Annotated in this window: 53 protein-coding genes and 2 pseudogenes; 30 read left to right on the top strand and 25 right to left on the bottom strand. The window is 70.7% G+C overall.

Features of this window, described 5'->3' with window-relative positions:
• Window positions 1–808: phytanoyl-CoA dioxygenase family protein (locus E1287_RS17925; protein ID WP_131966094.1), on the bottom strand; the 808-nt coding region annotated here is incomplete at its 3' end.
• A 72-nt stretch (window positions 809–880) separates the two neighbouring features.
• On the opposite strand from E1287_RS17925, the gene E1287_RS17920 reads away from it, so the two are divergent.
• A complete protein-coding gene (locus E1287_RS17920) occupies window positions 881–1,339 on the top strand; it encodes an Lrp/AsnC family transcriptional regulator (protein ID WP_165969063.1) in 459 nt (152 codons plus the stop codon).
• A gap of 110 nt (window positions 1,340–1,449) precedes the next feature.
• On the opposite strand, the gene E1287_RS17915 is transcribed toward E1287_RS17920, so the two are convergent.
• The 6 genes from E1287_RS17915 to E1287_RS17895 all read right to left on the bottom strand — a co-directional run bounded on the left by E1287_RS17915 (window position 1,450) and on the right by E1287_RS17895 (window position 5,716).
• Window positions 1,450–1,725 (bottom strand): CDGSH iron-sulfur domain-containing protein, encoded by a 276-nt coding sequence (locus tag E1287_RS17915; protein WP_131966092.1) that lies wholly within the window; start codon window positions 1,723–1,725, stop codon window positions 1,450–1,452.
• Window positions 1,722–2,390 (bottom strand): HemK2/MTQ2 family protein methyltransferase, encoded by a 669-nt coding sequence (locus E1287_RS17910; RefSeq protein ID WP_131966091.1) that lies wholly within the window; start codon window positions 2,388–2,390, stop codon window positions 1,722–1,724. The genes E1287_RS17915 and E1287_RS17910 overlap by 4 nt, the downstream gene beginning before the upstream one ends.
• Window positions 2,387–3,502, bottom strand: coding sequence for an iron-containing redox enzyme family protein (locus E1287_RS17905; RefSeq protein ID WP_131966090.1), 1,116 nt, complete (start codon window positions 3,500–3,502; stop codon window positions 2,387–2,389). Before E1287_RS17905 ends, E1287_RS17910 begins: the two co-directional genes overlap by 4 nt.
• A 137-nt stretch (window positions 3,503–3,639) precedes the next feature.
• Window positions 3,640–3,771, bottom strand: coding sequence for a hypothetical protein (locus tag E1287_RS46360; protein ID WP_279505426.1), 132 nt, complete (start codon window positions 3,769–3,771; stop codon window positions 3,640–3,642).
• A 455-nt stretch (window positions 3,772–4,226) separates the two neighbouring features.
• Entirely contained in the window at window positions 4,227–4,832 is a 606-nt protein-coding gene (locus tag E1287_RS17900) for an NAD(P)H-dependent oxidoreductase (protein ID WP_131966089.1), read from the bottom strand.
• Between the two features lie 212 nt (window positions 4,833–5,044).
• Window positions 5,045–5,716: a DUF4360 domain-containing protein gene (locus tag E1287_RS17895; RefSeq protein WP_165969062.1), complete on the bottom strand. Its 672-nt coding sequence runs from the start codon at window positions 5,714–5,716 to the stop codon at window positions 5,045–5,047.
• Between the two features lie 827 nt (window positions 5,717–6,543).
• On the opposite strand from E1287_RS17895, the gene E1287_RS17890 reads away from it, so the two are divergent.
• The 15 genes from E1287_RS17890 to E1287_RS17820 all read left to right on the top strand — a co-directional run bounded on the left by E1287_RS17890 (window position 6,544) and on the right by E1287_RS17820 (window position 21,909).
• Complete coding sequence (locus E1287_RS17890) at window positions 6,544–7,803, top strand: vanadium-dependent haloperoxidase (protein ID WP_207934285.1); 1,260 nt, start codon at window positions 6,544–6,546, stop codon at window positions 7,801–7,803.
• A gap of 151 nt (window positions 7,804–7,954) precedes the next feature.
• Window positions 7,955–8,329 carry an isochorismatase family protein gene (locus E1287_RS17885; RefSeq protein WP_131966087.1) on the top strand — a complete coding sequence of 125 codons (375 nt, stop codon included), beginning with the start codon at window positions 7,955–7,957 and terminating at the stop codon, window positions 8,327–8,329.
• 134 nt (window positions 8,330–8,463) lie between these two features.
• A complete protein-coding gene (locus E1287_RS17880; protein WP_131966086.1) occupies window positions 8,464–9,915 on the top strand; it encodes an amidohydrolase family protein in 1,452 nt (483 codons plus the stop codon).
• Between the two features lie 28 nt (window positions 9,916–9,943).
• Window positions 9,944–10,753, top strand: coding sequence for an alpha/beta hydrolase (locus E1287_RS17875; protein WP_131966085.1), 810 nt, complete (start codon window positions 9,944–9,946; stop codon window positions 10,751–10,753).
• A gap of 361 nt (window positions 10,754–11,114) precedes the next feature.
• Complete coding sequence (locus E1287_RS17870; RefSeq protein WP_131966084.1) at window positions 11,115–12,380, top strand: beta-ketoacyl-[acyl-carrier-protein] synthase family protein; 1,266 nt, start codon at window positions 11,115–11,117, stop codon at window positions 12,378–12,380.
• Window positions 12,377–13,582, top strand: a complete 1,206-nt coding sequence (locus tag E1287_RS17865; protein WP_131966083.1) for a ketosynthase chain-length factor — start codon at window positions 12,377–12,379, stop codon at window positions 13,580–13,582. Before E1287_RS17870 ends, E1287_RS17865 begins: the two co-directional genes overlap by 4 nt.
• Before the next feature lie 97 nt (window positions 13,583–13,679).
• Window positions 13,680–14,765, top strand: a complete 1,086-nt coding sequence (locus E1287_RS17860) for a methyltransferase (RefSeq protein ID WP_207934284.1) — start codon at window positions 13,680–13,682, stop codon at window positions 14,763–14,765.
• A gap of 84 nt (window positions 14,766–14,849) precedes the next feature.
• Window positions 14,850–15,896 (top strand): methyltransferase, encoded by a 1,047-nt coding sequence (locus E1287_RS17855; RefSeq protein WP_131966082.1) that lies wholly within the window; start codon window positions 14,850–14,852, stop codon window positions 15,894–15,896.
• Between the two features lie 47 nt (window positions 15,897–15,943).
• Window positions 15,944–16,204, top strand: coding sequence for an acyl carrier protein (locus E1287_RS17850; protein WP_207934283.1), 261 nt, complete (start codon window positions 15,944–15,946; stop codon window positions 16,202–16,204).
• Window positions 16,204–17,163: an aromatase/cyclase gene (locus E1287_RS45690; RefSeq protein ID WP_131966081.1), complete on the top strand. Its 960-nt coding sequence runs from the start codon at window positions 16,204–16,206 to the stop codon at window positions 17,161–17,163. Before E1287_RS17850 ends, E1287_RS45690 begins: the two co-directional genes overlap by 1 nt.
• Window positions 17,160–18,092, top strand: coding sequence for an MBL fold metallo-hydrolase (locus E1287_RS17840; protein WP_243719146.1), 933 nt, complete (start codon window positions 17,160–17,162; stop codon window positions 18,090–18,092). Before E1287_RS45690 ends, E1287_RS17840 begins: the two co-directional genes overlap by 4 nt.
• A gap of 46 nt (window positions 18,093–18,138) precedes the next feature.
• Window positions 18,139–18,621, top strand: coding sequence for a nuclear transport factor 2 family protein (locus tag E1287_RS17835; RefSeq protein WP_131966079.1), 483 nt, complete (start codon window positions 18,139–18,141; stop codon window positions 18,619–18,621).
• A gap of 56 nt (window positions 18,622–18,677) precedes the next feature.
• Window positions 18,678–19,130 carry a nuclear transport factor 2 family protein gene (locus E1287_RS17830; protein WP_131966078.1) on the top strand — a complete coding sequence of 151 codons (453 nt, stop codon included), beginning with the start codon at window positions 18,678–18,680 and terminating at the stop codon, window positions 19,128–19,130.
• Between the two features lie 44 nt (window positions 19,131–19,174).
• Window positions 19,175–20,593, top strand: coding sequence for an FAD-binding oxidoreductase (locus E1287_RS17825; RefSeq protein ID WP_243719145.1), 1,419 nt, complete (start codon window positions 19,175–19,177; stop codon window positions 20,591–20,593).
• 443 nt (window positions 20,594–21,036) lie between these two features.
• Window positions 21,037–21,909, top strand: coding sequence for a BTAD domain-containing putative transcriptional regulator (locus E1287_RS17820; RefSeq protein WP_131966077.1), 873 nt, complete (start codon window positions 21,037–21,039; stop codon window positions 21,907–21,909).
• Between the two features lie 214 nt (window positions 21,910–22,123).
• Here the strand turns inward: E1287_RS17820 and fabG are convergent, their stop codons facing one another.
• Window positions 22,124–22,909, bottom strand: a complete 786-nt coding sequence (gene fabG / locus E1287_RS17815) for a 3-oxoacyl-ACP reductase FabG (protein WP_131966076.1) — start codon at window positions 22,907–22,909, stop codon at window positions 22,124–22,126.
• A gap of 273 nt (window positions 22,910–23,182) precedes the next feature.
• On the opposite strand from fabG, the gene E1287_RS17810 reads away from it, so the two are divergent.
• Genes E1287_RS17810 through E1287_RS17795 form a run of 4 tightly spaced genes read left to right on the top strand, consistent with a single transcriptional unit; the run spans window position 23,183 to window position 27,916 of the window.
• The gene (locus tag E1287_RS17810) at window positions 23,183–24,217 is read left to right on the top strand and encodes a methyltransferase (protein WP_131966075.1); all 1,035 of its coding nucleotides are present in this window, start codon (window positions 23,183–23,185) and stop codon (window positions 24,215–24,217) included.
• Between the two features lie 38 nt (window positions 24,218–24,255).
• On the top strand, window positions 24,256–26,025 hold the full coding sequence (gene accA / locus E1287_RS17805) for an acetyl-CoA carboxylase carboxyl transferase subunit alpha (RefSeq protein ID WP_131966074.1): 1,770 nt from the start codon (window positions 24,256–24,258) through the stop codon (window positions 26,023–26,025).
• Window positions 26,022–26,546: a biotin/lipoyl-containing protein gene (locus tag E1287_RS17800; protein WP_165969061.1), complete on the top strand. Its 525-nt coding sequence runs from the start codon at window positions 26,022–26,024 to the stop codon at window positions 26,544–26,546. Before accA ends, E1287_RS17800 begins: the two co-directional genes overlap by 4 nt.
• Window positions 26,547–26,548: 2 nt before the next feature.
• Window positions 26,549–27,916 (top strand): acetyl-CoA carboxylase biotin carboxylase subunit, encoded by a 1,368-nt coding sequence (locus tag E1287_RS17795; RefSeq protein WP_131966072.1) that lies wholly within the window; start codon window positions 26,549–26,551, stop codon window positions 27,914–27,916.
• A gap of 3 nt (window positions 27,917–27,919) precedes the next feature.
• On the opposite strand, the gene E1287_RS17790 is transcribed toward E1287_RS17795, so the two are convergent.
• The 5 genes and pseudogenes from E1287_RS17790 to E1287_RS46355 all read right to left on the bottom strand — a co-directional run.
• The gene (locus E1287_RS17790) at window positions 27,920–28,603 is read right to left on the bottom strand and encodes a response regulator transcription factor (RefSeq protein WP_131966071.1); all 684 of its coding nucleotides are present in this window, start codon (window positions 28,601–28,603) and stop codon (window positions 27,920–27,922) included.
• A 36-nt stretch (window positions 28,604–28,639) separates the two neighbouring features.
• Complete coding sequence (locus tag E1287_RS17785; RefSeq protein ID WP_131966070.1) at window positions 28,640–29,824, bottom strand: sensor histidine kinase; 1,185 nt, start codon at window positions 29,822–29,824, stop codon at window positions 28,640–28,642.
• A gap of 24 nt (window positions 29,825–29,848) precedes the next feature.
• Complete coding sequence (locus E1287_RS17780; RefSeq protein WP_131966069.1) at window positions 29,849–32,062, bottom strand: MMPL family transporter; 2,214 nt, start codon at window positions 32,060–32,062, stop codon at window positions 29,849–29,851.
• A gap of 126 nt (window positions 32,063–32,188) precedes the next feature.
• Window positions 32,189–32,626: pseudogene (locus tag E1287_RS45685) on the bottom strand (MarR family transcriptional regulator); the annotation flags it as partial.
• 123 nt (window positions 32,627–32,749) lie between these two features.
• Window positions 32,750–32,947 (bottom strand): annotated as a pseudogene (locus E1287_RS46355) (helix-turn-helix domain-containing protein); the annotation flags it as partial.
• 237 nt (window positions 32,948–33,184) lie between these two features.
• Between E1287_RS46355 and E1287_RS17770 the strand changes: the two are divergent.
• From E1287_RS17770 to E1287_RS17735, 8 genes are all read left to right on the top strand, one after another.
• Complete coding sequence (locus E1287_RS17770; protein WP_131966067.1) at window positions 33,185–33,847, top strand: DUF4097 family beta strand repeat-containing protein; 663 nt, start codon at window positions 33,185–33,187, stop codon at window positions 33,845–33,847.
• A gap of 12 nt (window positions 33,848–33,859) precedes the next feature.
• Window positions 33,860–34,837, top strand: a complete 978-nt coding sequence (locus tag E1287_RS17765) for an ATP-binding cassette domain-containing protein (protein ID WP_131966066.1) — start codon at window positions 33,860–33,862, stop codon at window positions 34,835–34,837.
• Complete coding sequence (locus E1287_RS17760; RefSeq protein ID WP_131966065.1) at window positions 34,834–35,607, top strand: ABC transporter permease; 774 nt, start codon at window positions 34,834–34,836, stop codon at window positions 35,605–35,607. The genes E1287_RS17765 and E1287_RS17760 overlap by 4 nt, the downstream gene beginning before the upstream one ends.
• Window positions 35,608–36,065: 458 nt before the next feature.
• Window positions 36,066–37,808, top strand: coding sequence for an ATP-binding protein (locus E1287_RS17755; RefSeq protein ID WP_131966064.1), 1,743 nt, complete (start codon window positions 36,066–36,068; stop codon window positions 37,806–37,808).
• Window positions 37,809–37,838: 30 nt separating this feature from the next.
• Window positions 37,839–38,276: a roadblock/LC7 domain-containing protein gene (locus E1287_RS17750; protein WP_131966063.1), complete on the top strand. Its 438-nt coding sequence runs from the start codon at window positions 37,839–37,841 to the stop codon at window positions 38,274–38,276.
• On the top strand, window positions 38,273–38,638 hold the full coding sequence (locus E1287_RS17745) for a DUF742 domain-containing protein (RefSeq protein WP_131966062.1): 366 nt from the start codon (window positions 38,273–38,275) through the stop codon (window positions 38,636–38,638). The genes E1287_RS17750 and E1287_RS17745 overlap by 4 nt, the downstream gene beginning before the upstream one ends.
• Window positions 38,619–39,236 carry an ATP/GTP-binding protein gene (locus tag E1287_RS17740; protein WP_131966061.1) on the top strand — a complete coding sequence of 206 codons (618 nt, stop codon included), beginning with the start codon at window positions 38,619–38,621 and terminating at the stop codon, window positions 39,234–39,236. Before E1287_RS17745 ends, E1287_RS17740 begins: the two co-directional genes overlap by 20 nt.
• A gap of 28 nt (window positions 39,237–39,264) precedes the next feature.
• The gene (locus E1287_RS17735; RefSeq protein ID WP_243719143.1) at window positions 39,265–39,846 is read left to right on the top strand and encodes a GAF domain-containing protein; all 582 of its coding nucleotides are present in this window, start codon (window positions 39,265–39,267) and stop codon (window positions 39,844–39,846) included.
• Window positions 39,847–39,911: 65 nt separating this feature from the next.
• On the opposite strand, the gene E1287_RS17730 is transcribed toward E1287_RS17735, so the two are convergent.
• Window positions 39,912–41,357, bottom strand: coding sequence for an acyl-CoA dehydrogenase family protein (locus tag E1287_RS17730; RefSeq protein WP_131966059.1), 1,446 nt, complete (start codon window positions 41,355–41,357; stop codon window positions 39,912–39,914).
• Window positions 41,358–42,045: 688 nt separating this feature from the next.
• Window positions 42,046–42,693: a DUF4360 domain-containing protein gene (locus E1287_RS17725; protein WP_165969060.1), complete on the bottom strand. Its 648-nt coding sequence runs from the start codon at window positions 42,691–42,693 to the stop codon at window positions 42,046–42,048.
• A 417-nt stretch (window positions 42,694–43,110) separates the two neighbouring features.
• On the opposite strand from E1287_RS17725, the gene E1287_RS17720 reads away from it, so the two are divergent.
• Window positions 43,111–43,596, top strand: a complete 486-nt coding sequence (locus E1287_RS17720; protein WP_131966058.1) for a hypothetical protein — start codon at window positions 43,111–43,113, stop codon at window positions 43,594–43,596.
• Here the strand turns inward: E1287_RS17720 and E1287_RS17715 are convergent.
• The 3 genes from E1287_RS17715 to E1287_RS17705 all read right to left on the bottom strand — a co-directional run bounded on the left by E1287_RS17715 (window position 43,593) and on the right by E1287_RS17705 (window position 46,196).
• Window positions 43,593–45,011, bottom strand: a complete 1,419-nt coding sequence (locus tag E1287_RS17715; RefSeq protein ID WP_131966057.1) for a sulfatase-like hydrolase/transferase — start codon at window positions 45,009–45,011, stop codon at window positions 43,593–43,595. The two genes, E1287_RS17720 and E1287_RS17715, sit on opposite strands and share 4 nt — an antisense overlap.
• A gap of 91 nt (window positions 45,012–45,102) precedes the next feature.
• On the bottom strand, window positions 45,103–46,053 hold the full coding sequence (locus E1287_RS17710) for a HEAT repeat domain-containing protein (RefSeq protein WP_131966056.1): 951 nt from the start codon (window positions 46,051–46,053) through the stop codon (window positions 45,103–45,105).
• A gap of 44 nt (window positions 46,054–46,097) precedes the next feature.
• Window positions 46,098–46,196 carry a putative leader peptide gene (locus E1287_RS17705; protein ID WP_131966055.1) on the bottom strand — a complete coding sequence of 33 codons (99 nt, stop codon included), beginning with the start codon at window positions 46,194–46,196 and terminating at the stop codon, window positions 46,098–46,100.
• A gap of 118 nt (window positions 46,197–46,314) precedes the next feature.
• Between E1287_RS17705 and E1287_RS17700 the strand changes: the two genes are divergently transcribed.
• Window positions 46,315–47,229, top strand: coding sequence for a sulfite exporter TauE/SafE family protein (locus tag E1287_RS17700; RefSeq protein WP_131966054.1), 915 nt, complete (start codon window positions 46,315–46,317; stop codon window positions 47,227–47,229).
• 7 nt (window positions 47,230–47,236) lie between these two features.
• On the opposite strand, the gene E1287_RS17695 is transcribed toward E1287_RS17700, so the two are convergent.
• The 7 genes from E1287_RS17695 to E1287_RS17665 all read right to left on the bottom strand — a co-directional run.
• Complete coding sequence (locus tag E1287_RS17695) at window positions 47,237–47,632, bottom strand: rhodanese-like domain-containing protein (RefSeq protein ID WP_131966053.1); 396 nt, start codon at window positions 47,630–47,632, stop codon at window positions 47,237–47,239.
• Window positions 47,626–48,081, bottom strand: coding sequence for a cysteine dioxygenase family protein (locus tag E1287_RS17690; protein ID WP_131966052.1), 456 nt, complete (start codon window positions 48,079–48,081; stop codon window positions 47,626–47,628). The genes E1287_RS17695 and E1287_RS17690 overlap by 7 nt, the downstream gene beginning before the upstream one ends.
• A gap of 171 nt (window positions 48,082–48,252) precedes the next feature.
• Entirely contained in the window at window positions 48,253–48,720 is a 468-nt protein-coding gene (locus E1287_RS17685) for an Rrf2 family transcriptional regulator (RefSeq protein ID WP_131966051.1), read from the bottom strand.
• A 27-nt stretch (window positions 48,721–48,747) separates the two neighbouring features.
• Window positions 48,748–49,737: a TOBE-like domain-containing protein gene (locus E1287_RS17680; RefSeq protein ID WP_131966050.1), complete on the bottom strand. Its 990-nt coding sequence runs from the start codon at window positions 49,735–49,737 to the stop codon at window positions 48,748–48,750.
• Entirely contained in the window at window positions 49,737–50,525 is a 789-nt protein-coding gene (locus tag E1287_RS17675) for a sulfate ABC transporter permease subunit (protein ID WP_131966049.1), read from the bottom strand. The genes E1287_RS17680 and E1287_RS17675 overlap by 1 nt, the downstream gene beginning before the upstream one ends.
• On the bottom strand, window positions 50,518–51,402 hold the full coding sequence (gene cysT / locus E1287_RS17670; protein ID WP_131966048.1) for a sulfate ABC transporter permease subunit CysT: 885 nt from the start codon (window positions 51,400–51,402) through the stop codon (window positions 50,518–50,520). Before cysT ends, E1287_RS17675 begins: the two co-directional genes overlap by 8 nt.
• A 10-nt stretch (window positions 51,403–51,412) precedes the next feature.
• Window positions 51,413–52,343: sulfate ABC transporter substrate-binding protein (locus E1287_RS17665; protein WP_131966047.1), on the bottom strand; the 931-nt coding region annotated here is incomplete at its 5' end.

The raw sequence follows: 52,343 nt of genomic DNA, 5'->3' as shown, positions 1-52,343 counted from the left end.
GGAAGAAGGCGTTGTGAAGCGAATCGTCATCGGGTAGCTGGTAGCGGCGGTAGATGTAGCCGCCCGATGCGGCGGTGAAGCGCGCGTTCGCGGGCAGGACATGGGCCGCCAGGGTATGGCGCCACGCCGTCCCGGCCCGCTGAGAGGCGGCCGCTCCGTGCCAGACGTTGCCGTCGTGAAAAACGATCGTGCCCGCGGGCACTTCGAGCTGGACGACGGCGGGGTCCGCGACTCCCGCGGCGGCGGCGGACACCCGCATCCGTGCGCGATGGTCGCCGGGATCGTGGAAGTCGGCCGGGAGCGGGACGGTCGGCCAGCGGTGGGAGCCGGGAACGTACTCGATCGTCGCCGCGTCGACGTGGGTGTCGTCGAACGTCATCCAGCAGGTGCTCATCGTCGCCGGAGCCAGGAAGTCGACGAAGGAGTTGTCCTGGTGCAGCGCCGACGCCCGCGCCGACGGTGGTTTGATCCAGATCGTGTCCTGGCCCAGGCGCGTCCCGGGCCATCCGGTGAGGTGGGCGATCCAGTCTCCGACCCAGGACGCCTGGACGATCGATACGATGACCTGGTCGGATTTCCAGGCGTTGGCCATGTGGCGCGTCGCGTCAGGAAGGCTCAGCCCTTCCCGCCAGTACCACTCGTCCGGATAGATCCCGGTCGGGAAGCGCCCCGCGAAGAGCCCGCCGAGACGGTCGCGCGCCCACCGGCACTGGTCGGGCGTGAACGCGGGTTCCATGACGACGAACCCGTCGCGGTGAAAGCGTTCACGCGCGGCTCCTGGGTCTTCCCAGGTGGTGATCGGATGCATACGGCGAAAACTACGGTAGCTTCGCCGCCATCGGTGATCATCCGAAACCGTCTCGGGAAAGGCAGGTGGTGTATGGAACTATCACGGGCGGACGTGGAGATGATCGTCGCTCTGCAGGAGAACTCTCGGCTGACCAACCGCGAGCTGGCCAAGCGGCTCGGCGCCGCCGAGTCGACGACGCACGAGCGCCTCCGGCGCCTGGTCCGGGGCGGCGTGATCAAGCGGTTCACCGCGGAGATCGATCCGGCCGCGCTCGGGCGGCCGATGCAGGCCATGATCGCTGTCCGGCTGCGTCCCCAGAGCGAGGACGTGGTGGAGCGCTTCCTGAGCGTGGTGTTGGACGATCCCTGCGTGCTCGACGCCACCGTCGTGTCCGGCGAGATCGACGTGCTGTTGCGCGTCGCCGTACCGTCGGCCGAACATCTCCGCACCTTCGCCTGGCGCAAGGTCACCTCGGCGAAATCGGTGCAGTCGATCACCACGCACCTGGTGTACGAGTACCGCCGCCGTCCGATCACGGCACCGACCTGATCTCCGGCCCCCGCATCGGGGGCGTGTTGCGGGACGGGTTGGTGAAGACCGTGATTTGACCCGCTCGACCAGCCTTGGGCATGGCGTGGCGCGAGCGGGCTTGGCAGGGGTTATTGGGGATTGTCGCGGGGGGCTGTGGGAGGTGCTTTGTTGGCCGGTGGAGTGGGCCGGGCGTGGCGGCGGTGGCTGGTGTCGCAGAATGGGTAGGCGCGGCTGCGGCGGCAGGCGCAGAGGGCTACCAGGAAGCGGTCCGATGTCGCCGTGGTGCCGTCGTCCAGGACGATCTCGACCGGGCCCTCGACCAGCACCGGTCCGCCCGGAATGATGCGTACTCGCCGTGGGTCCCGGCCTTTCGCCGGGTCGGGGCGGGCGGCGTCGGTGCTCATGGTGTCTGCCTTGTCGTGATGCGGTCGGCGCGTACTACGACCAGGTCTTCGTGTCGCTGTCCGGGACGGAGCAGGCGGCGCGCGGCCAGTGCCTCGGCTCGTCCGCGCATCACCGGGCCGAACGGCTCGCGCTGCCGTGCCACCACCTGGGCCCGCATCCCCGCCCGGCGCAGCGCCACCAACGTGGCCGCCACCCCGCTCAGGGCCGAATGCACCACCAGCAGCGTCCCCGAGGGCGACAGGTGCCGCGGGGCCGCCTGGCAGATCTTGTCCAGGACCGCCCGGCCGGTCGGGCCTGCCTCCCATGTGCGCGCCCGGCCGCGGGCCGACGCCGGGTCGGTGTCGCCCGGCACGTACGGGGGGTTGGCGACGATCACGTCGAACACCTCGCCCGCCACCGGCGCGAACAGGTCGCCGTGCAGGACCCGCACCGGCAGGCCCCGCACCCGCGCGTTCAGCCGCGCCGCCAGGACGGCCCGTGCCGACACGTCCACCGCGACGACCTCGCACCCGACGCGGGCTGCGGCCACCGCCACCGCGCCGGTCCCGGTGCCGAGCTCCAGCAGCCGCGCGCCCGGCGGGACGTCCGCGCGGCGCAGCGCCCTCGTCAGCAGATGCGTGTCGGACTGGGGGCGGTAGACGCCAGGCGGCCGCAGCAGCATCATCGGCCCACCGTCCCTGCGGCGTCCGCCGGGGAGGCCGTCAATGGGTGGCGCAGGGATGATCGGCCTGCCTGCCAGCAGTCCAGGAGGTGACGGCCGAACCGGTCCTCCAGCAGGACCGTGGCCCGGATCCCCAGCACCACGTCCGGTGCCAATTGAGGCTCGTCCGCGAGCAGCCCGCCGATCACGTCGTGGCGCAGCACCTGCTCGTGGACGGCGTCCGCCTCGATGTGCTCGGTGTAGAACAGGCGGGCCCGCGGGCCGCCGCCCAGGCGCTCCAGCGCCCGCGCCATCCGCCGCGCGGCCGGCGCCGTGGTGATCTCCGCGGCCGCGAAATGCCCCACCAGCGCGCCCCGCAGCGCCCGCCGCAGCCCGAACAGCGACATCATGTTGACGGTCGCCAGCGTCACCGCCGGCGCGGCGTCCACGTGAGCGCCGTAGGACGAGTCCAGGCCGAGGTCGTCGAGCAGGTCGGCGTACAGGCCCTGATGGATCATCTCCGGACGGCCGCCGCCGAACTCGTCGTGCTCCACCGCCACCAGCGCCGTCTTGGCGCGGCCCCGCAGCCGCGGGACGACCCACGCATGCGGGTCGGCCTCCTTCAGGTGGTACACCGACCGGTGCGCGGCGTGTTCCAGCAGTTGCCACCACGTCCCTTCGTCCCGCAGATGGTGGGTGACGCTTTGGCCGTCGACCGGCTCGGTTAGCAATTCCTCCAGCGTCCCGTCCACGTCGGTGTCGGCCTTGGTGGGGTGGACGGCGGTGTCGCGGCGTAGCGCGTCCAGGAACGTCGATTCCATCTCGCCGCGCAGCCGCAGTAGCCCGGTGTCCCACTCCCAGTCCGGGTCCACGCCGGCGAATCCGCGGTAGTGCAGCTCGTAACAGGTATGCAGGGCGATCTGCAGGTCCTCCCCATAGGGGTCGGCGGACGGCACGGCGCGCATCGCATCGGAGAACGGCGAGTGCGGGACGGGGATCGGCGGCGAGCCTGCGGCCAGCGCGTCCACCACCGCCCGCGACATCGGTCCCCGCGCGGCGGGCAGTGTCGGCGTCGCCGCCCGCAGCGGCGCCTGGGCCCGCTCGGCGGACGGGTCCAGAGCGTGTCCTACGGTCATCTCTCCTCCGTGGCCTCGAAAGTGCGGAGGTCTGGTACCCGCTCACATGTGTCCCATACGCCCGACTTCTCCCTATTGGCAGCCCGAAGCCCGTCCGGCTCATCGGCGAGCCCGCAGCAGGCGGGTCTCCGTCGGCTTCAGCCGGATGCGGGATCCCCTTCGGTGCCGGGGCCGGGCGCAGCGGGGCGGTCGCCTGCGGGCTCTTGCAGGTAGGCGGCCAGGCAGCCGAGCAGGCGGTCGATCTCGATGAGCAGCGGACCGTGGATCATCCACGCCTCGGCCGGGGGTCCAGTGGCGCAGCCGGTCGTTGAGTTCCCGTTTGCGGCACCGCGCCGCGTCCAGGACCTGCGGCGGTTCCGGCCGGGCCGGGCCGAAATGACGGCCACGGTAGGCGCTGACGACGGCGGCGGCGTGATCGAGGAGGTCGTCGTACACGGCCAGCAACTGCTGGACGCCCTTGATCACCGAGCGGTGCACGGTCGCGTCCACCATCGGGCACGCCACCCAGGTGGCGCGATGAACGGTAGCGACACCTCCGGCCGCTGCAGGGCGATCATCCAGGCCAGCACGGCTGCCATCGTGGCCTTGGCCGGCTGGACGGCGAGATCGCGTTCCCGTCCTGGAGCGCGGGACCACCTCGACCACGACATGGCGGCCGTTGTCCCGATGCCGACGCAAGCGGCGACCGGTAAACGGCACCGCGCGTTCGCTTTCCAGGACGGGGTCAGGACGGTGGGGCGGGGATCGGGTTCGCGGTCAGCGCGGAGGCGGCGGCCACCAGGTTGGAGGCCATCGCACGCCCCGTGCTGTGCGACCAGTCGCGGCCTTCCTCGCTCTCCAGGTAGCTCGGGCCGGGTCCGGGGCCCCGGTTCCAGTACGTCCACGCCTGGCCCGGGATCGTGTAGCCGAACTCGTTCAGCGCGCCGCTCAGATTGTTGATCACGTGATGGGCGCCGTCCTCGTTGCCGGTGACGATCACACCGGCGACCCGGTTGAAGGCGACGGGACGCCCGTCGTCATCGGTCTCCGACAGCATCGCGTCCATCCGCTCGATGACCCGCTGGGCGATCGAGGACGGCTGCCCCGCCCAGGTCGGCGACGCAAGGATCAGGATCTCCGACTCCAGCAGCGACCGGTGCACGTCCGGCCACGGGTCTCCGTCGCCCAGGTCGGTCTCCACACCGGGCGGGATGTCCAGGTCAACGGCCCGGATGGTCTCCACCGTGACGTCCCTGGCCCGCAGCGCCTCCTCCACGACCGCGGCGAGCGCCCCGGTGTTGGAGGTCTCCGGTGAGCGCTTCAGGGTGCAATTGATCACTACGGCGCGCATCGGCGCCTCCCTCCGGATCCGGGGCCGTGCCTGCTCCCGCGAGCTACCCCGATCACCGCCGCGAAACGTCAGCACACCCGGCGGGCGGACGCGAGCGCCCTCCACGGCCGGTCGGAGCGCGGGCCCGATGCCACGAGTAGGACCCCGGACAGGGGCCGGGCCCCGCCACGAGTTCGCGTGGTGAGGCCCGGTGGACGTTCGTGGTCAACGCATCAGCAGCGTCGCCAGGTCAGGTGGTAGGCCGCATCGGCGTTGACGGATTCCACCGCGATGAAGCTGGGCTCTTCGGAGTCGCCCGCGTTCACTCGCACTTCGGTGTTGATGTTCAGGTTGCGGTTCTCGCCGCACGGCTTGTAGACGCGCTCGGACCGGGGGATCCTGTCGTTGAACCGCCAGCTCCGGTTGGACGGACCCTCGATCGTGTGCGTCACCGATCGCGTTTCGGAGCTGCCCTGGAAGTAGTAGCTCGTCCGCCGTACCGCGCTGGCTCCGGGCTCCACGTGGGCGAAACCGCGGGACGAGATCCCGACGACGGCGTACGTATAGTTCTCCGGGTGGTTGACCCGCACGTTGAGCTGGCAGTTCTTCCGGAAGTCCGTGGGCGGGGCGTCGCCGCCGCCCCAGGCCAGGTACTTGTCGAAGGAGACGGTGAAGCCGTCGCCGTCGTCGGACGGGGTGACCCTCGCCGTGCCGGCCGGGCAGCCTGAGCCGAGGACGGTCACGACGTCCATGGTGACCCCGTCGGGCGGCTGGACCAACTGGGACTCGGTGCCGGTCTCGGGGCTGGTCTCGGAGGCGGAGGCGGCGGCGTAGGTGGCCGTCGCCAGGGCGGGCAGGAGCACGGCGGCGCCTACCACGATCCCCAGACGTCTGGTGTTCATCATGGTCGGGTCTCTCAGGAGGGGGTGGCCGCGGCCTCGTCGTCGCCCGCACGTCCGCCAGCCGTGACCGGCGGGCTTACGGCGACTTCGACGGCCGGGGCTGAATGGCGATCCTCTCGGTTTGGAGAATCCGTTTTGGAGGTTATTCCGCACCCCGCTTAGCGTCAACACTCTGCCATTGCCCATTTATTCACAATTCACATTGCTTTTGAATCGCTCTTTAAAACCGCCGGCGCGGCCCGCCGGGGTTTGGTCGCAACCGGGTATACCTGGGCAGGTCAGGATGTGGGCCGGTCGTCCAGGCGCTGGTGGGGGCGGCCGTATGCGCGCCGCACCCGGCCGCCTGCCTGTGAACAACGTGGACGTGATCCGGCACCCGAAGGGCGGATGGCCGATTCCGGCACCTCGGTGGACGGCCCGATCCCCCTACGCTGCAACTGTTGGCCGGGGCGCTGACTTGCTGAATCCGGGTATCCGGCTACCAACCGTTTGAAGGCGGCGTCGGGGAGTCACCGCCTCCGTGGTGTTCGCGACGCATATGTCCAAGAGATGGTTTACCCAACTCCATGAATGGCCCATTCCGGCCTAGCGGAGCCGGCTCATCGAATTTTGCCGCATAGATTTCAGCCGCGCACCTTGAACATGTTGCCTGACCGCTGTCATCGAGCTCCATTTTGAACACGGCCATCGATGTAATTCGGTCAGATCACCTCGTTGCCGAGGGCGCCACTGTGGACGGACACTGGAATCTTCTCGCGTGAGCCGGAACCGATGCGCTGTTGGGGGATGCCTTGAACCACCATGTACGTAAATCTGGAAGATTGCGCAGCGTGGCGATCATGACCGCGCTCGTCCTCACCCTGCCGGCGGTGTCCACGACCACCGCGGCGCAGGCGCAGACGCAGGTGACGCCGGACGCCTCGTCCAACGCCGTCATCACCTGGGACGTCCACGCCCAGACCGCCATCTACGAAGTCGGCCGGCAGTCGCCGACCACGGCCACGCGCAGCTTCGCGATCGTGCAGGGCGCCGTCTACGACGCGGTCAACGCGATCGCCGGCACCCCGTACGAGCCGTACCTGGTCGCCCCCCGCGCCCGGCGCGGCGACTCGACCCCCGCGGCCGTCGCCACCGCCGCCTACCGTGTGCTCCTCTGGCTGTTCCCCAAACAGGCCGACTCCCTCCGCGCGCAATACCGCGAGTCGCTCGACGCGATCCCCGACGGCCGTGCCAAGCGCGGCGGCATCGCGGTCGGCGAGGCCACGGCCGAGGCCATGATCGACGCCCGCCGCGACGACGGCGCGTTCTCCGACGCGAAATGGCCCGTCGGCACCGCGCCGGGGCAGTGGCGGCCGACCCCGCCGGACCACCTCCAGGTCGGCGCCTGGTTCGCCACCCTGAAGCCGTTCGTCGTCCGCGACCCCGGTGACTACCGCTCGCCGGGCCCGCCGGCCCTCGCCGGCCGCGCTTACGCCCGCGCACTGAACGAGGTCAAGGCCCTCGGCTCGGCCACCAGCACCGTGCGCACGCCCGAGCAGACCGAGGCGGCGACCTGGTGGGACGACCCGCGCCTGGTGGAGTGGGCCATCATCCGCCAGCTCGCCAGGACCCACCGGCTCAGCACCCTGGAGACGGCCCGCATGTTCGCGATGGTGGACATCGCGGCCGCCGACTCGCTGATCGCCTGTTACAAGGAGAAGAAGCGCTGGCGCTTCTGGCGTCCCGTGACGGCGATCCCGCTGGCGGACGAGGACGGCAACCCGGCCACCGACGGCGATCCGTCCTGGGCTCCGCTGCGGATCACCGCGCCGTCGGCGGAGTACCCGTCCGGCCACGCCTGCTTCACCACGGCGGTCACGACGGGCCTGCGGACGTTCTTCGGCCGCGACGACCTCTCGTTCAGCGCCTCCAGCGCCGACTCCGGGACGACCCGCCACTACAACAGCCTCTCCAAGGCCCTGGCCGAACTGCTCGAGGCCAGAGTCTGGGCGGGGGTGCACTACCGCTTCGCGTCCATCGACGGGGAGCGGCTCGGCGCGGCCGTCGCCCGCGACGTCCTCGACCAGGCGTTCGGCCCTCGCGACTCCTGACTGACTGCTCAGGTCAGCGCGCTGGCCTTCTCGGGGCACCGGGACGCGGCGACGCGGGCGGCGGCTCCGGTCGGGCGGTCGGCTTCGCCGAGGACGGTGAACGTCGCGCAGCCGAGGCCCGAGCCGGCGTCGCGGAAGGCGTCGTAATCGAGTGGCAGGCCGAAGCGGGACCGGGGCAGGACGCCGCCGAGTAGCCTCCCGCGAGCACCGCCGCCGCGCCCGGATGGACGGCCGCGGCCGCGCGCATCGCCGCCTCGTCCTCGGGCCGTCCGACGTAGACGATCGCGCGGGACGCGTCGAGCGCCTCGGCCGCGCGTCCACCAGCGGCTGCGTCCGTGCGACCGCCGTGGACATGATCCAGAGCGACCTGGCCGCCCTCGTCGTCTCGGACGCCTGTGCCGACCGCGACACCGTCCAAGCGGAGGCGGCGTTCTCCGACCTGCGCGCCAAATACTGCGACGTGGTTGCCGAGGCCGAGGCGCTCGACCTGCTCGCCGCCGCCGGGCCTGGCCCGGGGGTTTTGTGATCGCCGTCACGCCTGGTGACCTAGCGCTATGACGGTCCGGATATAGCACGGTCCGTAACCGGCATTGGGCATCGACCGGTCCGGTGTGCTCAAGATATGGACACCCAGGCGTCCACATTTCCGGAGGTCAGCTCATGAGCGTCTCACGTACCGTGATCACTGGCGGCCATGTGATCACGATGGATCCGGGCCTCGGCGACCTGCCGGGCGGCGCCGTGCTGATCGAGGACGACCGGATCGCGGCGGTCGCGCGGGACGCGGCGGAGTTCCAGGGCGCCGACGCCGAGACCGTCGACGCGGCCGGCGGGATCGTGCTCCCCGGCATGATCGACAGCCACCGGCACACCTGGATGGCGCTGATGCGGGCCGCCTCCGCCGACGAGTCGCTGCCGGAGTTCCTCGCCGGCACCTTCTACGGCACCGGGTCCTTCCTGGAGGCCGCGGACCTGGGCGCGGCGTCCACGGTCGGCGCGCTGGAGGCGCTGGACGCCGGCGTCACGACGATCATGGACTGCAACGACTGCGTCAACACGCCCGAGCACGCCGACGCCAACGTGGACGCGCTGCAGGCCACCGGAATCAGGGCCGTCTACAACTACGGGATGCAGGCGTACGAGTTCCCGGGCGCGTTCGCCTCGCACGACGACCGGCTCAAGGGCGCGTCCCGCCTGCGCCGCGAGCGGCTGTCCGCCGACGACGCGCTCGTCACGATGGGGATGCTGCTCACCGACTTCGGCATCCTCCCGTTCGGCGCGGTCGCGGCGGAGATCCGGCTGGCCCGCGAGCTGGGCGTGCTGCGCGCCTCGCACACCGCGGCGGCGACGACGTCCATCCTGCTGAAGGGGCTGCGCGAGCTCGCCGACCACGGCCTGCTGATCCCCGGGCACGTGCACATCCACTGCCCCGCGCTGGACGAGCAGGAATGGCGGCTGATGGCCGCGCACGACCAGCGGGTCACCATCGCGCCGGAGACCGAGATGCAGATGGGCATGGGCATCCCGCCGTTCCGCGCCGCGATGGACCACGGTCTGCGTCCCGGCGTGTCCACCGACATCGTGTGCGTCGGGTCCGGCGACCTGTTCTCGCAGATGCGGCTCGGCCTCCAGATGCAGCGCATGCTCGACAACGCGAAGGTGCACGCCACCGGCACCATGCCCTGGACGATCGGCCTCACCACCCGCCACGCGCTCGAATGGGCGACCGTCAACGGCGCGCACACCCTCGGGCTCCAGGACCGCGTCGGCTCGCTGACGCCCGGCAAGAAGGCCGACGTGATCGTCGTCAAGCCGCGGATGGACCTGGTGCGTCCGAGCCACATGGCCGGCGCGGTCGTGCTGCAGTCCACGGCCGCGGACGTCGACACGGTCATGGTGGACGGCGTCGTCCGCAAGCGCGGCGGCGAGCTCGTCGGGCAGGACCTGGCGGCGGTCCGCGCGCGGGCGAACGCGGCGCTCGACCGGATCCAGGAGGGCCACGCCAAGCTGCCGAAGCACGGCGCCGAAGAGCTCGCCGGATGGTTCGGCGCCGCCGAGCGCATGGCCAGCCGCAACTTCAGCGACGCCTACGCGGACGGCCTCCCGGCCTGACCAGTCCAGCGGCCACTGAAAGGAAGACATGAGCGACCTCAAGACCGTCCGCGTCGGCGGCCACCCGATCACCTACCAGGACCGGGGGCCGTCGGACGCGCCGGCCGTCGTCCTGCTGAGCGGCTGGTGCCATGACCACCGGCTGTTCGACCGGCTCGTCCCGCGCCTCGGCGACGACCTGCGCGTCCTGTGCGTGGACTGGCGCGGCCACGGCGAGGACCGCTCCCCCGTCGGCGACTTCGGCTACGCCGAGCAGGCCGCCGACACGCTCGCCGTCCTCGACGCGCTGCGCGTGGACCGGTTCCTGCCGGTCTCGCACTCGCACGGCGGCTGGGCCAACCTGGAGATCGCCGAGCGGACCGGCACGGCGCGGGTGCCCCGCCTGATCGTCGTCGACTGGCTGATGACGCCGCCGTCCCCCGACTTCGCCGCCGGGCTCGCCGCCATCCAGGATCCCGACCGCTGGACGGAGGCCCGCCAGAGCCTGTACGACGTGTGGCTCAACGGGCACCACCACGAACGGGTGCAGCGCCACCTGGACGTGGAGATGTCCGGTTTCGACTTCGAGATGTGGGCCCGCTCCTGTCGAGTGATCGCCGACGCGTACGCCGAGTTCGGTTCCCCCTTGGAGCGGATGGCCGGGCTGAGCGAGCAACGTCCGATCAAGCACCTGTTCTCCCAGCCGGACACCCGCTCCTACGAACAGGCGCACATCGATTTCCAGAGCGGACACCCCTGGTTCGAGTACCGCACGCTGAACGGCCCGACTCACTTCCCCACGCTCGACTCTCCCGACAAAGTCGCCGCCGAAATCCGCGACTATATCAAAGCCCTGTAAACACGAGCATCGCCCGCGGGCCACCGCGTTTCTCCCGCGCGGCCTGACTGCTTGACCAGCCGTTCCGGCCGCTGACCGCGCCCCGGTCGCCTCCAGGAGAGAACTGAATAGCGCGGATCCAATGGCGAATGATCAACCGGACGCCATGTCATATGCCTGGAGCGGCGCGGCGACTGTTCGCTCGTACAGGCGCTATACCGTTCTCCGGGTGCGGCGAACTGACCGCACAGCCCGCCGATGAAGGGCGTGCGCCCCCTCCGGGACTGAGCGCGAGTCTCGTTCAAGGGCCTCTCAAGCCCGCTGTTGAAGTATTGCCTTCGATAGAGCGGCGACTGGCTCGACAGACCCTAGGGGAGACGTTGTGCAACGGGCTGTAGTGATCACTGGTATCGATGTGATCGCGCCAGGGGGTGCGGGGAGGAAGGAATTCTGGAATCTGCTCACCGCGGGGCGCACTGCGACCAGGCACATTTCCTTTTTCGACGCAAGCCCTTTTCGTTCGCGCATAGCCGGCGAATGTGATTTCAATCCCGTCGCCGAGGGCCTGCAGCCGCGCGAGATCCGGCGCATGGACCGGGCGACGCAGTTCGCCGTGACGTGCGCCAAGGGGTCGCTCGCCGACAGCGGGCTCGACCTGGACGGCATCGATCCCGGCCGCGTGGGAGTGAGCCTGGGAAGCGCGGTCGGGGCGACCACCAGCATCGAGCGCGAGTACCTCGTGCTGTCCGACAGCGGGCGCGAGTGGTTCATGGACGAGCGGCACCTCTCGCCGCACATGTACGACTATATGGTGCCCAGCGCGGCGGCCGCGGAGGTCGCGTGGCGGACCGGCGCGGAGGGCCCGGTCTCGCTGGTCGCGACCGGCTGCACGGCCGGGCTGGACGCGGTCGGACGCGCCTACGAGAAGATCATGGACGGCGACGCCGACGTGATGTTCGCCGGCGCCACCGACGCTCCCGTCTCGCCGATCGTGGTCGCCTGCTTCGACGCGATCAAGGCGACGACGCCGCGCAACGACGACCCGGAGCACGCGTCCCGCCCCTTCGACGGGACGCGGAACGGGTTCGTCCTGGCCGAGGGCGCCGCGATGATGGTGCTGGAGGAGCGCGAGCACGCCCAGGCGCGCGGCGCGCGGATCTACGCCGAGGTCGCGGCCCACGCCACCCGCTGCAACGCCTACCACATGACGGGCCTGCGGCCGGACGGCCGCGAGATGGCCGAGGCGATCCGGCACGCGCTGGCGGACGCCCGGTGCGCGCCCGAGTCCATCGACTACGTCAACGCGCACGGTTCTGGAACGCGGCAGAACGACCGCCACGAGACCGCCGCCTTCAAGGACGCGCTCGGCGAGCACGCGTACCGGGTCCCGGTCAGCTCGATCAAATCGATGGTCGGCCATTCGCTGGGCGCCATCGGCTCGATCGAGGTGGCCGCGTGCGCGCTGGCGATCGACAACAACGTGGTGCCGCCGACGGCGAACCTGCACGAGCCCGACCCCGAATGCGACCTGGACTACGTCCCCAACGAGGCGCGCGAGCTCCGGGTGAACAACGTCCTTTCGGTCGGGAGCGGTTTCGGCGGATTCCAGAGCGCCGTCGTGCTGCGGGCCCCCGGGGTCGCGGCATGAGCACTGCCCCCATCGTGACCGGAATCGGGATCATGGCGGGGGACGGCGCCGGTGTGGAGACGCACTGGAAAGCCGTTCTCGACGGCCGCACCTGGATCCGTCCGATCCAGCGGTACGACGCGTCCCGCTACAGCGCGCGATTGGCCGGTCAGATCGTCGGCTTCGACGTCTCGAAGCATCTGCCGAGCCGTCTCATCCCGCAGACGGACAGGGTGACGCAGCTGGCGCTCGTAGCGGGCGACGAAGCGCTGGCGGACGCCGGAGTCACCGATCGCGATTACGACGACTTCGAGATGGGCGTCGTCACGTCCAACGCCTCGGCCGGCTGGGAGTTCACGCACCACGAGTTCAAGAAACTGTGGACGCAGGGACCATCCCAGGTCAGCGTGTACGAGTCGTTCGCCTGGTTCTACGCGGCGAACACCGGACAGATATCCATCCGCAACGGCATGCGCGCCGCCAGCGGGGTCCTGGTGGCCGACCAGGCGGGCGGCCTCGACGCGATCGGCCAGGCCCGCCGCAACCTGCGCCGCGGCGCCAAGCTGATGGTGACCGGCGGCCTCGACTCGGCGTTCGATCCGTGGGGGTGGCTCTCGCACGTCTCCGGCGGCGAAGTGAGCACCGCCGAGGACGTCTCGGACGCCTACCTGCCCTTCGACGCCGCCGCCCGCGGCTACGTGCCCGGCGAGGGCGGCGCGATGCTGGTGCTCGAACACGACGACCCGGAGCGTCCGCCCGCCGCCCGGTACGGACGGGTGGCCGGGCACGCCTCGACGTTCGATCCGCCGCCGGGCAGCGGGCGTCCGTCCAACCTGGCGCGGGCGATCCGGCTCGCGCTCGCCGACGCCGGGGTCGAGCCCGGCCAGGTGGACGTCGTGTTCGCCGACGGCGCGGGCGTCCCCGAGAAGGACCGGAGCGAGGCGGACGGCATCGCGGAGGTCTTCGGCCCGAGGGGCGTCCCCGTCACCGTGCCCAAGTCGGGGGTCGGACGGCTGCTCGCCGGCGGCGGTCCGCTGGACGTGGTCACCGCGCTGCTGAGCATCCGCGACGGCGTGATCCCGCCGACTCCGCACACCCGGACCGTCCCGGACGAGTACGCCGTCGACGTGGTCGTGGAACCGCGGGAGGCGAAGATCGGCGTCGCGCTCGTGCTGGCGCGCGGCCGCGGCGGCTTCAATTCGGCATTGGTGGTCACCGCCTAATCGACCGGTCACCGCCCATTCGACGGGTCACTGCCTATTCGACCGGTCACTGCCATTCGGTACCAGCGACGAATCAGACAGGAAATGGAGGACCATCATGACTGACCAGGCAACGAGCACCATTCCCAGCGGCGTCCAGGAGCAGGCCGCGATGAGCGCCAGGGCGGAGCTGCACAGCGACTCGCTGTTCAGCGAGATGATCTGGCTGCTCAGCGGCATGCCGCTCGCCGCCATGCTCCAGGCGATCGCCGAGATCGGCGTCGCCGACGAGCTGGTGGACGGCCCGCTCTCCGTGGACGAGCTGGCGGAGCGCACCGGAAGCGACCCGGACGCCCTCTACCGCATGCTCCGCGCCGTGGCGACCAGGGGCGTCTTCACCGAGACGTCGCACCGCACGTTCGCCCTCACCCAGCTCGCGCAGATCCTGCGGTCCGACCTGCCGAACTCGCTGCGCGACGCCTTCCGGATGCACGGCCAGAAGTGCATGCGGGACACCTTCGCGGAGGTCGGGCACACGCTGCGCACCGGCACACCGGCGTTCGAGTACGCGAACGGCATGCCGCTGTTCCAGTACTTCGCGCACCGTCCGGAGACCAAGGACCTGTTCGAGAGCTTCACGGGGACCGCGGCCCGGCGCATGCAGCACGCCGCGCTGGAGGGCTACGACCTGACCGGGGTGCGCAAGCTGGTCGACATCGGGGAGATGCACGGGCGCCTGCTGGCGACCATTCTGAGCCAGTACCCGGAGATGCGGGGCGTGTACGTCGACCAGCCGTTCATCGTCCCGCGCGCGGAGCAGGTGCTCGGCGAGGCCGGGGTCGCCGACAGGGCGGAGCTGGTCGGCGCGAACTACCTGGAGTCGGAACTGCCGGCCGACGCCGACGTGTACCTGCTCCCGCAGGTCCTCCACCGGATCGGCGACGAGGAGGCGATCACCCTGCTGAAGAGCATCCGGCAGGTGATGCCGCCGACCGGCCGGGTGCTGATCATCGACCCGGTGCTGCCGGAGGGCGACGTCCCGCATCTGAACAAGGTCCTGGACGCCACCATGCTCCTGCTCGGCCCGATCAGGGACCGGACGGAGGCCGAGCTCAACCGGCTCTTCGAGAAGGCCGGGCTGCGGCAGGACTCCGTGCACGGCCGCGCGCTGCCGTCGGCCGTGGTCGTCGCGACGCCGGCCTGATCCCCCAGACGCCACCGACCTGGCGCGGAAGGTGGTCGGCGAAGGTCGGATTCGCCGATCCCCCTGCAGCGGAAGGGATCGAACATGCCCGAGAAAACAGCGAGCAGCACGGTCGGGTCCGATGGCGAGGACGCCGTGCTGAGCAAGATGTGGGACTTCCACAGCGGTCTGCGCATGGGCTTCATGCTCTCCGCGATCGCGGAGATCGGCATCGCCGACGAGCTGGTGGACGGCCCGCTTTCCGTGGACGAACTGGCGCAGCGCACCGGAAGCGACCCGAACGGCCTGTACCGGGTCCTGCGGGCGATGGCGAGCAAGGGCGTCTTCACCGAGACGTCCCGCCGCACTTTCGGGCTCACCCCGCTGGCGGAGATCCTGCGGTCCGACACGTCGAATTCGCTCCGCGATGTGTTCCGCCTGCAGGGCAAGCCGTTCATGCGGAACGCCTACGCGGAGATCGGCTACTCCATTCGCACCGGAAAGCCCGCGTTCGACCATGTGAACGGCGAGGAGCTGTTCACCTACCTGTCCCGGCACCCGGAAATGAACGAACTGTTCAGCGGTGCGATGGGGAACGCGGCCGGGCAGACGCAGCAGGCCGCCATCGAGGCCTACGACCTCACCGGGGCGCGCAAGCTGGTCGACATCGGCGGCGCGCACGGGCATCTGCTCGCGTCGATCCTGGCCAAGTACCCCGACATGAAGGGCGTGGTGTTCGACCAGCCCCATGTGGTGCCCGGCGCCGAGCAGGTGCTCCGGGACGCGGGGGTCCTCGACCGGGCCGAGCTCGTCGGCGGCGACTACCGGCGGTCGGTGCCCGCGGGCGGGGACGTCTACACGATCTCGCACGTCCTTCACCAGCTGGGCGACGACGACGTGATCACCGTGCTGACGAACATCCGCCGCGTCATGTCCCCGTCCGGCCGGGTCCTGGTGATCGACCCGCTGCTCCCGGAGGGCGACGCGCCGCATCCCGGGAAGTTCATGGACATCACGATGATGGCGCTGAGCGAGGGCCGGGACCGCACGGAAGAGGAATTCATCGAGGTCTTCGAAAAGGCCGGGCTGCGGCTGAGCGAAACGGTCGGTCTGGCGTCGCCGTCGAGCGTCGTCGTGGCCGTGCCGTCCTGACGCCGGCGCACCGGCATTTGTCCCAGCAGAGAGAAACAGGGGAGATCATGAGCGACCGAATGAAATACGGCGATCTGCGGTCGATTCTCGTCGAGGCCGCCGGCTCGGTGCAGCAGCTGGACGACGGGCAGGAGATCATCGACGCCGACCTGTACGACCTCGGTTACGACTCGCTCGCGCTGATGGAGATGGCGGCGCGCATCAAGGAGCGGTTCGACGTCGACATCCCGGACGAAGAGGTGACCGATCTGCGCACCCTTCGCCACATCCTCGACCGGGTGAACTCCTCGACCGGGGCGACCGCCTGATGGAAACGGCATCGTCGGAGATTCACGCCCGTCACGAGACCGTCGTGGACGCGGCGCCGTCGACGGTCTACGAACTCATCACGGACGTCTCGCTGTGGCCGGTGATCTTCCGTCCCACGATCCACACGCGGGTGCTGGAGCGCTCGGCGGAGGGCGACCGCTTCCACATCTGGGCGACCGTGTCCGACGGCGAGGTGAACACCTGGCGGTCCCGCCGCGAGTTCGACGCGGCCGGCCTGCGGGTCACGTTCAGGCAGGACCACGACAACCCGCTGTTCGGCCTGATGGGCGGCGGCTGGACCTTCCACCCGCTCGACGGCGGCCGGACGAGGGTGGTGCTCGAGCACCGCTTCAACCCGCCGCCTGACCAGGCCGGGGCGCGCGAGCGGATCGCCCGGGAGCTGGACCACAACGGGTCGGTGGAGCTGGAGGCGCTGCGGACGGTCGCGGCCCTGCCCGGCGGTGCGGGCGCCTGGCTGCGGACGTTCAGCGAGTCGATCGAACTGGCCGGACCGGCGGAGGCCGCCCGCGACTTCGTCTGGGACGCGGGCCGCTGGCCGGAGCGGCTGCCCCACGTCGCCGGCCTCGACCTGGTGAAGGGGACGGGCGGCACGCAGGACATGACCATGCGGACGCGCGCGCCGGACGGTTCGACCCACACCACCCGGTCGATCCGGGTGCCGATGCCGGACGGCTCGATCGTCTACAAGCAGACCCGGCCACCGCGGATGCTGCTCGGGCACAGCGGATGCTGGGCGTTCCACACCGACCAGTCGGGGTCGCGGATCCGCTCCACGCACACGTTCCTGATGGACCCCGCCGGGGTGGCGGACGTGTACGGCCCGTCCGTCAAGCCGGACGAGGCGGCGGACCGCATCCGCGCCGCGCTGTCGGCCAACAGCAGGGTCACGATGGAGCACGCGTCCCGCCACGCCGCGTCGATCAGCGCGCCCCGGTGAGCACCGCCGCGCTCCGGGCCCCTCTCGGCCGGCTCCACGAGGTGGCGGACGGCGTCCACGCGTTCCTCCAGCCGCCGGGCGGCTGGTGCCTCAGCAACGCCGGCGCGATCGTCGGGCCCGACGGGCCGGTCCTGGTGGACACGGCCGCGACCAGGTCGCGCGCCGAGGGGCTGCGGGCGGCGGCCGAGGGGCTCGGGCGGGGCACCGTGCGGACCGTGATCAACACCCACAGCCACGGCGACCACGTCTTCGGGAACTGCGTCTTCGATCCGTCCGCCACGATCATCGCGCATGAGCTGACCGGGCCGGAGATGGAGGCGGTCGGCATGGGGCTGCAGACGCTGTGGCCGGACGTCGAGTGGGGCGAGCTGACCCTGCGGCCCCCGACGGTCACGTTCGCGCGGAGCATGACGCTGCTGCTCGGCGACCGGCCCGTCGAGCTGCACCACGTCGGCCCGGCGCACAGCACCGGCGACATCGTGGTGTGGGTGCCGGACGCGCGGGTGCTCTTCACCGGCGACGTGGCGCTCCCCGGCTGCACCCCGTTCTGCCTGATGGGTTCCGTCCGCGGCTCCCTCGCGGCGCTGGACCGGCTCCGCGCCTTCGGGGCGGAGACCGTGGTCGGCGGGCACGGCCGGATCAGCGGGCCCGAGGTCTTCGACGAGACGGAGCGCTACCTGCGGCGGATCCTCTACCTGGCCCGCGAGGGCGTCGCCGCGGGGATCTCGCCGCTCCAGACCGCCCGCGCCCACGGGCTCGGCGACTTCGGCGACCTGATCGACCCGGAGCGGCTGGTCGGGAACCTGCACCGGGCTTATCTGGAGATCGAGCGCCCGGAACTGCCGCTCGGTGCGGAGATCGATGTGCCCGGCGTGTTCGGAGAAATGGTCGAGTTCAACGGCGGCCGCCTGCCGGCCTGCCTGGCGTAGCCGGGAAACGACGGGCCGGAACCCAGGGTCCGAGGAAGGGGAAACGATGATGCCGGTCGACTCCCGGCAGGAGCGCACGGTGTCCCCGGCGAGGTATTACGAGCTGAGACGGTTCTACCTGGATCAGCTGGACGCCCGCGACCGGGGCCGCACCCAGGAATGGCTGGACGTCTTCGACGACGACGCGACGATGACGACCAAGGTGCTCGGTCACGGTTCGCCGGTGAAGAAGGCGGACTTCGAGCCCGCGGTCTGGAAACTGGACGCCTCGTTCCACGAGAAGGGCATCCAGCGCAGGCACTGCGTGCACGGTTTCACCTTCACCGCCCACGGCGCTCTGATCCACGCGAGGTTCTACGGGCTTTTCCTGGTCATCGACGCCGAGCGCGGCGCCTGCCTGCAGTCGGCCGCGATGATCCATGACGTGCTGCGCAGGTCCGGGACGACCTGGCGGGTCATATCCCGCGAGATAGAACGCGACGACCTCGGCCGGCTGAACGCCGGGACGCCGAGCCTGCCGGTCGGCTGAGAACACATCGGTTGAGAACACAGATGAGAGAACTCGGATGAGAGAAGGAGTCAGTCATGGGGAAAACGGTCACCTCCGCGGGCTCGGCCGTGCCGGCCGAGGTCTACAGCCGTGTCGACCAGTTCTATGCGATGCAGATGCAGGCGCTGGATGACGGCGATATCGCCGTTTGGGCCGAGACCTTCACCGCCGACGGGGTCTTCGAGTCCAATGGCCTGCCGGACCCGGTCAAGGGCAGGGAGGAGTTGACGGAACTGGGCGAGAAGACGGTGGCGCGGCTCAACGACCAGGGCGCCATCCGCCGCCATTTCGTGTTCAACGTCATTGTCGAGCCGTCGTCGGACGAAGTTCTGCGCACGACGTGCTACGTCCCGGTCTTCGACACCATCGACGGCGTGACGAACCTCACCACGAGCACCGTCATGCGCGACGAACTGGTCAGTTCGGACGGCGGCCTGCTGGTGCGGCACCGCACCGTCACGCGCGACGACCTCCTGGCGAAGTCGTGACGGGCACGACTTCCTTTCAGACGCTGGCGGCACGCTTGGACGGCGTGGCGCTGCGTCCCGGGGACGCCGGCTACGAGGATGCCCGGAGCGGCGTCCAGCGCGCGTACCTGCACGAGCCGTCGGTGGCGGTGCGGGCCGGCGGGGCGGAGGACGTGCGGCTCGCGGTCCGGTACGCCGCCGAACACGGCCACGCCGTCGCGGTGCAGGCCACGGGACACGGCCTGAACGCGCCCACCGAGGGCGGAGTGCTGATCGACACGGCGCCGATGGCCGGCGTCCGCGTGGATCCGGCGTCCCGCACGGCGTGGGCGGCGGCGGGGACGCGGTGGGAGCAGGTGATCGCCGCCGCGGCCGAGCACGGGCTGGCGCCGCTGAGCGGCTCGTCCCCCGACGTCGGCGTGGTCGGCTACACCGTCAACGGCGGGCTCGGGCTGCTGAGCCGGACGTTCGGTTTCGCGGCGGACCACGTGCGCCGGGTGGACCTGGTCACCGCCGACGGCGAGTTCCGTTCCGTGACGCCGGACGACGATGACGGCCTCTTCTGGGCCCTGCGCGGCGCCGGCGGGAACTTCGGCGTCGTCACCGGGCTGGAGTTCGACCTGTTCCCGGTCGCCCGGTTCTACGGCGGCGGTCTGTACTTCGACACCGAGCTGATCCCGGCCGTCCTGGAGACCTACCGGGAGTGGACCGGGACCGTCCCGGACCGGATGTCCTCCAGCATCGGGCTGATCCCGCTACCGGACGTGCCCGCCGTGCCTGCGCCGCTGCGCGGGCGGCACGTCGCGCACGTCCGCATCGCCTATGCCGGGACGGTCGAGAGCGGCGAGGAGCTGGTCGCTCCGCTGCGGGCGCTGGGACCGCGCCTGGTCGAGAACGTCGGCGAGATGCCCTACACCGCATCGGGAACGATCCACAACGAACCGAAGCAGCCGCGCAATTTCTACTGCGCGAACGCGATGATGAGCAAGTTCGACGCGTCGGTTCCGGGCGCCGTGCTCGACCTGGTCGGGCCCGGCGCCGAGGTGTTCGCGGTGGTGCAGTTCAACCACCTCGGTGCGGCGCTGGCGCAGCCGCCCGCGATACCGAACGCCGTGGACCACCGGGACGCGTCCCACGTGCTGCGCGTCGTGACGCTCCCCCAGGGGCCTGACCGTGATGTGGCGCACGAGACCGCGCAGACCGTGACGCAGGCCGTGGCCCCCTGGGCGCTCGGCCGCTCGCCGAGCTTCCTGCAAGGCGAGCGGGACGCCGGCGCACAAGCCCGGGAGTACTACACGCCGGCCACCTTCGACAGGCTGGCCGCGCTCAAGGCCGTTCACGATCCCGAGAACATGTTCCGCTGCAACCTCAACGTCCCTCCCGCGAAGGGCGAAGCCGCCTCTCCGGCGAAGGGCGAAGGAGTCGCTCCGGGGAAGGACGAAGACGTCTCTCCGAGTCGACCGGGTAAAAGTATTGTTATGTGAAATCCATCGGTGGATCTGATGATATGGTCGTGACTGAGGGCTATTGATCGAAACGGGGGTTTCGAGAATCTCAAGGCAAGATCTTCAGCGTTGACGGGGATTGCGGCTAAGGGGGACGGCGCCGCTATGGCGCCCCTCTCCGCCGCGCCGACGCATCTGGCCGACCGTGGCCCCGCGCGGCCACCCAACGGGGGCCGACCGTCCCCCCATCTCCACCAGCGAACGGTTGCACAACAGCGCGAAAACAGTGATCAAGAACCGGGGGAATCAGGTCCTGATGCGAACTTTTGGAACAACTCTGTCCAGGTGAGCTCCTGACGTCGAGCCGGCCTTCGCCGCACCGCGGCGGCGGCCTGCTCACCTTTCTCCGTTCTACGAATCGAGGAGGCTGCCGTCCTCCGGCAGAAAAGGTTCGATCCCGCACACGAGTTAGGGGAGCATGAATGGACATCCGAATTCTGGGACCGCTGGCGGTGACGCATCGCGACCGTACCGCCGTGCCGTCGGCCCGGAAACCGCGACAGGTGCTCTCGGCATTACTGCTGAGCGAAGGCGAGGTGGTGTCGACGGACGCGCTGATCAGCGAGATCTGGGACACCCGGCCGCCGAAAAGCGTGCAGACCACGTTGCAGACCTATGTGATGCAGGTGCGCAAGCACCTTTCCCGGGCGCTCCGGATTCCCGCCGCGGAGATCGCCGGCGAGGTGCTCATCACCCGGAACGGCGGGTACACGCTCGAACTGCGCGGCGCGACCGTCGACCTGTACGAGTACAGGTCGCTGGAGCGGGCCGGGATGACCGCCTTGGAGATGCGGGACGACGAACAGGCGGTCCGCATCTTCGACCAGGCCCTCGCGCTGTGGCGGGGCAGGGCGCTCGCCGACGTCGAGCTCGGCCGCGTGCTGGAGCCCGAGGTCGCCAGGCTCGAACGGTCCCGGCTGACGATCGTGGAGTCCCGCCTCGAAGCGGAGCTGCGGCGCGGTCGGCACCGCGAGTCGCTGAGCGAGCTGACATCGCTGACCGCGCGTTACAGCTACAACGAGAACCTGCACGCCCTTTACATGCTCGCGCTCTACCGTTCCGGCCTTCGGAGCAAGGCGCTGGAGATCTATCGCGAGCTGCGCGCATGGATGATCGAAGAGTTGGGAATCGAGCCGTCTCCACGACTACAGCAGTTACACCATTCCTTGCTCACCGGAGCCCCCGAGCTCGACGAACTGAGCGGCGGTTGGACGGCCAGGGCCAGAGAAGAGGAGACCGACGGCAGGCGCGAATCATCCAGGAGTTTCCAGTCGATCGAATTCGCCGCATGGTAAGTCGGGCCATCGGCGTCCGATGAGCCGGCACTCGTCCGGATGGCCGTAGAGTTTCTCCATATACCGTCGAGTTTCTCTGCATACCGACCTTGAACGCTCCCTTTCTCGCTCCCTCGCAGACATCGAACGGCCATCAGGAACACCGGAGCCCGGCTCCCCAGGGACGACTGCCTTTGCGGGCGCGGCCGCAAAGGCAGTCTTTCTCCCTATGGTGCTAGTAATTGCCGAGCCCACCGCAGACGTTCATCGCCTGGGCGGTCACCACGGCCGCGTCGTCGCTCGCCAGGTAGTCCACCATCGCGGCGACCTCTTCGGGATTGCCGTAGCGGCCCATCGGGATCTTCGTGTTGAACTTGGCGAGCACCTCGTCCTCGGACATCTTCCAGATGTTCGCGTAGGTCTCGCGCACCCGCTGGGCCATCGGGGTCTCGACATATCCGGGGCAGACGGCGTTGACGGTGACACCGGTCTTCGCCAGCTCGAGCCCGAGCGCCTTGGTGAAGCCGACGACGCCGTGTTTCGACGCGGAGTAGGGGGCGCCGAGGACCACGCCCTGCTTGCCGCCGGTGGACGCGAGGTTGATGACCCGTCCGTGGCCCAGGGCGAGCATTCCGCCGTCCGACAGGACGCGCTTGGTCACCAGGAAGACGCTGTTGAGATTGACGTTGATGACGTCGAGCCACAGCTCGTCCGGAATCTCAGCGGTGATGCCGCCGCCGCTGCGTCCGGCATTGTTGACCAGAACCGAGATGGGGCCGAAACGGTCCTTCACCGTCGTCACCAGGTGCTCGATCTGCGCGACGTCGGACACGTCGCAGCCCGTGCCGTCGGCCTGGTGGCCCGCGCTCCGGAGTCCCTCCACCGTTTTCTCGACCGCCGAGAGGTCGCGGCCGCAGATGAAGACCCGGTGGCCGCTGCGGGCCAGGCGCTCCGCCGAGGCGAGCCCGATTCCACTCGTCCCGCCCGTGATCAGCGCGACCCGGCCGTGCTCCTTTGACATCCGTCCTCCGAACGTGTTTGACGATTCCATGAGCCGGCTCGGAACACGTGCGCAATACGGGTTCGCTGAAAAGGAACCGGCGCCATGCCCTTCACTGCGGGCGGGCTCATGACGTCAATCGTCCGGTCGGCCCCTTGAACAATCGTGGAAGGCGTCTCAAGCCGCCTGCTCAAAAGTTTCTCAACCGGTTCTCAAGAGCCGGGCCTCTACCTTGAGCCTGGTAGCCGTCGAACTCGGCCGCTAATTGCCAACTCGTCCTGAACGGAGCGATCGATGACGATTCAAGAAAAGGATATCGCCGATCATGATGCGGTCATCGGTGTGCGCGAGCTCGCCCTCAACGCGGCCGGCGCCTCGGCGCTCCGGGCCGCGGTGCGCCTCGGGATCGCCGAGGAGATCGGCGACCGGCCCGTGCCGACGGAGGAGCTGGCCCGCGCCCTCAAGGTCGACGCGGAGGTACTCGGACGGCTGATGCGCGCGCTCGCGCAGCACGGCGTCTTCACCCCGACGCCCGAGGGGCACGCGCACACCTCCACGTCCCGGCTGCTCAGGGAGGACGACCCCAACAGCCTCAAGCACTACGTCCTGTGGGTCACCGAGCCGTGGACGTGGGAGCTGTGGCCGAACCTCGACGAGGCCGCCCGGAACGGGAGCGGCAAATTCGAGGAGAAGTACGGCGCTGACTTCTTCACGCACCTGCACAAGGTGTGGCCTGAGTCGGCGGAAGTGTTCAACAGGGCGCAGACCGAGCTGAGCCGATTGGCAACGAACGCGGTGGCCGAGGCGCTCGATCTGCGCGGGGTCGGCACGCTCGCGGACGTCGCCGGCGGCCACGGCTTCACCCTGGCGACACTGCTGGAGAAGAACCCGGATCTGCAGGGAATCCTGCTCGACCTGCCGCCCGTCGTCGCCGAGGCCGACAGCCGGCTCCGGGTGGGCGGATCGCTGGCCTCGCGGGCCCGGGTCATCGGCGGAGACTGCCTTCGCGAAATTCCGGTCGAGGCCGATGTCTACCTGTTCAAGAACATTCTCGAATGGGCGGACGAGAAATCCGTGACCGCACTGCGGAACGCCGCCAAGGCGGGCCGGAAGGACAGCCGGATATTCATCATCACCAACATGATCGATGGAAGTCCGGAGATCAAGTTCACCACCGGGACGGACCTGCTGTTCCTGCTGAACTCCGACGGCAGGAAGCACACGACGGAGACCATCACCGCCGTGGTGCGCCGCGCCGGGTTGAAGGTCGTGAACATGCAGCCGGTGAATTCCTACCTGCACCTCCTGGAGGCGGGCCTGCCGAATTGACCGTGCCCCCGCCGCAGGAGACAGGGAGTATCGACGAGATGTCACGCGAGAACGCCGCCTACCCCGCCACCATTCCGGAGACGACGGCTTCAGAGTGGGTGGTGTGCAGCGGCTGCGGTGCGGCGACTTACGGTAAACGCTGGCTGCGGAACTTCAAATGCTGCCTGGAATGCGGCCGCCACGACACCCTGACCGCGATGGAGCGGCTGCGGTTCCTGCTGGATCCGGGTTCGATCGAACTGCTGCGCTTCTCGATCGCCCCGGCCGACCCGCTCGGCTTCTCCGACAGCAAGCCCTACGGCCGCCGGATGGACGACGCCCGGGCCCGCACGGGACTGCCGGAGGCGGTGGTGGGCGCGGCCGGTGAGATCGACGGCAGCCCGGTGGTGGTCGCGTGCATGGACTTCCGGTTCCTCGGCGGCAGCCTCGGCTCGGTCGTCGGCGAGGTCATCACCAGGATCGGGGACGTCGCGCTGGCCCGCCGCACACCGTTGCTGCTGGTCACCACGTCCGGCGGAGCGCGGATGCAGGAGGGCGCGCTGTCGCTGATGCAGATGGCCAAGACCAGCGCCATGCTCGCCCGGCTGGACGAGGCCGGCCTCCTGACGATCTCCCTGATCACCGATCCGACGTTCGGCGGGGTGGCGGCCTCGTTCGCCACGCTGTGCGACGTCACGATCGCCGAGCCGCGCGCCCGGCTGGGATTCGCGGGCCGGAGGGTCATCGAGCAGACCATCAAGGAGACCCTGCCGTCCAACTTCCAGACGGCGGAGTTCCTGCTGGAGCGCGGGTTCATCGATCTCATCGCCCCGCGCGACGGGCTCCGCGCCGAACTGGCGAAGCTGCTGCGATCCGGGCGGCCCGGACGCACCGAACCTCCCCGCAGGCCAGAACCAGTGCGGCTGCGCGCCCACACGAGCGACCCCGACGAGATCGACGGGTTCGTGGTGCGCGACCCGGCGCGGCTGCCCGACGAGGATCCGCACGGCATGGTCCGGCGGGCCCGGCGGATCGAGCGGCCCACCACGCTGGACTACGCCGCCCTGCTGCTGGAGGAGTTCCGGGAGCTGGCGGGCGACCGGGTGTCCGGCGACAGCCCGGCCATCGTGGGCGGCCTCGGACGTCTCCACGGACGCCCCGTCATGCTGATCGGCCACCAGAAGGGGCACGATCCGGCCGAGCTGGCCCGCCGGAACTACGGCATGCCGCTCCCGGCGGGCTACCGCAAGGCGGCCCGGCTGATGCGGCTCGCCGCCAAGCTGCGCGTCCCGGTGGTCACGCTGATCGACACCCCCGGCGCCTATCCCGGCCGGCAGGCCGAGGAGCAGGGGCAGGCCACCGCCATCGCGGAGAACCTCAAGCTGATGGCGCAGCTCCCGGTGCCGGTGATCGCGGTGGTCACCGGGGAGGGCGGCAGCGGCGGCGCGCTCGCCCTCGCCGTGGCCAACCGGGTCCTGATGTGGCAGGACGCGGTCTACTCCGTGATCAGCCCCGAGGGGTGCGCGGCGATCCTGTGGCAGGACCCCGCCGAGGCGGGACGCGCGGCGGCGGCGCTCAAGCTGCGGTCGCGGGATCTGCTGGAGCACGGCGTGGTGGACGGCGTGCTGCTCGAACCGTCCGGCGGGGTCGACGCCGATCCGGTGGAGGCCGCGCGGCGGCTCGGGCTCGCGATCTCGGCGTTCCTGGACGACCTCGACGGGCTGGGCGACGCCAAGCTGCGCGCCGACCGCCACGCGCGTTTCGCGCGCTACGGAAGCGAGTTCGTCACCTCCGCCGATGAGTACGCCCCGGAATGGGAGGCGTCGTGACCACCGTCCACCCCGACTCCGCCACCGCCCCCAACACTGACCCCGGCCCCGGCGAGATCGTCCTGCTGGAGCAGGTGCGGGACGCGGTGGCGACGCTCCTCGCCGAGCTCCCCGGCGCACCGGAACGGCTGCGGATAAGGGCCGGGGACATCGAACTGGAGCTGGACTGGGCCCCGCCGTCTCCCGCTCCTACCGCGCCTGCTCCGGGGCCGCCCCCGTCCGGCCCCGGAGCGAACCCGGCCGAATCCAGCGATGCGGCCGGCACCGGGTCGTCCGCCGGCGCCCGCGTCACCGCGCCGACCGTCGGGACGTTCTACCGCTCCCCCGAACCGGGAGCGGAACCGTTCGTCCAGGTGGGCGACCGGGTGAAGCCCGGTCAGCAGGTGGCGATCCTCGAGGTGATGAAGCTGATGATCCCCGTCGAGGCCGATCTCGACGGGGTGATCACCGAGGTGCTGGCCGAAGACGGGCAGCCCGTCGAGTACGGCCAGGCCCTCTTCGGGATCGACCCGGGGGCCTGAGCGTGTTCGACAAGATCCTCATCGCCAACCGGGGCGAGATCGCGCTGCGGGTGATCCGTGCCTGCCGCGACCTCGGGGTCCGCACCGTCCTGGCGCACTCGGCCCGCGACGCCGACAGCCTCCCGGCCCGGCTGGCCGACGAGACGGTGTGCGTCGGGCCGCCCGCGGCCAAGCGCAGCTACCTCAACGCCGCCGCGATCTTGCAGGCCGCCGTCAGCACGGGCGCGCAAGCCGTCCATCCCGGCTACGGCTTCCTGTCCGAGGACGCCGACTTCGCCGACGCCTGCCGATCCACAGGGATCACCCTCATCGGCCCGCCGGCCGGCGTCATGGCCGTGCTCGGCAGCAAGGTGAGCGCCCGGAGGCTCATGTCGGACGCCGGGCTGCCGCTGTTGCCGGGCGCCACCGAGCCGCTCGACCTGACCGCCGCCACCGAACTCGGCGAGCGCATCGGCTTCCCGCTGCTGATCAAGGCGGCGGCCGGGGGCGGCGGCCGGGGCATGGGCGTGGCGCGGGACGCCGCCACGCTGCCGGACGTCTTCCGCTCCACGCAGGCCGCCGCCGCCACGCTGTTCGGCGATCCCCGGGTCTACGCGGAGCGCTACCTCACCCGCGCCCGTCACGTCGAGGTGCAGGTCCTCGCCGACCGGCACGGGAACGTCCTGCACCTCGGGGAGCGGGACTGCAGCCTGCAGCGCCGCCACCAGAAGCTCGTCGAGGAGTCCCCGGCGCCCGCGCTGCCGGACGGCCTCGTCACCCGGATCCGGGACGCCGCCGTCACGGGCGCGCGCGCCGCCGGCTACGAGGGCGCGGGCACGTTCGAGTTCCTCGTGGAGTGCGCGGGCGAGGCGAGCGAGTTCTACTTCATGGAGGTCAACTGCCGGATCCAGGTCGAGCATCCGGTGACCGAGATGGTCACCGGCGTCGACCTCGTCGCCGAGCAGATCCGCGTCGCGGCGGGCGAGCGGCTGCGCCTGACCCAGCGGGACGTCGTGCTGAACGGGACGGCGATCGAGTGCCGGATCAACGCCGAGGACCCGCGCCGCCAGTTCGCCCCCACCCCTGGGGTCCTCACCGAGCTGAGCCTGCCCGCGGGCCCGTTCATCCGGGTCGACACTCACGCCCACCCCGGATACCTGATCGCCCCGGAGTACGACTCGATGATCGCCAAGATCATTTCCTGGGCGCCCGACCGGGACACCGCGATCGCCCGCATGCGCCGCGCCCTGGGCGAGACGTCGGCGCGCGGCGGCGGCGTCCACACCACGGCCGGGTTCCTCGACGAGCTGATCGACTCTCCCGAGTTCCGCTCGGCGACGCACACCACGGCCCACGTCGACGCCCTCACCGAAGCGCGGGCCGCCACCTGACGGTCAGTACGAGGACGACGGCCGGGGCCGGACGAGCCCGGTCTGGTAGGCGATGACGACCAGCTGCGCGCGGTCGCGGGCCTGCAGCTTCGTCATGGCCCGCTGGACGTGGGTGCGCGCGGTCAGCGGGCTGATGACCAGCTCGCGGGCGATCTCCGCGTTGGACCTGCCCTCGGCCGCCAGGACCATGACCTCGCGTTCCCGTGCGGTGAGGGCGTCCAGCCGCGCGACGTCCTCGGCGGGCGCGTCGTGTTCGGCGGTGGCGAGGAACCGGGTGATCAGCGCGCGGGTGGCCGTGGGCGACAGGAGCGCGTCGCCGGCGGCGATGGTGCGGATGCCGTCGAGCAGCGCGTCCGCGGAGACGTCCTTGCCGAGGAACCCGCTGGCGCCCGCGCGCAGGGCCCTGGCCACGTACTCATCGGTCTCGAACGTCGTGAGGATGAGGACGCGGGTGGCGGACAAACCCGGATCGGCGCAGATGGCGGTCGTGGCGTCGAGGCCGTTGGTGCGGGGCATCCGGATGTCCATGAGGACGAGGGTGGGGTTGTGGGCGCGGGTCAGCGCGAGCGCCTCGTCGCCGTCGGCGGCCTCCCCGACCACCTCCATGTCGGGGTTGGCCTCGATGAGCATCCGGAAGGTCGCGCGCAGCAGCTCCTGGTCGTCGGCGAGGAGGATGCGGATGGTCACGGTCGCTCTCGATCGGAGGTCAGAGCCGGATGGGGGTCAGAGCCGGATCGGCAGTTCGGCGACGACGGTGAACCCGCCTCCGGGGAGGGGGCCGGCGTGGAACCGTCCGCCCGCGGACCGGGCGCGCTCCCGCATGCCGACGATACCGAAGCCGTCGTCCGGGCTCTCGGGGGTCGGCGTCGTGGGCCCGGCGGCGTTGGCGACGGTGATGGTCAGCCGGTCCTCGGCGTAGGCCAGCCGGACGGACGCGTTGCTTGTGGTGGCGTGCTTGGTGACGTTGGTGAGGGCCTCCTGCAGGATGCGGAACGCGGTCAGATCCACGCCGGGCGATAGTTGCCGCTCCTCCCCCTCGACGGTGACGTCGACGTCCAGCCCGGCGGAGGCGAACGCGGCGGTGAGCTCCGGCAGCCGCGCCAGCCCGGGGGTCGGTTCGAGCGGGGAGCTCGTGTCGTCCGGCTGCCGCAGGAGGCCGACGGTGGCCTTGAGCTCGCGCAGCGCGGCGGACGTGGTGCCGGTCAGGTCGGCGAGGATCTTCTGCACCTGATCGTCATGGTGTCCGCGGGCCAGGTAGGCCGCCGCGCCCGCCTGGGCGTTGGCCAGGGACATGTGGTGGGCGACGACGTCGTGCAGTTCGCGGGCGATGCGTGCGCGCTCCTCGGTGACGCGCTGGCGGGCCACCTCCTCGCGGTGCCGCTCGGCGTACTCCGCGCGTGCCGTGACGGCGGCCAGGTAGTCGTGCCGGAGGCGGGTGTACTCGGCCAGCGCGACCGGCAGCAGGAGGAACAGGACGGGGTTCAGGACGGCCAGCGGCCACGGATAGCCGTACTCGTCCCCGACCAGCGCCGACACGGCGACCGCCGCCGTAGACGCCGCGTAGTACACGCGAGTGGTCGTCCCGGGAACGCGTACGGCCAGTTCGTAGAGCGCGACCATGACCGGGGCCAGGAGCACCGGCGTGATGAGGTAGCCGAACCCGCCCGCCGCGCTGGCGCCGACGACCGTGAGCACGACCACGGTGCGGGGATGGCTGCGCCGCCACAGCAGCGCCAGCGCGCCGACCACGGTCAGCGGGACGGCCGACCGCCAGCTCAGCGCGTCGGTGTCGGACAGGTCGCTGTTGAGCATCGCCGGGCCGGACGCGGCGCAGATCATCAAGAGGGTGATCGCCGCGTCGACGATGCCGGGGTGGTCCTTGGCGTAGTGGCGCCAGCTGATCGTCATGGCACGCTCCGGGGCGTCGCGGCGTCATCCCGTCCGTCGACCGGCGGTCGGCACCACGGTACCTACGGGGGCAGCGATACCGTGGTGCCGACGAGTGAGGGCCTCGCCTTCGAGATCGAGGCGCGGCAGCAGCCGGTCCAGCCAGCGCGGCAGCGTCCACGCCCGCTCACCGAGCAGGGCGAGGAAGGCCGGCACGAGGGCCATGCGGACGACGAAGGCGTCGAAGAGGACGGCGGCGGTCAGGCTGAACCCGATCATCTTGATCATGGCCAGGTCGGCGCCGACGAACCCGGCGAACACCGCCATCATGATCAGCGCGGCGGCGACCACGACCCGGGCGCTGTGCCGGAAGCCGGTGACGACCGCGTCGCCCGCGGACTCGCCGTGGGTGTGCGCCTCCCGCATCCGGGAGACCAGGAACACCTCGTAGTCCATGGCCAGCCCGAAGATGATGCCCACCAGCACGATCGGCATCATGCTGATGATCGGGCCGGTCTGCTGGAGGCCGATCAGGTCGGCGGCCCAGCCCCACTGGAAGACGGCGACGACCGCGCCGAGCGAGGCGAGCACGGACAGCAGGAAGCCGAACACGGCCTTGAGCGGCACGAGCAGCGAACGGAAGATCACCAGAAGGAGCAGGAAGGCCAGGCCGAGCACGACCCCGAGATACGGGATGAGGGCGCCCGGCACCTTCTGCGCGACGTCGATGTCCACCGCCGTGGTCCCGCTGACGAGGAACGCCGCTCCGGTGCCGGCCTGCGTCGCGGACCGTCCGTCCCGGATGTGCTGGACGAGGTCCTTGGTCTTCTCGCTCGTGGGGGCGGTGGACGGCGTCGCGGTGAACAGCGCGGTGTCGCGCGCGGGGTTGAACCGGGGCGGGGACACGGCCACCACTCCCGGCGTCGCGTCGATCCTGCCCGCGATGGTCTTCACGGCCGTCCGCGGATCGCCCGCGCCTCGGGCGTCCACCACGATGGTCAGCGGCCCGTTGAAGCCGGGCCCGAAGCCCTTCGCGAGCGCGTCGTAGGCCCGGCGCTCGGTCGTCTCGGTGGACTTGGCCTCGTCCCCGGGCATGCCCAGCTGCAGGCTCGCCACCGGCACCGCGAGCACCACCAGGCCGGCGACCGAGGCGAGCAGCACGACCACGGGCCGCCGCCGGACGAACCGCGCCCACCGCGTCCCCGCGTTGTCCTTCGTTCCTTCCGAGGGGACCGCCGGACGGCGGACGCGGCGCGCGAGAACGGCGTCCGGAAAGAAGGCCAGCAGCGCGGGGACCAGCGTCAGCGCGATGAGCACGGCGACCACGACCGCCCCTGCGGCGCTCAGCCCCATCCTCGCCGCCGTCGGGATGCCGACCAGCGTGAGCCCGGCCAGCGTGATGACCACGGTCAGCCCGGCGACGACCACCGCCGACCCCGCCGTCCCCACGGCCAGGCCCGCGGCCTCCTGGGCCGGGTGCCCCTTGCCTCGTTCCTCGCGATAGCGGGACACGACGAACAGGGCGTAGTCGATGCCGACCGCGAGCCCGAGCATGATGGCCAGGGTGCTGCTGGTGGTGGACAGCCCGAACGCCTCACCGACGCTGAGGATCGTGAGCATGCTGATGCCGACGCCGAGTATCGCGGTCAGCAGCGGCAGCCCCGCGGCCACCAGCGAACCGAACGTGATCAGCAGCACCAGCGCGGCGAGCATGACGCCGACGACCTCGCTGAGCCCGCCGACCTTGGGCTTGTCGGCCAGCACCGGCCCGCCGACCTCCACCGTCAACCCCGCCGACCGCGCCCGCTCGACGGCGCCGCGCAGGTCCTCCTTGGCGGCCACGGAGAGATCGTTCTTCGACGCCGTGTACTGGACCGTCGCATACGCCGTCGACCCGTCCTTGCTCACCGCCCGCGATTGGAACGGCCCGACCGCCGCGGCGACCTGCTCTCCCCGCGACGCCTCGCTCACCAGCCGCTCGATGACCGCGCGGTTGGCGGCGTCGGTGACGCGCTGCCCCTCGTCCGCGACGAACACGATCCGGGCGGTCGCGTTCTCGGCCCCGCCGGGAAACCGCTGCTCCATGAGGCCCAGCGCGTCACTGGCCTCGATGCCGGGCATGACCCCGGAGTCCTCCGGCAGCTCCGACGCGGTCGTCGACGCGAAGCCCACCCCGCACAGGACGGCCACCCACACCACAACGACCCACCAACGCAGCCGTGCGGCAAGGCGACCTAGGCGGTAGAGAAACAGAGCCACGGGACAGAGGCCTCCACATCGGAATCGGTTGCCCCAACCCTCGCCCGTCCGCCACCTCTCCGTCGTCGTGCACCTGCCGACACCTCACCTACTCAATTCGCAGTACACGGGCTGACGGCGAGCCGTCTACCGGGGGTCGGTAGGTGGTTCTGCGTCGCCGTCTGCCGAGGTGGTTTCGGTGGGGGTGTAGAGGACGTCGCGAGCCTGTTCGGCGGCGCGGATGAGGCTCTCGGTAACGAAGTCGAGGAAGCGGGCGGCGTTCTCGAGGCGGGTGGCCGCCGGGGTGCCGGGACGGAGGACGGCGACGCCCTGGCGCGCGGCCTCGGCGAACTGGTCGTTGGAGCGGGTGCCGCGGACGATCGACTGGTACCACAGGTCGTCGTCGACGACGTAGCGCTCGCGGCGGTGTTCGTCGCGGCGGCGGCGGACGAGCTCCAGGTTCTCCAGGAACGCGATCGCCTTGGAGATGGACGCCGGGCTGACCTGGAGCCGCTGGGCGAGTTCGGACGCGGTGAGGCTGCCCGAGTCGGTGGTGTAGAGGCAGGCCAGCACCCGGGCCATCATCTTGGGCAGGCCCGAGGCCATGAAGACGGTGGTGAGCGTCTCGGCGAACTCGCGCACGGCCTCGGCGTCACGTCCGTAGGGCTGCGCCGTCGCCTGCGTCTCCCGGGGCGCGGCCTGCCCGCGCCGGTGGGCGCGGCGTTCGGTGGCGCGGTGGGCCAGGTCGGCGCGGTAGGCGGTGGGGCCGCCGTTGCGCATCACCTCACGCGTGATCGTCGAGGTCGGACGGTCGAGGCGGCGCGCGATCTCGGCGTAGGGGAGGTTGTCGGCCAGCCCCAGCGCGATCTGCCGGCGGTCCTGCTGGGTGAGCCTGCCTCCGGGCATTCGCGATCTCCTCATCGATCCTTCGTGGCTGTGCGCGACGCGTCCACCATAGCGTTAACCACCAATCCATTGCAACGAGACAACGCTCAACGTTGCATTACTCGCGAGGATCGTTGCAATGATTTCAGTGCCACTACCTGTATAGATGCTGATTCAGTGCAACGTCTGCGTTGCAGGGACTTGGAATGCAACGTAGCGTTTCCAACATCAGAAACAGCGAGCGCAAGGGAGAGCACGATGCAGACCTTCCCCACCCCGGCCCCGATCTCCGCCGTCGTGGACATCCCCGCCGGACGCGTCCAGATCATCGCCGCGGACCGGGCCGACACCGCGGTCGAGGTCCGGCCCGCGAACGCCGCCAAGGGCCGCGACGTGAAGGCGGCGGAGCAGACCGCGGTCGAATACGGCGACGGCGTCCTGCGGATCACGGCGTCGGCCGGGAAGGGGGCCTTCGGGCCGTCCGGAGCCGTCGAGGTGACGGTCAAGCTGCCCGCCGGTTCCCGGGTCGAGGCGACGACGTCCGGCGCCGAGCTCCGGACCGTCGGCCGCCTCGGCGACCTCGCCTTCGAGGGCGGCTACCGCCACATCAAGATCGACGAGGCCGCGGGCGTCCGGCTCACCGCGCTGGACGGCGACGTCGAGATCGGCCGCCTGAACGGCCCCGCGGACATCAGCACCCAGCGGGGCGACATCCAGATCGCCGAGGCCACGGGCGGGACGGTCGTGCTGCGCACCCTGTCCGGCGACATCTCGGTCGCCGCCGCCGCGGGCGTCTCGGCCGCCCTGGACGCCGGCACCTCCTACGGACGCGTCAGCAACGCCCTCAAGAACGACGGCGCCACCGTCCTCGACATCCGCGCCACCACCTCCCACGGCGACATCACCGCCCGCAGCCTCTGAAGGAGCAGAACCATGACGAACCTGGCCATCGCGGCGACCGGGCTGCGCAAGTCCTATCCCGGCAAGGACGGCGACAAGGTCGTGCTCGACGGCATCGACCTGGCCGTCCCCGAAGGAACGATCTTCTCGCTGCTGGGGCCCAACGGCGCGGGCAAGACGACCACCGTCCAGATCCTGTCCACCCTGATCGGCGCGGACGGCGGCCAGGTCCAGGTCGCGGGACACGACCTGACCCGCCAGGCCGACGACGTGCGCGGCGCGATCGGCGTCACCGGGCAGTACTCGGCCGTCGACAAGCTGCTCACCGGCGAGGAGAACCTCCTCCTCATGGCAGACCTCAAGCACCTGCCCCGGCGCGACGGCAAGCGCAAGGCCGCCGAGCTGCTGGAGCGCTTCGACCTGGTCGACGCGGCCCGCAAGCCGGCCGGCGCCTACTCCGGCGGCATGCAGCGGCGGCTCGACCTGGCGATGACGCTGGTCGGCGATCCCCGCCTGATCTTCCTGGACGAGCCCACCACCGGGCTCGACCCGCGCAGCCGCCGCACCATGTGGGGCATCGTCCGCGACCTCGTCGCGGGAGGCACCACCATCTTCCTGACCACCCAGTATCTGGAGGAGGCCGACCAGCTCGCCGACCACATCGCCCTCCTCGACCACGGACGGCTGATCGCCGAAGGCACCGCCGACGAGCTCAAGCGCCTCATCCCCGGCGGGCACGTCTCGCTGCGGTTCACCGGCGACGACGCGCTCGACGCCGCGCTCGCCGCGCTCGGCCGGGGCTTCGTGGACCCGTCCGACGACGACCGGCTCACGCTGCAGGTCCCGTCCGACGGCGGCGTCGCGTCACTGCGCGACCTGCTCGCCCGGCTGGACGCGGCGGGCGTCGAACCGGCCGGCCTCAGCGTCCACACCCCCGACCTCGACGACGTCTTCCTCACCCTCACCGGCCAGAACGAGCTCACCGGCCAGAACACGGAGGCCCTCCGATGAGCACCCTCCCCCTCGCCGCCCGCGACTCGTCCACGATGGTCCGGCGCCAGCTCAAGCGGCTGCTGCGCTACCCGTCCATGACCGTGCAGCTGCTGGTCACGCCCGTCGTCCTCCTGCTCCTGTTCGTCTACGTGTTCGGCGGGGCGCTCGGAGCGGGCATCGGCGGCGGCCGCGACACCTATGTCGACTACGTCGTGCCCGGCATCCTGCTCATGGCCGCGACGATGGCCGCGACGGGAACCGCCGTCATGGTGGCCACCGACATGACCGAGGGCATCATCGCCCGCTTCCGCACCATGCGGATCTCCCGGGCGTCGGTCCTCACCGGCCATGTCGTCGCCAGCGTCGTCCAGCAGCTTCTCGGCATGGCCGCCGTCATCGGCGCCGCCCTGGCGATGGGCTTCCGTCCCAACGCGACCGCCGTCGAATGGCTGGCCGCCACCGGACTGCTCACCCTGTTCGTGGTCGCCGTCACCTGGCTGTCGGTCGCCCTCGGCTTGAAGTCCCCGACGCCCGAGGCGGCGAGCAACGCCCCGATGCCCCTGGTCTTCCTGCCCTTCCTCGGCAGCGGCTTCGTCCCGACCGACTCCATGCCCACCGTCCTGCGCTGGTTCGCCGAGTACCAGCCCTTCACCCCGGTCATGCAGACCGTCCGTGGCCTTCTGCTCGGCACCCCGATCGACGACAACGCCGTCATCGCCATCGCGTGGTGCGCCGGCATCGGCGTCGTGTCCTACCTCTGGGCCAAGCGCACCTACAACAAGTCCTGACCATGAACCGGCCGGACAGGGCCGTCAGACCGATCGGTCTGACGGCCCTTCACGCCGGTCAGCGTCCTGACCAGCGGCCTGCGTTTCTCGTGGAGCTTTCAGAGAGTTCTGATGTCCGCCTCAGGTGAACGCGTGTCGACGATCAACTTACGCGAATACGTGAGGAATGGGACATATCGGGATGGATACCCTGATAGCGTCCTCGGGTCGCGGGAATCTCTGCAATCCACGCTTCCTGGTTGAGGCGTTGTGCCAGCCTAAGACACGAACTGTACCCATCCGAGTACGTATTACTCAGTAGCGTGAACTTCACCGTCGAGGCACTGAGGACGCCGATGCCTGACTACTTCGAACCAGCTGCCGAGGCCGAGCACCGCGGTGCCCGGCAAAACGGCAGGTCAATGACCCATGGCACGCGTCGGCAGGGAAGTATACGCACCTATCACCTGTCCATTTCCGTGCTTCCCGCGACCATTGTGGGCCTGCTCGGGGTCGCCGCCGTGATCGTCCTGTACAGCGGTCACACCGTGTCCGAGCAGACACGGCTGGTGCTGGCCGCGGCGGCGGTGGGGGCCGCGATCACCATCGGGGCCGCCGTCGTGGCGGCGGACGCCACCACCCGGCGGGTGCACCGGCAGCACGCGCAGTCGGCCGTCCGCGACCGCGACAACATCCTGTGGCGGCTCGGCGAGCTCGGGTCCCTGGTCGCCCACGGCCGACGCGACCTGCAGAAGCTCTCCGCCGCGCTCATCGCCGGTGAGAAGGCCGCGCCGCGCGGCGAGGACTACCCGGCGCCCGACACCGCCGATCCCGTCATCCTGCTCGCCTACGAGCTGCGGAAGGCGCAGAGCGAGGCGTGGAACGCCGTGGTCGCCGCAGCGGCCCGCGAGCCCGCCGGGAGCGCCGGGCAGCGCGTCGGCGTCTTCGTCAACCTCGCCCGCCGGATGCAGTCGCTGTCGCACCGCGCCATCCAGGGGCTGGACGAGCTGGAGAACCAGGTCGAGGACCCCGACCTCCTCAAGGGCCTGTTCAAGGTCGACCACCTCACCACCCGGACGCGCCGCCAGGCCGAGAGCCTCGCCGTGATCGGCGGCGCCGCGTCCCGCCGCCGCTGGACGAAGCCGGTGAGCGTCTACGAGGTGCTGCGCTCGTCCATCGCCGAGGTGGAGCACTACAACCGGGTCAAGGTCGTGCCGCCCATCGAGGGCAGCCTGCACGGCAGCGCCGTCGCGGACATCGTCCACCTGCTGGCCGAGCTCATCGAGAACGCCACCAAGTTCTCCCCGCCGAACACGCAGGTGCTGATCCGCGTCGAGATGGTCAGCGCAGGGCTGGCCATCGAGGTCGAGGACCGCGGCATCGGCATCCCGCGGGGGGACCAGCGCCGGCTGAACGAGCTGCTCGCCGACCAGGAGCGGGCCGACACCGAGGAGCTGCTCAAGGACGGGCGCATCGGGCTCCTCGTGGTGTCCGCGCTCGCCCGCCGCCACAAGGTCCGCGTCCAGCTCCAGGGCAACGTCTACGGCGGGACGCAGGCCGTCGTCGTCGTGCCCAAGGAGCTGGAGGGCAGCCAGGCCGAGGCCGAGGAGGCCGCCGAGGAGAAGCGCCGGGCGGAGGCGGCGCAGGCGCGGGCGGCCCGCCCGCCCGCCGCCACGACGACGGCGCGGGTGGCGGAACCCGCCGCCGGCTCCGTGCAGAGCGCAGGCTCCCTGCCAAGCGCCGGGACGGGGCCGCAGCTGGCGCTGAACGACCGGGACGTCCTCGGCGTCGGACCGGTCGCCGTGGAAGGTCAGGTCCGCCGCCCGCACCGTCCCGCGCACGCGCGGCCGTCCACGCCCACCGCGGATGCGTCGGACGTGCCGAACCCGCCGGACGTCTCGACCGGCCCGCTCCCGGTCGTCGACCAAGGTCTCGACACCTCCGCGCCGGCCTCCGGACCCGCCGCGTCCGGACCCGCCGCGTCCGTTCCGGACGCCGCCGAGCCCGCCGCTCCGGGGAACGGCGGGGCGCGGCCGCCGTTGCCGCAGCGGCAGGCGCAGACGCACCTTCCGCCCGAACTGGCGGACGCCCCGGTCTTCCAGCAGGACGACCCGGACGAGGAAGTCGAGCACAACCCCGGATTGATGGCGGCGTTCCAGAAGGGCATCCGCAGCGTCCAAGAGGACGACGGCGCCGCGGACGGCCAGGACAGCGCGAGTTGACGAATCAACACGAATGGTAAGGAGCGTCCATTGAGTGCTGTCTCCCCGAACCAGGCTCAAGATCTTGCTTGGCTGTTGCGGGGGCTGAGCGAGGAGGTTCCGGTCATACGCGGCAGCGTGCTGCTGTCCTCCGATGGCCTGCTGAAAGCCGCCCACGGCTTCGACCGCGCCAGCGCGGAGCAGTTGTCCGCGCTCGCGTCGGGATTCTTCTCGATCGCGCGGAGCACCGGAATGAAGTTCGACGACAGCAACGAGGTGCGGCAGGTGGTGGCGGAGCTCAAGTCCAGCCAGCTGTTCATCTCCTGGGCCGGATTCAATTCGGTGCTGGCGGTGCTGGCGAAAGCGGACGCCGACCCGTCCGTCGTCGGCTTCGAGATGGCGCGGCTGATCAAGGCCGTCCGGCCCTTCCTGCACACCGCCGCGCGGTCGGCGGCGACCGTGCCGGGCGACCGGAACCGAATGCCATGACGGCGGGCGACGAGGAGGTATGGGTCGACGACAACGCCGGCCCCCTGGTACGCCCGTACACGGTGACCGACGGCCGCACCCGTCCGACCGTCGAGCTGGACCTGCTGTCCCTTGTGGTGGCGGACGGCGTCCTCCCCCCGGCCCTGGACCCGGAGCACGCCGAGGCGTTGGAGCTGTGCCGCACGCCCACGTCCGTCGCCGAGGTCGCGGCGCATCTGCGGCTCCCCGTCGCGGTCACCAAGATCCTGCTCGCCGATCTGATGGACCACCGGGCGATGATCAGACAGGCGGCGCACACCGCGGCAGATCCCACCGACCGAGCCCTTTTGGAGAAACTGCTCGATGGCCTACAACGAGCCTGAGACGGCCTACGACGAGCCTGTGGTGCCTTCCACGCAGGTCAAGATCCTCATCGCGGGCGGGTTCGGCGTCGGGAAGACGACGTTCGTCGGCTCGGTGAGCGAGATCGAACCGCTGAGCACCGAAGAGCTCATCACCTCGGCCAGCGTCGGCATCGACGACCTGGGCGGCGTGGCGGAGAAGTCCACCACCACCGTGGCGCTGGACTTCGGCCGGATCACGTTCGACCAGCACGGGATCGTCCTCTACCTGTTCGGGACGCCCGGGCAGCGGCGCTTCTGGTTCCTGTGGAACGAGCTGTCCGCGGGCGCGCTGGGCGCCGTCGTGCTCGCCGACACGCGCCGCCTTGAGGACTGCTTCGAGGCGGTCGACTTCTTCGAGAACCGGGGAACCCATTTCCTCGTCGCCGTGAACGAGTTCGACGCCGCCTTCCGCTATGACCCCGACGAGGTGCGCTCCGCTCTCGGCCTCGACCCGCGCGTGCCGATCGTGCTGTGCGACGCGCGGGACCGCTCCTCCGCCATCACGGTGCTGCGCGCTCTGGTGCGGCACCTTCTCACCGCCGCCTCCGCCACGTCCGCCGCCTCCAACTCCGTCTGACGCAGAACAGCCACATATGGAGCATCCCGTGACTCACGACTCGCTGTACGAACCGCCCGGCCACCGCCTGACCCCCGTCGACCCCGAGGTGCCCCAGCGGATGGCGCGGCTGCGCGAGCTCGGCCTCGGGCAGGGGCCGGACGGCGAGCTCGACGCCCTCGCCCGCGACCTCGCCGAGACCGCCCGGCACCTCGTCGGCTCCGAGCACCCGCCGTTCGCGATGGTGAACTTCGTCACGGACCAGCAGTACCTCGGCGGCCTGTACGCCCCGGCGGTCCCGGGCGCGGACCCGGCGAGCGCCGTCGAGCTCGGCCGGGAGGTTCCGCTCGACCACGGGTACTGCCCGCACGTCGTCGTCCGGCGGAAGGCGCTCGTCCTGGACGACGTGTGCGACTACCCGCGGTTCGCCGGGAACCCGGTCGTCGACAAGCTCGGCATCCGCACCTACGCGGGCGCCCCGCTCATCGACCGGACGGGCACCGTCCTCGGGACGATCTGCATCATCGACCGGGAGCCGCGGCCGTGGGGCCACCCCGGGCTCAACCTGATCAAGGAGCGGGCGGCGGACCTCATGCAGATGATCCGCCGCCGCGAGGGGCTGCCGGGCTAGTCGCCGGAGCACAGCCGGGCTGGTCGCCGAGGCGCTGCCGGGCTGGTGGCCGAGGGGCCGCCGGGCTAGTTCAGCGTCGGGCCGCCGAGCACGCCCGCGGACAGCAGCTCGAACTCGGTGGCGACGCCGGCGATGTCGGCCTTGAGGAACTCGATCGCCGTCCGGGCCGCGCGGGGGTCGGCACCGGTCTCGGCAGCCCACCGCATGACCCGGCCGATCGCGAACGCGTAGGCGATCGCGCGGCCCGCCAGGACAAGGTGCTCCTGGCGCAGGTCCCGGTCGAGGAAGTTCAGATCCAGCCCGTGCGCGGTGACCGCGGACGCGGTGAGCGGCCACTCGGCCAGGAACCGGCTCAGCGCGCGGCCGTCGGTCCTGGCGAGGCAGTACTCCGTGAGCTGCTGGCTGAGCAGGTCGTTGGTGCCGTCGAAGATGGTGTAGACCCGGGCGTCGAGGAACGCCTGCGCGGAGATGTTCGTCGGCGACCCGCTGCGGTACCCCTCGCCGCCGACGAGCTGCTGGTAGTGGTGCGCCGAGCTCAGCATCCGCTCCGTGGCGACCGTCTTGATGGCCTGGACGGCCGGGAACGAGCCGATCATCTCGTCCTTCATGTTCAGCGCGGTCCGCAGGTGGTGGTTGAGGGCCGAGCAGACGGTGTAGGACGCGTCGATGGCCGCCAGCCGGTAGCGGACGAACCGGATCGCCGACTGCGGGCCCGGGCCGATCCGGCGGCGCTCGGCGTACGCGTGCGCCTCTCGGCTGATGCGGCGCAGGAATCCGCAGCCCATCGCCGCCATCATCGCCCGCGACGCCATGAGCATCTCCACCATCGGGCGCAGGGTCCGCCCGTCCGCCGCGATCCGCCGGTGCCGGGGGACGACCGCGTCGATCTCGTTGAGCCCGTAGTCGATGACCTTCAGGCCCAGCGGCTCGTAGGGCCGCAGCGTGCGGAACCCCTCGCTGCGCTTGACGATGAAGTAGCCGTACTCGCGCCGGTCGCGGGTCTCGTTCTTCGCGCTGACCAGCCACCAGTGGGCGCTGATGCTGAACGCCTGCCAGTGCTTGCGGCCGCGGATCCGGTACCCGCCCTCGACCTCCTCGAAGGTGGTCGTCATGGCGGACATGGCCGAGCCGCAGCCGGGCTCGGTCGAGGCGAACCCGGCGATCATGGGGTCGCCGCCGGCGTACGCGGGCAGGACCTCCCGTTTCGCCTCCTCATCGGCCCAGAGCACGATGGGCCGGAGGGCGACCGCGCTGATCACCGTGACGTACATGCCGAGTGGCAGGTTCCATTCGGACAGTTTCTCCACGACCTCGCACATCTCGGCGTGGTCGTCGCGCCCGCCGTACTCCTTGGGCAGGGTCGGCAGCAGCACGCCGGCCTTCGTGAGAAGCGTCCAGTCGTCGGCGGGGAGGTTCTGCTGAGGGTAGCTCGCGGAATCGAATCGAGGGGCGACCGTCTCGATACCGCCGATGAATTCGTTCGTCGACAGGGACAGGAGATCATTCGTCATGTGTCCGCTCTCACAGGTCGGCCTGGCACTGCGGGGGAAGTCGTCAGCATCCGGCGATCAAGAGCACGCCGATGTCGATTCACCAGTGCGGGATCGAGCCGTCAACCACCTCCGGAACCCTTCCCTCTGGGACGACTAGGCCATAGTTAATCGCCCGGTCACCGCGTGCAAGGAACATCTGGCTTACCGTTAGCCCAGGTGAAAACTGTTTCACCTCATTGACCTGCGCACTCCATGGTCCCTGAAAGTTTCTTGCACCGTGCCAAACCGGCCCGGCCTCCGGACGGCCGAGGGGATCCGAAACCGACTGAGGGGAACGGAAGGATCCCTGGTCAGCGCGCCCTTCCTCGATGTGGAAGCGGGTCGCTGCCGACGGCTCGCGCAATCGAACCCGGCCGCCGCCACTCGCGAATCCGCTGCCGACCTGCACACCGGCTTGATCTTAGACGGAATCCCGATCCCGCTCGACCCATTCGCACCAACAGACCGTTCCGGCTCGGAATGCACATGATGAACACATGGCTCTTCACCCCCCGTTGGATAACCTCGTCCGGGTGGCGGTCATGCGTCCCCGCGCGGTCCGCGACTTGGCGTCGCAACGGTGTGTGTTCAGCGTTGACAGGTATGCGGAAAAGCTTGTGATCAGGGCGTCTGGCACAAACCAATTTCTCGCGGGCCGGCGCGGGCGCTAGGTGCATTGCTTCCAGGCGAAGTGATACGTCGCCCTGTCGCCGTCGGCGGCGTTCATCGAGATGGAGCTGACCTCGGACGGGTCCGAGGTTCCCGTGTCGGCGCGCAACTCGGCGCCGACGCCGAGGTTCCGCTCCAGGCCGCAGCGCTTCCATACGAGCTGGTCCGGCGGTATCCGGTCGGTGGTCTGGAAGTCGCCGTTCTGGGGGCCGACCAGGTCGAGCGTGGTGATCCGGGCCGGCGGGCTCTGGAGGTGGTGGCTGGACTTCTGGACGGCCTTCGCGCCGGGCCGCAGGTCGGCGCTGATCCGGTAGTCCGTCTGCGAGATCGCGTAGGTGAAGCCTGGAGAGTTCACCTTCAGGGAGAGCTGGCAGAGCTTGCGCGCGTCGGCCGGCTGCGACGCGCCGCCCACCCGGGCCGTGAAGTCGCTGTAGCCGATGGTGAAGGTCTCGTTGTCGTCCGCGACGACGACCTCGGCGGTGCCGGGCGGGCAGCCGGAGCCGCTGATGTTCGCGATCTCGATCGTGACGCCGTCGGGGCCGGGGACCGGTCGCCCCGCGGACGCGGCGGCCGGGGCGGCGGGCATCGCCACCAGGACGGCGAGCGCCGCGGCGGCCGAGACGGAAATTGCGATGCCCTCGCGCATGCGAATTCCTCTTAATGGGATTGGGAGCGGCCAAAGAGGCGGGCGCCCGGGATTCGATCCTTTCCGGCCCGCTCAATGGACGAAGATCACCATCTGACCGGATGGTAACCGCGCGTCCGGGCACTGTCAATCGAAGATCACCACAAGCCAATGGGCATTTTGAAAAGGACCGTTCCACATCGGCTCGGAAATTTGAAATGCCTGGTCAGAGCAGGTGCACGGCACCGCGCACGCCGAGGGCCGCCCGAATTCATTCCGCCCTGCCCCTGCGGCCTCGAAAGTTGTTCAGGTTGAGGTGTTTCCGCAGGGTGGGGGCGGTTTTGAAATGGTTGTCGGCAAGAAGGCCACACGTAGACCGGCGGCGGTTTATCGTGAGGCCCGTCCAGGCTCTTTGACGTCGACCACAGGGGGAGCACGATGGAGTTCGAACTGCGTCCCGAGCAGGGGGTTCCTCCCGTGCTGCTGGGAGCGACCCTGGCGGAGGCCCGATCGGCGCTCCAGGGGCTGGGGTTCCTCGATGTGGAGGACTTCCAGCGCGCCCCCGACGAACCCGGCGCCCTCCTCTTCAACGGCCCCGCCGGGCGCGTCTCCGGGTTCGTCTACGCCGACGAGGACGGACGGGTCGTGGCGATCGAGATCGCCAACCCCAATCCGCGCAACGCGCCCGGAGAGGGGCAGGACACCGTCGTCTACTCCGGGCTCGACGTCTTCGGCACCCCGGCCCAGGACGTCATCGAGGCGCTCACCGCCGCGACCGAGGTGGACGTGGACGGCGATTCCGTGATCGCGCCCGATCTGTTCATGGAGTTCTCGCGGGGCGGGGAACACCATGACCGGGTCGACGGCGACGGCAGAGCCACCTTCTTCAGCAGCGTGCTCCTGGCGGGCGAGGATTACTACTAGGGATAGGGCAGCAGACCGCTGTCGATCTTCTCCCAGGCGGCGCGCAGTTCGGCGAGGACGGACGGGTGCCGCCGGGCCAGGTCGGCCTGTTCGCGGGGGTCGGCGGCCAGGTTGTGGAGCGTCTCGCCGGCGGCGGTGCGCAGGTACTTCCAGTCGCCGCGGCGCAGCGCCCGCTCCTCCTTCGTCCGCCAGAACAGGTCGCGCCGCGGCGGCGCGGCCCCCTGCCGCAGGTACGGGACGAGGCTGTGCCCGTCGAGCGGATGCCCGGCGCCCGGACGCACGCCGGCGGCGTCCAGCAGGGTCGCGGTCCAGTCGTGGGTGATGACGGGCACGTGGCTGACCTGCCCGGGACGGATCGCGGCGGGCCAGCGCAGGATGTTCGGGACCCGGATGCCGCCCTCGTTCAGCCCGCCCTTCCCGCCGGACAGCGGCCACTGGTAGGAGAAGCGCTCGCCGCCGTTGTCGCTGCTGAACAGAACGATCGTGTCCCGGTCCTGGCCGGTGGCGCGGAGGGCGCGCAGGACGCGTCCGACGGCGCCGTCCAGGCTCTCGACCATCTTGCGGTAGGTGTCCAGGGAGCCGCCGTCGTCGTGCCACAGCGCCCGCGAGTCGCCCGCCTTGACCCGTGCGGTGAGCTGCGCGCTCACCTCCCGGTCGCCGGGCGCCTCCCACGGCCAGTGCGCGGCGGTGAAGTTGAGGTTCAGCAGCCACGGCCCATCGTGGTCGCGGCGGATGAAGTCGGCGGCGCGGTCGGCGAGGGTGTCGGTGTAGTAGTCGAGCGATTCGGCGGGCACCTCCCCCTCGTACAGGTCCACGCCCGTCCCGGAGACCTTGGAGTAGTAGTCGACCGCTCCGGAGAGGTTGCCGAAGAACACGTCCCAGCCGGACTTGACCGGGCTGTACCAGGGCAGGAATCCGCAGTGCCATTTGCCGAACATGGCGGTGGCGTATCCGGCGCCCTTCAGCAGCGACGCCAGGGTGGGGTGCCCGGGCGGGATCCCGGTGAGCTTGTCCGGACGGGCGATGGGTTCTTCCAGGCCGCCGCGGAGCCGTCCCGGATAGCGGCCGGTGTAGAGCGCGAACCGGGTGGGCGAGCAGACGGCCGCCGCCGAGTAGCCCTGGGTGAAGCGCACGCCCTCGCGGGCCAGCCGGTCGAGGTGGGGCGTCCTGATGTGGGGCGAGCCGTAGCTGCTCAGATCGGCCCAGCCCAGGTCGTCGCCGATGACGACCAGGATGTTGGGCCGGGCGGGCCGTCCGCGGCCGGGGTCGGCCCGGAACTCCCGTTCGGCCGCCTGAGCCGAGGCGGTGCCGCCTGGAAGCGCCGCGCCCGCCACCACTCCGGCCGCCACGGCCCCGGCCGCGGCCAGTTCCCTCCTGCTGAGACCCGCCCCGCCGGCGTCACGCCGTTCTCCCATTCCCTGCACCCTTCTTAATCGATTAATTAGACTGGAAAAGTATGAAAACGGCGTGACGAGCTGGGCCGTCGCCGTTCGGCGCCGTCAGGCGTCAGGCGAGTGCCCAGCGGATCTGCGTGCGGACGCCCGGATCCGGATCGGCCAGGGCCTCGGTGAGCGCGGCGAGGACCTCCGGGCGGTCCGCAGCCCACTGCTCCAGCGACCGGACCGCGGCCCGCCGGACGTCCACGGTCCGGTCGCGCAGGGCCCTGATGAGCGGCGGGACGGCGCCGTCCGGGTCGCCCTGCGCCAGCGCGACGGCGGCCGTCCGGCGCACCTGCCGGCTCGTGTCGTCGAGGAGGGCGGCCACGACCCGGAGCTCCAGGTCTTCGGGGACGCCCAGCTCGGCGGCGGCGTCCAGCGCGGCCATGCGGACGACCGGGTCGTGATCGGTGAGCAGGTACGCCAGGGCGGGCAGCCCCTCGGGCCGCGCGAGCCGCGCCAGCCCCTCGGCCACGGCCACCCGGACCTCGCGGGCCGGGTCGTCGGCGGCCTCGGCCACCCGGCCGACCGCGTGCAGCGCGACGAGACCGGACACGGCCTGGACGCGGACATGGGCCTCCCCGCCGTCCAGGCCGTGGGCATACAGGTCGGCCGCCGCCTCGGTCAGGCCGGTGAGCAGCTCGGCGGCGACCTCGCGGACGAACGGGTCCCGCCCGCGCGCGGCGGCCAGCATCAGCGCCTTGACGCCGTCGCCCGCGAGGTAGATCTCGGGCAGGTCGCGCAGGGCGCCGGCGGCGCTGCGCCGGACGTCCTCGTGCTCGTCGGCCAGCGCCCACGCAAGCGCGTCGCCGGTGCCGTACGGGGCGCGGCCGGCGCGGGCGCTCTCGATCAGGGCGCCGAGGGCGGCGTCGCGCACCTCGGGCTCGGGGTCGCGCAGGCACACCTCGACGTCTTCGAAGCGGAGAGCGTCGAGATGGCGCAGGTCATCGAGAGGGCGGAAGTCGACGGCGCGCTCGCGCGGGCCGTGTCCGGACGGACCGGTGCTGTTGATGATCGACATGATGAGTCCTCGGGTCAGCCGTCAGAGCCGGTAGGGGATGCGGGTCAGCGGCCGGAACACAGCGCGCCGGCCTGCCGCCGCAGATCGACGTGCAGCCGCGCGACGAGGACCTCACCTGGATTCACGCGCCCATCGTCGGGCATATTTCCACCTAAGTCAACCAGTTAGATAGGAAATTAGATGTTTGACGCGAGGCCGGACGAGTCTGCTATACAGGTAATCCATACTTGTTTAGTATGTGAAGTCCATATAGGAGGGTAGATGCGGTCCCTGCTCGTGCTCGCGCTGGTCGGCCTCGGCGCCCAGCTCGTCGACGGCAGCCTGGGCATGGCCTACGGCGTCACCTCCACCACCCTGCTGCTGGCCGCGGGCACCAACCCGGCCGCCGCGTCCGCCACCGTCCACCTCGCCGAGATCGGCACCACGCTGGTGTCCGGCACCGCCCACTGGCGCTTCGGCAACGTGGACTGGCGCGTCGTCGCCCGCATCGGCCTGCCCGGCGCGGTCGGGGCCTTCGCGGGCGCCACCTTCCTGTCCTGGATCTCGACGGAGGTGGCCGGGCCGCTGATGGCGATCATCCTGCTCGGGCTCGGCGCCTACGTCCTGGCCCGCTTCACCTTCGCCGGGCTGCCGTCCGGGAACCTGGACAAGCCGCTGCGCAGGCGCTTCCTCTCGCCGCTGGGCCTGGTCGCCGGGTTCGTCGACTCCACCGGGGGCGGCGGCTGGGGCCCGGTCGGCACCCCCGCCATCCTGGCCAGCGGGCGGATGGAGCCGCGCAAGGTCATCGGCTCCATCGACACCAGCGAGTTCCTGGTCGCCGTCGCCGCCAGCGTGGGCTTCCTGACCGGCCTCGGCACGGCGGGGGTCGACCTGGCCTGGGCCGGCGCCCTGCTGGCGGGCGGGGTCGTCGCCGCGCCGATCGCGGCGTGGCTCGTCCGGCACCTGCCGCCCCGCGTCCTCGGCTCGGCCGTCGGCGGGCTGATCATCCTGACGAACGCGCGCACGCTGCTCACCAGCGACTGGGTCGAGGCGCCCGGCGCCGTCCGCTATCCGCTGTACGCCGCCGTCTACGTCCTGTGGGCCGCCGCACTCGCCCATTCGATCCGGGAGCACCGCCGTCAGGCCGCGACGGCCGCGAAGACCGCCACCGAGATCGAAGAGGCCGCGACGGCCTGACGGCGCCTCAGGCGGTGGTGACGGGCAGGCCCGCGGCTCGCCAGGCGTGGAAGCCGCCGGCCACGTCGGTCGCGTGCGATAGGCCCAGGTCCTGCAGCGCGGCGGCGGCCAGGCTGGACGTGTAGCCCTCCGAGCACAGGACGATCACGCGCACGTCGTGTCCGGTGGCCTGCGGGATGCGGGCGTCGGAGGCCGGGTCAAGCCGCCATTCCAGGACGTTGCGCTCGATCACGAGCGCGCCCGGCACCTCGCCCTCGTCCGCGCGCTGGGCGGCCGGACGGATGTCGACCAGCAGAGCGCCTTCCCGCCAGCGGCCGTACGCCGCCTCGGGAGACAGCCGCTGGAGCCGGGCACGGGCATCGGCCAGGACGTCGTCGATCGTGCGAACCGTTGGCGTCACCATTGCGCGGCCTCCTCCGTGGCGAGCCGCACCAGCCGGTCGCCGACGATGTCGTAGCGGTTCATGGTCGACAGCGGCGGGGAGTAGACGTGGACGCTCACGGCGGGCGCGGCCGAGACATTGCGCACCTCGTGGATGTAGTCGGAGCCGAACGCGCGGGCCCGTCCGGGCGCGACCTCCCGCACGCCGCTCAGGTCCCGTTCCTCCAGGCTGCCGAGCGCGACGGCGAACGCGCCCCGCGATCCCCCGTGGTCGTGCAGGCCGGTGGTCTGCCCGGGCAGCCAGCTGATCAGCCAGATCTCCTGCCCGGCGTCCCGGTGCAGGCGCTCGTACCAGCGCCCGCTCGGGTCGAGCCGGACCCGCGGCAGCCACTCGTCGCACCGCCCGGCCAGGTCGGCGACGGTGACGGCCAGGCCGGATCCCCGCGATGCGGTCGTCGTGCTGATGGTCATGCGATTCGTTCCCCTGGGTTTCTGGACCTTCGATGGGTCTCTGGACGTTCGGTCTGCCGGCGGTCAGGCGCGGCGACACAGCCCGGCGGCCAGCCGTCCGAGATCGACGTGCCGCCGGGACCAGAGCGAGGCCCGGGAACTCATGGGACCAGCATCCCAGGTATTTCCTACTTAATCAATCTGGATAGTCGTTTGAGGGGCCGGGTCGGCCAGGGCCCGGACGTGGGCGGGCAGGCGGCCCTGGGTGAGGTCGTCCAGGGTGGTCTCGTCCAGGACGCGCCGCAGCGCGGTGTCCGCGGCGCGCCAGAGCTGCTCCAGGTGCGCCGCGGCAACCGACGCCGGGCGCTGGTCGGGCGGGCGCGGGCCGTCGTCCGCGGACACGAAGGTGGTGTCCATGGCCCGCACCACCTCCCCGACCGTGATCTGCGACGCGGGCCTCGCCAGCCGGTACCCGCCGTCGTGCCCCCGCTGGCTGACCACGAGCCGCGACCGCCGCAGCTCCCCGAGGATGGTCTGCAGGAAGGTGAACGGCATCTGCTCGGCCTCGGCCAGCGCGGGGGCGCTGATCGGCTCCGGCCCCGCGGCCGCCATGGCCAGCAGGGCGCGCATCGCGTAATTGGTGCGGGCGGTGACGTACAACGCGCTGCTCCCCGGTCCCAGGTCGCATCAGCTCGCTGGAACCGTGGCGGCCCGGACGGACGGCCGTACGTGCACCTCGGCCCCGGCCTCCGCCGACAGCCGCCGGGCCGACTCCCTCGTCATCTGCGCCCACGCGGGATGCTCCTGGCCGGACTCTCCCGCCCCGCCCGGCTCGCGCACCCGGAACTCCACCCGGGTCTCGAACCCGAGCCGCACCACCCGCGTGATCACCGCCGGTCTCGTCCCCGGCCCCGGCTCGGCGGAGAGCTCGACGTCGTGCGGCCGCAGCAGCCGCCCGCCGATCTCGGTGACGGGCCCGAGGAACCGCATCACGAACGGGCTCGCCGGGTTGTCGTAGATGTCGCCGGGCGCCCCGGCCTGCTGGACGACGCCGTCCGCCAGCACCACGATCGTGTCGGCGACCTCGATCGCCTCCTCCTGGTCGTGGGTGACGAAGACGGTCGTGACGTGCACCTCGTCGTGCAGGCGGCGCAGCCACGTCCGCAGCTCCTTGCGGACCTGGGCGTCGAGGGCGCCGAACGGCTCGTCCAGCAGCAGCACCTCCGGGTTCACGGCCAGCGCCCTGGCGAGGGCCATGCGCTGGCGCTGCCCGCCCGACAGCTGGGCCGGGTACCGGGCCGCGAACTGGTCGAGATGGACGAGCTCCAGCAGCTCCCCCACCCGCTTCCTGATCTCCTCCTTCGGGCGCTTGCGGATCTTCAGCCCGAACGCGACGTTCTCGAAGACCGTCAGGTGCTTGAACGCCGCGTAGTGCTGGAACACGAACCCGACGCCGCGCCGCTGCGGCGGCAGCCGGGTCGCGTCCCTGCCGGAGATGAGCACCCGGCCCGAGTCGGGCCGCTCCAGCCCCGCGATCACGCGCAGCAGGGTCGACTTGCCGCCGCCGCTCGGGCCGAGCAGCGCGGTCAGCGAGCCGGACGCCACGTCCACCGACACGTCCCGCAGGACGGCCGCCTCGCCGAACGACTTGTTCACATCTCGGATCTCGATCGCCATCAGGTGCCGTCCTTCGGTCGCAGGAGCTTGGTCGCCAGGAGGCTGGCGACCGCGATGACCGCCAGCGCGAGCGCGGCGGCGTAGGACGCCTGCACGTCGAAGTTCTCGAAGCGCTCCTCGACGAACAGCGTCAGGGTCTGGGTCTCGTCGACCGTCCGGCCGGAGACGACGGCGACCGCTCCGTACTCCCCCAGCGCGCGGGCCAGCGAGAGGACGATGCCGTAGCCGAGCGCCGCCCGGATGCTGGGGAGGGTGATGCGGCGGAACGTCTGCCATCCGCCCGCCCCCAGCGTCTGCGCGGCCTGTTCCTGCTCGTCGCCCATCTCCTCCAGGACCGGGACGATCGCGCGCACCACGAGCGGCAGGCAGACGAACACCGTCGCCAGCACCATCCCCGGCGTGGAGAAGATGATCTGGATGCCGCGCCCCTCCAGCCAGCCGCCCACCGGGCTGAACGCGCCGTACACCAGGATCAGCGCCAGCCCGACGACGACCGGCGACACCGCGAGCGGTAGGTCGATCAGTGCGCTGAGCAGGCGCTTCCCCGGGAAGCTGTGCCGGACGAGCAGCAGCGCCGCCAGTACCCCGAACAGCGTGTTCAGCACGACGGCCCAGCCCGCCACGATGAGCGTCACCTGGAAGGCGTGCAGCGCCGAATGCGAGGTGAGCGCGTCGATGAACGGGCCTGGGCCGTCCCCGAACGTCCGCCAGCCGATCAGCCCGACCGGCAGGATCAGCAGGAACAGCAGGTAGGCCAGGACGATCACGCGCAGCCCGTGCTTAGCCACGGCGGGCCCCCCAACGGCGCATCAGGTCGATCGACAGCAGGACCAGCAGCGACAGCACGAGCAGGGCCGTCGACGTCGCCGCCGCCGCGGCCGTGTTGTCGCTCTCGATCTGCCCGAAGATGTGCACGGCCGCCACCTGCGTCTTGAACGGGACGTTCCCGGAGATCAGCACCGTCGAGCCGAACTCCGCGACGGCGCGGGTGAAGGCCAGGGCCGTGCCCGCCAGCATCGCCGGGACCAGGTTCGGCAGGATGATCCGCCGGAAGATCGTCCAGTTGCCGGCGCCGAGCGACGCCGCGGCCTGCTCCATCTCCTTGTCCAGCTCCAGCAGGACCGGCTGGACGGTCCGGACCACGAACGGCAGCGTCACGAACAGCAGCGCCACGACGACGCCCGTCCGGGTGTAGGCCAGCGAGACGCCGAGCGGGCTGTCGGTCCCGTACAGCGTCAGCAGGACGAGGCCCGCCACGATGGTGGGCAGCGCGAACGGAAGGTCGATCAGCAGGTCCAGCAGGCCCTTCCCGGGAAACGAGTCGCGCACGAGCACCCAGGCGATCAGCGTGCCCATGACCAGGTTCACCAGCGCCACCACCAGGGAGGCGATGACGGTCAGCTTCAGCGCCGCCCAGGCGTCGGGGGTGGTGATCGCGTCCCAGAAGCCGCCGGGCCCCTGCGAGGCGCCCTTCCAGATCACCGCGGCCAGCGGGATCAGGACCACCGCGCTCAGGAAGATGGTCGCGGTGCCGACGCCGAGCGCGGTACCGCCCACCCCGCTCAGGCCGGCCGACCGGCCCCCGCCTCCCGGTGGGGAGCCGGGGCCGGCCGTCTCGGCTTTCTCGTCCACCACGGCCCTGGGGCTCTTCGTCGTCTCGCTCATCGGAGGAGCCCTAGCCCTCCACCGAGACGCCGATGCCCTTTTCGACGTCGGCCATGATGCTGCCCTTGGGGTCGAAGAACTCGTCCGAGACGGTCTTCCATCCGCCCAGGTCGTCGATGGTGAACAGCCCGGCCGGACGGGGGAACTTCTCGGCGCCGGGGACGCCGTCCACCACGGGCCGGTAGCCGTTCTTGACGAAGATCTCCTGCGCCTTCTTGCCGTACAGGAACTTCAGGAAGGCGCGGGCCTCGGCGGGGTGGGCGCTCTTCTTCGTCACCGCGACCGGGTTCTCGATCAGGATCGTCGAGTCGGGCACGGTGTAGTCGAGCGGCTGATTGCTCTGCTTGGCGAAGATGGCCTCGTTCTCGTACGCCAGCAGCACGTCGCCCTTGCCGCCCGCGAACGTCTGCAGCGACTTGCGGGCGCTGGAGTCCTGGACGGGGACGTTCTTGAACAGCGCGTGCAGGTAGGCCGTCCCGGCCGCCTTGTCGGTGCCCTTGTTCGCCTTGGCGCCGTAGCCCGCGAGCACGTTCCAGCGCGCCCCGCCGGACGTGAACGGGTTGGGCGTGATGACCTCGACGCCCGGCTTGACGAGGTCGTCCCAGGACTTGACGTTCTTCGGGTTGCCCTTGCGGGTCGCCAGGACGACGACCGAGTCGGTGACCATCCCCTTCTCCGGCCCGGTGTTCCAGTCGCTGGCGACGAGGCCGCCGTCCACCAGCCGCGTCATGTCCGGCTCCAGGGACAGCGCGACGACGTCGGCCTTCAGACCGGACGCCACCGCCCGGCTCTGCTCGCCGGACGAGCCGTAGGACTTGGTGAACGTGACGCCCTTGCCCTCGGGCGTCTTCTGGTACTCCTTGATGATCGCCTCGTACGCCGCCTGCGGCGTGGAGTAGGCCACCAGCGACAGCCGGACCTTCCCGCCCCCGGCCCCTGCC

This window comes from Actinomadura sp. KC06 (assembly GCF_004348735.1).
Classification (GTDB): domain Bacteria; phylum Actinomycetota; class Actinomycetes; order Streptosporangiales; family Streptosporangiaceae; genus Spirillospora.
Note: the sequence above shows the minus strand (reverse complement) of the source record. Positions and strands in the feature narration are given on the sequence as shown.

Coding starts and splice junctions, on each gene's coding strand:
- E1287_RS17770 (WP_131966067.1), top strand. CDS start 33,185: ATGCAGACCTTCCCCACCCCGGCCCCGATCTCCGCCGTCGTGGACATC.
- E1287_RS17765 (WP_131966066.1), top strand. CDS start 33,860: ATGACGAACCTGGCCATCGCGGCGACCGGGCTGCGCAAGTCCTATCCC.
- E1287_RS17680 (WP_131966050.1), bottom strand. CDS start 49,737: ATGGCGATCGAGATCCGAGATGTGAACAAGTCGTTCGGCGAGGCGGCC.
- E1287_RS17810 (WP_131966075.1), top strand. CDS start 23,183: ATGACGATTCAAGAAAAGGATATCGCCGATCATGATGCGGTCATCGGT.
- E1287_RS17835 (WP_131966079.1), top strand. CDS start 18,139: ATGATGCCGGTCGACTCCCGGCAGGAGCGCACGGTGTCCCCGGCGAGG.
- fabG (WP_131966076.1), bottom strand. CDS start 22,909: ATGTCAAAGGAGCACGGCCGGGTCGCGCTGATCACGGGCGGGACGAGT.
- accA (WP_131966074.1), top strand. CDS start 24,256: ATGTCACGCGAGAACGCCGCCTACCCCGCCACCATTCCGGAGACGACG.
- E1287_RS17920 (WP_165969063.1), top strand. CDS start 881: ATGGAACTATCACGGGCGGACGTGGAGATGATCGTCGCTCTGCAGGAG.
- E1287_RS17910 (WP_131966091.1), bottom strand. CDS start 2,390: ATGATGCTGCTGCGGCCGCCTGGCGTCTACCGCCCCCAGTCCGACACG.
- E1287_RS17830 (WP_131966078.1), top strand. CDS start 18,678: ATGGGGAAAACGGTCACCTCCGCGGGCTCGGCCGTGCCGGCCGAGGTC.
- E1287_RS17725 (WP_165969060.1), bottom strand. CDS start 42,693: ATGCGCGAGGGCATCGCAATTTCCGTCTCGGCCGCCGCGGCGCTCGCC.
- E1287_RS17875 (WP_131966085.1), top strand. CDS start 9,944: ATGAGCGACCTCAAGACCGTCCGCGTCGGCGGCCACCCGATCACCTAC.
- E1287_RS17785 (WP_131966070.1), bottom strand. CDS start 29,824: ATGACGATCAGCTGGCGCCACTACGCCAAGGACCACCCCGGCATCGTC.
- E1287_RS17715 (WP_131966057.1), bottom strand. CDS start 45,011: ATGGGAGAACGGCGTGACGCCGGCGGGGCGGGTCTCAGCAGGAGGGAA.
- E1287_RS17860 (WP_207934284.1), top strand. CDS start 13,680: ATGACTGACCAGGCAACGAGCACCATTCCCAGCGGCGTCCAGGAGCAG.
- E1287_RS17865 (WP_131966083.1), top strand. CDS start 12,377: ATGAGCACTGCCCCCATCGTGACCGGAATCGGGATCATGGCGGGGGAC.
- E1287_RS17760 (WP_131966065.1), top strand. CDS start 34,834: ATGAGCACCCTCCCCCTCGCCGCCCGCGACTCGTCCACGATGGTCCGG.
- E1287_RS17695 (WP_131966053.1), bottom strand. CDS start 47,632: ATGGTGACGCCAACGGTTCGCACGATCGACGACGTCCTGGCCGATGCC.
- E1287_RS17855 (WP_131966082.1), top strand. CDS start 14,850: ATGCCCGAGAAAACAGCGAGCAGCACGGTCGGGTCCGATGGCGAGGAC.
- E1287_RS17820 (WP_131966077.1), top strand. CDS start 21,037: ATGGACATCCGAATTCTGGGACCGCTGGCGGTGACGCATCGCGACCGT.
- cysT (WP_131966048.1), bottom strand. CDS start 51,402: ATGAGCGAGACGACGAAGAGCCCCAGGGCCGTGGTGGACGAGAAAGCC.
- E1287_RS17900 (WP_131966089.1), bottom strand. CDS start 4,832: ATGCGCGCCGTAGTGATCAATTGCACCCTGAAGCGCTCACCGGAGACC.
- E1287_RS17730 (WP_131966059.1), bottom strand. CDS start 41,357: ATGACGAATGATCTCCTGTCCCTGTCGACGAACGAATTCATCGGCGGT.
- E1287_RS17905 (WP_131966090.1), bottom strand. CDS start 3,502: ATGACCGTAGGACACGCTCTGGACCCGTCCGCCGAGCGGGCCCAGGCG.
- E1287_RS17880 (WP_131966086.1), top strand. CDS start 8,464: ATGAGCGTCTCACGTACCGTGATCACTGGCGGCCATGTGATCACGATG.
- E1287_RS17915 (WP_131966092.1), bottom strand. CDS start 1,725: ATGAGCACCGACGCCGCCCGCCCCGACCCGGCGAAAGGCCGGGACCCA.
- E1287_RS17850 (WP_207934283.1), top strand. CDS start 15,944: ATGAGCGACCGAATGAAATACGGCGATCTGCGGTCGATTCTCGTCGAG.
- E1287_RS17720 (WP_131966058.1), top strand. CDS start 43,111: ATGGAGTTCGAACTGCGTCCCGAGCAGGGGGTTCCTCCCGTGCTGCTG.
- E1287_RS17745 (WP_131966062.1), top strand. CDS start 38,273: ATGACGGCGGGCGACGAGGAGGTATGGGTCGACGACAACGCCGGCCCC.
- E1287_RS17700 (WP_131966054.1), top strand. CDS start 46,315: ATGCGGTCCCTGCTCGTGCTCGCGCTGGTCGGCCTCGGCGCCCAGCTC.
- E1287_RS17895 (WP_165969062.1), bottom strand. CDS start 5,716: ATGATGAACACCAGACGTCTGGGGATCGTGGTAGGCGCCGCCGTGCTC.
- E1287_RS17710 (WP_131966056.1), bottom strand. CDS start 46,053: ATGTCGATCATCAACAGCACCGGTCCGTCCGGACACGGCCCGCGCGAG.
- E1287_RS45690 (WP_131966081.1), top strand. CDS start 16,204: ATGGAAACGGCATCGTCGGAGATTCACGCCCGTCACGAGACCGTCGTG.
- E1287_RS17740 (WP_131966061.1), top strand. CDS start 38,619: ATGGCCTACAACGAGCCTGAGACGGCCTACGACGAGCCTGTGGTGCCT.
- E1287_RS17690 (WP_131966052.1), bottom strand. CDS start 48,081: ATGACCATCAGCACGACGACCGCATCGCGGGGATCCGGCCTGGCCGTC.
- E1287_RS46360 (WP_279505426.1), bottom strand. CDS start 3,771: ATGATCCACGGTCCGCTGCTCATCGAGATCGACCGCCTGCTCGGCTGC.
- E1287_RS17705 (WP_131966055.1), bottom strand. CDS start 46,196: ATGCCCGACGATGGGCGCGTGAATCCAGGTGAGGTCCTCGTCGCGCGG.